General features: G+C 45.9%; 34 protein-coding genes and 1 pseudogene. 15 read left to right on the top strand and 20 right to left on the bottom strand.

Annotated features, from left to right (window positions below; all coding sequences use genetic code 11):
- Nucleotides 1-144 precede the first annotated feature (144 nt).
- The 5 genes from NDI44_RS25780 to NDI44_RS25800 all read left to right on the top strand — a co-directional run bounded on the left by NDI44_RS25780 (nt 145) and on the right by NDI44_RS25800 (nt 16774).
- Entirely contained in the window at nt 145-7539 is a 7395-nt protein-coding gene (locus NDI44_RS25780; RefSeq protein ID WP_206755327.1) for a cadherin-like domain-containing protein, read from the top strand.
- Between the two features lie 385 nt (nt 7540-7924).
- Nucleotides 7925-9262: an AAA-like domain-containing protein gene (locus tag NDI44_RS25785; RefSeq protein ID WP_190416005.1), complete on the top strand. Its 1338-nt coding sequence runs from the start codon at nt 7925-7927 to the stop codon at nt 9260-9262.
- A gap of 291 nt (nt 9263-9553) precedes the next feature.
- Complete coding sequence (locus NDI44_RS25790) at nt 9554-9739, top strand: hypothetical protein (RefSeq protein ID WP_190416006.1); 186 nt, start codon at nt 9554-9556, stop codon at nt 9737-9739.
- A gap of 128 nt (nt 9740-9867) precedes the next feature.
- Nucleotides 9868-10386, top strand: a complete 519-nt coding sequence (locus NDI44_RS25795) for a beta-ketoacyl synthase N-terminal-like domain-containing protein (RefSeq protein WP_339380850.1) — start codon at nt 9868-9870, stop codon at nt 10384-10386.
- A gap of 364 nt (nt 10387-10750) precedes the next feature.
- Nucleotides 10751-16774 (top strand): FAD-dependent oxidoreductase, encoded by a 6024-nt coding sequence (locus NDI44_RS25800; protein ID WP_190416008.1) that lies wholly within the window; start codon nt 10751-10753, stop codon nt 16772-16774.
- 88 nt (nt 16775-16862) lie between these two features.
- Here the strand turns inward: NDI44_RS25800 and NDI44_RS25805 are convergent.
- Nucleotides 16863-16970, bottom strand: a pseudogene (locus tag NDI44_RS25805) (IS5/IS1182 family transposase); the annotation flags it as partial.
- Nucleotides 16971-17324: 354 nt separating this feature from the next.
- On the opposite strand from NDI44_RS25805, the gene NDI44_RS25810 reads away from it, so the two are divergent.
- The 5 genes from NDI44_RS25810 (at nt 17325) to NDI44_RS25830 (ending at nt 21677) form a co-directional block, all read left to right on the top strand.
- Nucleotides 17325-18473 carry a hypothetical protein gene (locus tag NDI44_RS25810; RefSeq protein WP_190416009.1) on the top strand — a complete coding sequence of 383 codons (1149 nt, stop codon included), beginning with the start codon at nt 17325-17327 and terminating at the stop codon, nt 18471-18473.
- Nucleotides 18474-18637: 164 nt separating this feature from the next.
- The gene (locus NDI44_RS25815) at nt 18638-19270 is read left to right on the top strand and encodes a hypothetical protein (protein ID WP_190416010.1); all 633 of its coding nucleotides are present in this window, start codon (nt 18638-18640) and stop codon (nt 19268-19270) included.
- A gap of 239 nt (nt 19271-19509) precedes the next feature.
- Entirely contained in the window at nt 19510-19728 is a 219-nt protein-coding gene (locus NDI44_RS25820) for a hypothetical protein (protein WP_190416011.1), read from the top strand.
- 645 nt (nt 19729-20373) lie between these two features.
- Entirely contained in the window at nt 20374-21330 is a 957-nt protein-coding gene (locus tag NDI44_RS25825; protein WP_190416012.1) for a tyrosine-type recombinase/integrase, read from the top strand.
- A 44-nt stretch (nt 21331-21374) separates the two neighbouring features.
- Nucleotides 21375-21677, top strand: a complete 303-nt coding sequence (locus NDI44_RS25830) for a hypothetical protein (RefSeq protein ID WP_190416013.1) — start codon at nt 21375-21377, stop codon at nt 21675-21677.
- Nucleotides 21678-22265: 588 nt separating this feature from the next.
- Here NDI44_RS25830 and NDI44_RS25835 read toward each other — a convergent pair.
- The 6 genes from NDI44_RS25835 to NDI44_RS25860 all read right to left on the bottom strand — a co-directional run bounded on the left by NDI44_RS25835 (nt 22266) and on the right by NDI44_RS25860 (nt 26280).
- Nucleotides 22266-22874, bottom strand: a complete 609-nt coding sequence (locus NDI44_RS25835; protein WP_190416014.1) for a hypothetical protein — start codon at nt 22872-22874, stop codon at nt 22266-22268.
- A 356-nt stretch (nt 22875-23230) separates the two neighbouring features.
- Nucleotides 23231-23776, bottom strand: a complete 546-nt coding sequence (locus tag NDI44_RS25840; RefSeq protein ID WP_190416015.1) for a hypothetical protein — start codon at nt 23774-23776, stop codon at nt 23231-23233.
- A 31-nt stretch (nt 23777-23807) separates the two neighbouring features.
- On the bottom strand, nt 23808-24638 hold the full coding sequence (locus NDI44_RS25845) for a DNA cytosine methyltransferase (protein WP_190416016.1): 831 nt from the start codon (nt 24636-24638) through the stop codon (nt 23808-23810).
- A 129-nt stretch (nt 24639-24767) separates the two neighbouring features.
- Nucleotides 24768-24989 carry a hypothetical protein gene (locus NDI44_RS25850; protein WP_190416017.1) on the bottom strand — a complete coding sequence of 74 codons (222 nt, stop codon included), beginning with the start codon at nt 24987-24989 and terminating at the stop codon, nt 24768-24770.
- On the bottom strand, nt 24986-25486 hold the full coding sequence (locus NDI44_RS25855; protein WP_190416018.1) for a hypothetical protein: 501 nt from the start codon (nt 25484-25486) through the stop codon (nt 24986-24988). The genes NDI44_RS25850 and NDI44_RS25855 overlap by 4 nt, the downstream gene beginning before the upstream one ends.
- Nucleotides 25483-26280, bottom strand: coding sequence for a hypothetical protein (locus NDI44_RS25860; protein ID WP_190416019.1), 798 nt, complete (start codon nt 26278-26280; stop codon nt 25483-25485). Before NDI44_RS25860 ends, NDI44_RS25855 begins: the two co-directional genes overlap by 4 nt.
- A gap of 114 nt (nt 26281-26394) precedes the next feature.
- Between NDI44_RS25860 and NDI44_RS25865 the strand changes: the two genes are divergently transcribed.
- Nucleotides 26395-26727, top strand: coding sequence for a helix-turn-helix transcriptional regulator (locus tag NDI44_RS25865; RefSeq protein ID WP_190416020.1), 333 nt, complete (start codon nt 26395-26397; stop codon nt 26725-26727).
- A 39-nt stretch (nt 26728-26766) separates the two neighbouring features.
- Here NDI44_RS25865 and NDI44_RS25870 read toward each other — a convergent pair whose 3' ends face one another.
- From NDI44_RS25870 to NDI44_RS25880, 3 genes are all read right to left on the bottom strand, one after another.
- Complete coding sequence (locus NDI44_RS25870; protein WP_190416021.1) at nt 26767-26955, bottom strand: hypothetical protein; 189 nt, start codon at nt 26953-26955, stop codon at nt 26767-26769.
- Between the two features lie 275 nt (nt 26956-27230).
- Nucleotides 27231-28961, bottom strand: coding sequence for a site-specific integrase (locus NDI44_RS25875; RefSeq protein ID WP_190416022.1), 1731 nt, complete (start codon nt 28959-28961; stop codon nt 27231-27233).
- Between the two features lie 771 nt (nt 28962-29732).
- Nucleotides 29733-29918, bottom strand: coding sequence for a hypothetical protein (locus NDI44_RS25880; protein WP_190416035.1), 186 nt, complete (start codon nt 29916-29918; stop codon nt 29733-29735).
- Between the two features lie 70 nt (nt 29919-29988).
- Between NDI44_RS25880 and NDI44_RS25885 the strand changes: the two genes are divergently transcribed.
- Nucleotides 29989-30369, top strand: coding sequence for a recombinase family protein (locus NDI44_RS25885; protein WP_190416023.1), 381 nt, complete (start codon nt 29989-29991; stop codon nt 30367-30369).
- Between the two features lie 220 nt (nt 30370-30589).
- Here the strand turns inward: NDI44_RS25885 and NDI44_RS25890 are convergent, their stop codons facing one another.
- Nucleotides 30590-33031, bottom strand: a complete 2442-nt coding sequence (locus tag NDI44_RS25890; protein ID WP_190416024.1) for a CHAT domain-containing protein — start codon at nt 33029-33031, stop codon at nt 30590-30592.
- 222 nt (nt 33032-33253) lie between these two features.
- Here NDI44_RS25890 and NDI44_RS25895 point away from each other — a divergent pair, with 222 nt between their 5' ends.
- Nucleotides 33254-33481 (top strand): hypothetical protein, encoded by a 228-nt coding sequence (locus tag NDI44_RS25895; protein ID WP_190416025.1) that lies wholly within the window; start codon nt 33254-33256, stop codon nt 33479-33481.
- 371 nt (nt 33482-33852) lie between these two features.
- On the opposite strand, the gene NDI44_RS25900 is transcribed toward NDI44_RS25895, so the two are convergent.
- Nucleotides 33853-34944 (bottom strand): hypothetical protein, encoded by a 1092-nt coding sequence (locus NDI44_RS25900; RefSeq protein WP_190416026.1) that lies wholly within the window; start codon nt 34942-34944, stop codon nt 33853-33855.
- Nucleotides 34945-35197: 253 nt separating this feature from the next.
- The gene (locus tag NDI44_RS25905) at nt 35198-35542 is read right to left on the bottom strand and encodes a helix-turn-helix domain-containing protein (protein ID WP_190416027.1); all 345 of its coding nucleotides are present in this window, start codon (nt 35540-35542) and stop codon (nt 35198-35200) included.
- Between NDI44_RS25905 and NDI44_RS25910 the strand changes: the two genes are divergently transcribed.
- Nucleotides 35431-36279 (top strand): hypothetical protein, encoded by an 849-nt coding sequence (locus tag NDI44_RS25910; RefSeq protein ID WP_190416036.1) that lies wholly within the window; start codon nt 35431-35433, stop codon nt 36277-36279. The two genes, NDI44_RS25905 and NDI44_RS25910, sit on opposite strands and share 112 nt — an antisense overlap.
- A gap of 791 nt (nt 36280-37070) precedes the next feature.
- On the opposite strand, the gene NDI44_RS25915 is transcribed toward NDI44_RS25910, so the two are convergent.
- The 6 genes from NDI44_RS25915 to NDI44_RS25940 all read right to left on the bottom strand — a co-directional run bounded on the left by NDI44_RS25915 (nt 37071) and on the right by NDI44_RS25940 (nt 44650).
- Nucleotides 37071-38870, bottom strand: coding sequence for an NACHT domain-containing protein (locus tag NDI44_RS25915; protein WP_190416028.1), 1800 nt, complete (start codon nt 38868-38870; stop codon nt 37071-37073).
- 140 nt (nt 38871-39010) lie between these two features.
- Complete coding sequence (locus tag NDI44_RS25920) at nt 39011-39505, bottom strand: hypothetical protein (RefSeq protein ID WP_190416029.1); 495 nt, start codon at nt 39503-39505, stop codon at nt 39011-39013.
- Nucleotides 39506-39864: 359 nt separating this feature from the next.
- Nucleotides 39865-40866: a hypothetical protein gene (locus tag NDI44_RS25925; RefSeq protein WP_190416030.1), complete on the bottom strand. Its 1002-nt coding sequence runs from the start codon at nt 40864-40866 to the stop codon at nt 39865-39867.
- 183 nt (nt 40867-41049) lie between these two features.
- Nucleotides 41050-42789 (bottom strand): pentapeptide repeat-containing protein, encoded by a 1740-nt coding sequence (locus NDI44_RS25930; protein ID WP_190416031.1) that lies wholly within the window; start codon nt 42787-42789, stop codon nt 41050-41052.
- 956 nt (nt 42790-43745) lie between these two features.
- Nucleotides 43746-44009 carry a CopG family transcriptional regulator gene (locus NDI44_RS25935; protein WP_190416032.1) on the bottom strand — a complete coding sequence of 88 codons (264 nt, stop codon included), beginning with the start codon at nt 44007-44009 and terminating at the stop codon, nt 43746-43748.
- Nucleotides 44006-44650 (bottom strand): AAA family ATPase, encoded by a 645-nt coding sequence (locus tag NDI44_RS25940; RefSeq protein WP_190416033.1) that lies wholly within the window; start codon nt 44648-44650, stop codon nt 44006-44008. The genes NDI44_RS25935 and NDI44_RS25940 overlap by 4 nt, the downstream gene beginning before the upstream one ends.
- On the opposite strand from NDI44_RS25940, the gene NDI44_RS25945 reads away from it, so the two are divergent.
- The gene (locus tag NDI44_RS25945; protein WP_190416037.1) at nt 44588-44734 is read left to right on the top strand and encodes a hypothetical protein; all 147 of its coding nucleotides are present in this window, start codon (nt 44588-44590) and stop codon (nt 44732-44734) included. The two genes, NDI44_RS25940 and NDI44_RS25945, sit on opposite strands and share 63 nt — an antisense overlap.
- Nucleotides 44735-45238: 504 nt before the next feature.
- Here the strand turns inward: NDI44_RS25945 and NDI44_RS25950 are convergent.
- Nucleotides 45239-46264 (bottom strand): DUF6745 domain-containing protein, encoded by a 1026-nt coding sequence (locus NDI44_RS25950; RefSeq protein WP_190416034.1) that lies wholly within the window; start codon nt 46262-46264, stop codon nt 45239-45241.
- Between the last annotated feature and the right edge of the window lie 1131 nt (nt 46265-47395).

A 47395-nucleotide genomic window follows, 5' to 3' on the forward strand; every position in this document is an offset into this window, starting at 1 on the left:
CTCAAAAATGCTGGCGGTAAGGTTGTCTTTGGAGAGCCGAACTCTTTTGCAGAGGGCTATATCAATAACTTCAGCGGTTCTATTGATGATGTTGAGCTGAAGTTTCACTCTCAGGCAAACTTTTCGCTCAGCAAAGACTTGGTCGTGAACAATGACTTGATCATCACTGAGGTGCAGACGATTGTAGGCAGTGGCTTCAGTATTAAAGTTGCTGGAGATGTCATTTCTGCCGATACGAATGGAATCACAGGAACGGGTGCCATTGCTTTAGTAGGCAGTGCGACAAACACTTATACCGGCTTAGGCACTGGGACGCAGGGCAACCTGGTAATCGACAAGACAACTTCTACTGATAAAGCATTACTGGGTTCCAGCGAAACTTTCTCGTCGGTTGTTATTAACGAAGGGATTTTCGATGTCAATGGTAAAACTGCGACTGCTGGCACTACTATCAACAGCGGTGGAACCCTCGGTGGATCGGGCACAGTAATTGGCAATGTCACGGTTAACAGTGATGGAGCGCTGGCTCCTGGTAGTGGCATTGGTATTCTCAACACAGGCTCCGTTAACTTTACCAATGGCTCACGGTTCAACGTTGAGTTAGGCGGCACATCGGCAGGCAATGGAATTGGATTCTACGACCAGCTAAATGTAACGGGTACAGTGACGATTGGCACTAGTGCTGTGCTAAATACATCACTGTTTAGTGGATTTACGCCAGGTGGTGGCAACACATTTATCATTGTCAACAATGATGGTGTTGATGCTATCAATGGAAAATTTAATGGCTTAGCTCAAGGAACCACAGTTAATCTGGGTTCTGGAATAAATGCCACCATCTCTTATGCGGCAGGGGATGGTAATGATATTGCCCTATCCCTCCTCAATCAGGCACCTAACTTTACAGGTAATGCAACACTAGCTGCTGTTGCCGAAGACACGACCAACCCTAGTGGTCAAACGATTTCCACTGTCTTCAATGGACTGTTTAGTGACCCGGATGCAGGCGCAAGTCTTGGCGGTGTTGCGGTGGTTGGGAATACTGCAAATGCAACTACACAAGGGACGTGGCAATACTCTACAGATGGTACGACCTGGTTTGCTGTAGGCACGGTTGCGGATAGTGCAACAGCTCTGGCACTCTCTGCCAGCACAGTAGTCCGGTTTGTTCCCGTTGCCAATTACAACGGCGCTCCCCCGGCTTTAACTGTTCGAGCGATCGATAACACCTACACGAGTGGGTTTACCAGTGGGGGTACTCGCGTCAATCTGAATACTGGTACAAATGGGGGAGGCTCGGCGATTTCTGGTACCACCAACACCATCAACACCAGCATCACGGCGGTTAACGATGCTCCTACTGGCTCTGCCACCGCATCTCTAGTTGCTGGAACGGAAGACACCGCTTACACCATCAGCAAAGCCGACTTGCTAGCAGGCTTTAGTGATGTTGATGGCGATTCCTTGTCAGTCAGCAATATCACAGCCAATGGCACGGTTCTGACGGCAGATAGCAGTGGGAACTACGTCTTCACACCTGCTGCCAACTTCAACGGCACCGTTACACTGAACTACGATATTGTAGATGGCAATGGTGGTTCAGTCGCAGCCACTCAGTCATTTGTGATCGCTCCTGTCAACGATGCTCCAACTCTAACGGGCACTACCGCAACGTTGGCAGCAGGAACCGAAGATACCGCTTACACCATCACCGCCGCTAGCTTGTTGCAAGGCTTTACTGATGTCGAGAGCAATATCCTCTCAGTGTACAACCTGACCGCTACCAACGGTTCTATCATCAGCAATGGCAATGGCACCTACATCTTTAAACCTACTGCCAACTACAACGGTACGGTTACGCTGAACTATGACGTGGTAGATGGTGATGGCGGGGTTACTCCAGCGACCCAATCCTTTAGCCTTGCGGCTGTCGCTGATGTCTCCCTCGCAACAGGCACTCCCCCTACAGAAGCTGGAACTCCTGGCACTTTCGTTATTACCCTCGATGCCCCAGCACCCGCAGGTGGCTTGACGATCAACTACAACCTCTCCGGCAGCACCGCGACGACTCCTGCCGACTTTAGCCTAACCGCAGGCAACAATATCACAGGAGTGACTAGCGGCAGCTTTACTGTTGCTGCGGGAGCTACCACCGCTACCCTTCAGGTGGCTGCCGTTAATGATGGGATTGTTGACCCGAACGAAACCGTGCGACTCAACTTGACTTCGGGTAGTGGCTACACCCTAGCCTACAATTCCACCACCCCCTTCCGGGCTGCTCCGTTGGTGTCAGTCGGGCCGTTTCCCGCAGGATTTACTCTTGGTGATGTCAACAAGGATGGCAAGCTTGATCTACTCACTTCCACGATCACCTCTGCGGTTTCAATCCGGTTAGGAGATGGCACAGGCAACTTCACCAGCACTCCGGATGTCCCTGTTGGAGGTTATGCTTCACGTCCTGCTTTAGGAGACTTTAATGGAGACGGCAAGCTTGATTTTGCAACCGCAAATGCTAATACTAATACAGTTTCGGTGCGATTAGGGGATGGCACAGGCAACTTTACCGGCACCACCAATATCACCGTTGCAGGTAATCCAGCAAGTCTCGTTTTAGGAGATTTCAACGGCGATGGCAAGCTTGATTTTGCAACGGCAAACACTAATGCTAATACGGTTTCGGTGCGATTAGGGGATGGCACAGGCAACTTTACTGGCACTACCAGCGTGCCTGTTGGGACTAATCCTCAAGCTATTGCTTTAGGAGACTTTAATGGAGACAGCAAGCTTGATTTTGCAACCGCAAACACTAATGCTAATACAGTTTCGGTACGACTAGGGGATGGCACAGGCAATTTCACCGGCATAAGTGAAGTGTCTGTTGACACTAATCCTCAAGCTATTGCTTTAGGAGATTTCAACAGCGATGGCAAGCTTGATTTTGCAACGGCAAACTATAGTGCTGGCACAGTCTCGGTAAGGTTAGGAGATGGCACAGGTAACTTCACGGGTTCTACTAATGTGTCAGTTGGGACTAATCCACGAGGTCTCGCTTTGGGGGATATCAATGGGGATGGCAACCTTGATTTAGCGGTTACCACCTCTGGCAAGGTTTCCTTGCGGTTTGGGGATGGCGCAGGCAACTTTACAGGCTCTAGCAATGTCTCAACTGGTGGAATAGACTCCTTTGCTGTCGCCTTGGCAGATATCAATGGTGACGGCAATCTTGATGTGGCGACTATAAATCATGGTGCCGAAGCTTTCCAGGGGTCTGTTTCAGTACTCCTGAACAATACAGGTAGTGCTACGCTTACCATCACAGATGCCCCTAACATAGCTCCCAGCTTTACCGGCAATGCTACCCTAACCGCCATTTCGGAAGACACAACGACCCCTGCTGGTCAAACCATCACCACCCTCTTCAGCGGACTCTTCAGCGACCCCAACCCCAACTCTAGTCTCAGTGGGGTGGCAGTCGTAGGCAATACAGCCAATGCAACAACTCAAGGCATCTGGCAATATTCCACTGATGGCACCAACTGGTTTAACGTCGGCACGGTAACCGATGGCGCAACCGCCCTGGCACTCTCTGCAACTACCGCAGTCCGCTTTGTTCCGGTTGTCAACTACAACGGTACTCCACCTGCCCTCACAATCCGCGCCCTAGATAATACCTACAATGGTGCATTTACCAGCGGCAACAATCCCATCAACGTGAACACAGGTAGCCGAGGCGGTGCAACAGCAATTTCTGCCACTACCAATACGATTAGTACCAGTGTTACCCCCGTCAACGATTTACCGACGGGCACCGTCACTATCAGCGGTACTGCTGCTCAAGGCGAAGTATTGACGGCTGCCAACACCTTGGCAGATGCCGATGGCTTAGGTGTCGTGACCTACACTTGGTTTGCCAATGGAGTAAGCACTGGCGTTACAGGCGCTACCTACACCTTGACACAAACCGATGTGGGTAAAGTCTTCACCGTCACGGCATCTTACACCGACGGACAAGGCACGGTGGAATCCTCTACCAGTGAGGCAACGGGGACAGTCGCAAACGTCAACGACGCTCCCACGGGCAGTGCTACCGCATCTCTAGTTGCTGGAACCGAAGATACTGCTTACACTATCAATGCTGCTGACCTGTTGGCAGGCTTCAGCGATGTGGATGGTGACACACTTTCTGTTGCTAATCTCACGGCAAGCAATGGCTCACTAGTTAACAATAACGACGGTACCTACAGCTTTACACCTGCTGCTAACTTTAATGGCACGGTCAACCTTTCTTACAACGTTGTCGATGGTAATGGCGGTTCAGTGGCAGCCACTCAGTCGTTTGCGATCGCTCCTGCCAACGATGCGCCCACAGGCCTTGCCACTGCATCTCTAGGGGCTGGTACCGAAGACACTGCTTACACCATCAATGCTGCTGACCTGTTGGCAGGCTTCAGCGATGTGGATGGTGACACACTTTCTGTTGCTAATCTCACGGCAAGCAATGGCTCACTAGTTAACAATAACGACGGTACCTACAGCTTTACACCTGCTGCTAACTTTAATGGCACGGTCAACCTTTCTTACAACGTTGTCGATGGTAATGGCGGTTCAGTGGCAGCCACTCAGTCTTTTAGCTTGACGGCAGTCAACGATGCCCCAGTGCTAACGGTGCCAACTACCCAAACGGTAACCTCGAACATTAGTCAAATCATTCCAGGCATTAGCGTCACGGATGTCGATGCAGGGACTAGTTCCTTACAAGTGACACTTTCCCTCGTCAATGGTTCGGCAACGCTCAGTTCTACTAGTGGTTTGAGCTTTACAGTCGGAGATGGCGATCAAGATACATATATGACCTTCAGTGGTTCTTTGAGTGCCATTAACACTGCGCTCAATAATCTAGCGTATCGCAGCAACCCTGGTTACTTAGGGGATGACAGCATCACGATTACCGTGAACGATCAAGGTAACGCGGGCAGTGGTGGCGCACTGAGCGACAGTAAGGCGATCACAATAACTGCCTACAACGTCATTAACGGAACAGCCAACAACGATAATCTCACTGCCACTGCCAACCCAGACCGCGTCTTTGGTAATGCTGGCAACGATACCGTCACCACAACAATTGCCAACGCCCAGCAAAATGACCTGTTTGACGGCGGAACCGGAGTCGATACGCTGGTCATCTCTGGTGGCACAGCCGCAACTGCTTTAACGTTGAACAGTTCCGCAACCACCGATCAACTCACCGGGATTCCAGGGCTGGTCATCCAAAACTTTGAAACCTTCAATTTTGGCGGCTTCTTGGGCACACTGAATGCCACTGGCAGCACGGGCAACGATACCATCACTGCTGGCGCTGGCAACGATAACCTCAGCGGTGGGGATGGTAATGATACCCTCAGCGGTGGGGCTGGAACCAATACCCTCGATGGCGGGGCTGGAACCAATACCCTAGTAGGGGGAGCAGGCAACGACACCTACATCGTCAGCACGACAACGAACACCATTACCGAAGCAGTAGGTGCTGGAGTGGACACGGTTTTGGCATCCGTTACCCACACGGTAGCGACCAATGTAGAAAACCTGAGCCTGACGGGTACTGCTGCGATCAATGGTACAGGCAACACCTTGAACAATACGTTGACGGGTAACAGTGCCAATAACACGCTCAATGGTGGAACTGGAGCAGACACGCTCATTGGTGGAGCAGGCGATGATACCTACATTGTTGATAATGCAGGCGATGTCATTGTTGAGCTGTTAGACGAAGGTCTTGACGCGGTGAACGCGAGTGTGAGCTACACCTTGAGCGCAAACGTAGAAAACCTGACCCTCACAGGAACTGGAAGTATCAACGGCACTGGCAACGAGCTAAATAACACCTTAACTGGCAACACGGGCAGCAACGTTCTCAATGGGGGTGCAGGCAACGACAGCTTGATTGGGGGCGCTGGTAACGACACTTATGTCGTTGATTCCTTAGGCGATATTCTCACAGAACTGGCGGCACAGGGGACAGATACCGTCAACGCCAGCATTAGTTGGACATTGGGTGCAGAATTAGAAAATCTTACTCTCACCGGCACTACTAACATCAACGCAACAGGCAATAGCCTTAACAACACCCTGACAGGCAATAGTGGCAACAACATCCTCAATGGTGATGCTGGTAACGATACGCTCATCGGTGGGTTGGGCGACGACACTTATATTGTTGATTCCCTCAGCGATATCGTCACAGAGCAAGCGAACCAGGGAATTGACACTGTGACTTCTAGCCTGACGTGGACTTTAGGAGCAAACTTGGAAAACTTAATCCTCACAGGATCTGCCGCAGTTAATGGTACAGGTAATACCTTGAACAACACCTTGACGGGCAACAGTGCTAATAACACCCTCAATGGTGGAAGTGGAGCAGATACCCTCATCGGTGAAGCAGGTGACGATACCTACATCGTCGATAATACAGGCGATGTCATTGTTGAGCTGTTAGACGAAGGTCTGGACAAGGTCAACTCCAGTGTTACCTACACCTTGAATGCAAACGTAGAAAACCTAACCCTGACGGGGACTGAAAGTATCAACGGCACTGGTAACGAACTAACTAACACTATCGTTGGCAATAGCGGCAATAACATTCTGGATGGCGGAGCAGGCAACGATACCCTCACCGGTGGTGGCGGCAATGACACCTACATTGTCGATGCCGTTGGGGACATTGTTACTGAAGCCCAGAATGCTGGTACGGATACAGTCCAGTCATCCGTTACCTATACGCTAAGCAACAACGTTGAGAACTTAATCCTCATCGGAAATGCAGCGATTGATGGGACGGGCAACACGCTCAACAACACCATCACTGGCAACAGTGCTAACAACATCCTCACTGGTGGAGCGGGTAGTGACACCCTGAATGGTGGATTGGGAGTTGATACGCTGATTGGTGGCACAGGCAATGATACTTATATCGTTGATTCCCTCGACGATATCCTGACGGAAGCCTTGAATGAAGGAACTGATACGATTCAATCTGCTCTCAGCTGGACGTTAGCCGCCAACTTCGAGAATCTGGTACTCACCGGAAATGCAGCGATTGATGGCATCGGCAACGACTTGAATAATACAATCACTGGCAACAGTGCTAATAACCTCCTCTCTGGTGGAGCTGGCAATGATGTCCTGACAGGTAATGCAGGTGCCGATACGTTCGTTGGCGGAATTGGCAACGATACGTTCAACTTCGGTGTAGATAGCGATGTAGATACACTGATTTATACCGTGGGGCAGGGTACAGATATTATCAACCAGTTCACTCGTGGCGCAGGCGGAGATGTACTCAAGTTCGTCAACAATGTCACAATCGATGTCGTTACCAGTGGCAGCACTACTGCCTTCCGCCTGAGCGACAACATTGCGGGCAATGCCGGATTTGGTACTGGCACCTTGCTACTGACGATGAATGGAACAACCGGGTTTACCCAAGACAACATAGGGCTGAACGTCGCGGCTGATAATGCAGCAGGTTTCCTATTCAGTTAAATTAACCTGGAGTCTCAGCATTCTGAGGTTCCCCAAGCAACAGCAGCCATGATCGAGCGCCCAACTGGTTGGAACTCCGTATCACCAATCCTGTTGGGTGCGATCACTATCCCCATTCCAGCCTTCAACCCAGCATGAGCTTTTCTGCTCATGCTGGACTATAGTTTTTTCCTTACTTTTTCCTTACTTTTTCCATGTTTACTCTTAAAAATAGTAATTATTAAATATAAATTAAGGAATCAAAAAATTTAGTTTTATTCGCTTTATACTCCGTATGCAAATGAAAAAGATTAGTTTTAATTTAGTTATAGCTTACTCTTTAGCGTTATAAAATTCGGTCGTTATAGCTAACAACTTTGCAATGTATATTTTTAGTTTACTAGCTATGGAAGAAAGCCGTGATGGCTTAGAATTTGTTGAAAAATTGCTCTTTGCAAAAACCGGAAAATCTCTCAATAATATTCAAAAAGCTGTGTTGCATCAGTTTTGGCAATATCCTAGAAAAACTTATGAGCAATTTGCCAAAGAATTAGAATATTCCCCAAGTTATATTCAACAAACAGTTGCTCCTCAGCTATGGCGGCTTTTGTCTGGCATATTGGGAGTAAAAGTTAGTAAAAATAATTTTCGTTCTATCGTGGAAAGGCAATGGTTGAACCAAGTTTTGAGGAAAACTGGCAACCTAATTGAGACACTAAATTCAGAATTGATGGATTTGGAATTTCCAGAGGGACGAGTTTCTATACATTCTTCCTTTTATATCGAGCGAGTCCCTCATGAAACAAGATGTTACACAGAAATTATGAAGCCAGGAGCCTTTATCCATATCCAAGCACCCAGACAGATGGGCAAAACCTCTTTGATGGGAAGGATTCTCGCTCATACTACAAGGTTAGGCTATCAAACAGTCAGCTTGAACTTGCAGAGAGTAGATCAGTTGATTCTCGCAAACCTAAATAGGTTGTTGCGGTGGTTTGCCTACGAAGTGAGTCAAAGACTGAAACTAAAACCGAGATTGGATGACTATTGGTCTGAGGATTTAGGTAGTAAGGCTAGCTGTACAAACTACTTTCAAGATTATCTACTAACACAAATTGATAGGCCACTTGTTTTAGCAGTGGATGAAGTAAATGAAATTTTCCAATATCCCCAAGTTACCCAAGATTTTTTATCCCTTTTGCGTTCTTGGCATGAGGAAGCAAAAGATAACGATATTTGGAAAAAACTCCGCTTAGTAGTGATAAATTCTACGGAAGCTTATACCTCTTTAAATATGAATAAGTCTCCCTTTAAGGTAGGGATACAGATTCAGTTAGACTCATTTACTTGGGAACAAGTACAGGATTTAGCTGACCGCCATCGACTCAATCTATCAATCCACGAGCTATCTCAGTTGATGTGGCTAGTGGCTGGTCATCCCTATCTATTACGTGTTGCTTTATATCATCTGGCTCAAGGGAGTTTAACGTTAGAGGAACTGCTACAAACGGCTGCTTCAGATACCGGAGTTTATAGTGAATACCTGCATCAAAAATCGTGGTACCTACAGCACCACCCTGAACTAGCAGCAGCATTTGAGAAGATGTTAAGAGCAAAAGCCCCCGTTGAGTTGGAGCAGTTACAGGCGTTTAAGTTACAGAGTATTGGGCTGGTGACGATGCAAGACAAGCTAGCAATGGTTAGCTGCGATCTGTATCAGCAGTATTTTAGCGAGCGCTCTTAAAGCTAATGATAATAATCTTAATTCAAGTTTTAAAACTATCTAATAAAGATGATTTATTTGAATGTTAATAATTTTTCTGAAAATAGCAAAATTAACTGCCAATCTAATCGTATTTTTGCTACATTTATTGGTATAAATTTTATCTTGCTACGAGCTATTAATTTACGATATTACTGGATAAACCTCATTAAAAAAGTTGATTGTATAACTGAAGTTATTCTCTGGGATTGGCATGTAGATAATTACTACAATCCCGATCGTTAAGCGCTAGATAAGATGTGTTGGAAGCGAGTGGGCTTTATTTCAGATGTTAGTTTTAATCCGATGAAGTTCAGGATTCCTCTTAATATTTTAAAAATAACAGATGTTTCTCAAGGGCTATCGCTAGTGGTTGCTAAGCGGGTACTTGAAGATGCGATACATGGTAAAATTGAAAAATTCAATGGGTTTACGTCAGCCATTATTTTAGGTGTTTGAGGGGCTAAAAATTGATTACATTCCTGACTAATTGTTTGCGGTTTTCAGTTTCAAAAGAGGTATTGAAAAGCAGTAGCCTGCTTGATTAAGATACCCAACGGATTCTTAAAAAAAATAAACTGATTTACATTGGATGGAAAGAAAATTATTTTCCCGGTACGTTAGGTAACATCATGACCCGATGGATTGCTACCCGCTTAAATTTGAACCAGATTAACTGTATTGTAAATGCTGCCTTGGCGAGTTCACTAACTAGCGTACAAATGGCTATTAGCGAGTTGGCTGCATACCGTAGCTTCATGATCCGGGCTAGGGGTGTAGATACTGATACCTCAATTTTTATGTATATGTGTTTTAGTAAAACTCACACTTTTTATAAACAGCAAAAAATCAAACTATTTAATGCTGATTCTGATGGAATGCTTTTCAGTGAAGCAATCGGGATGATGGTACTGAAGCGCTTTAAGGATGCTCAGAACGCCCCGCTATCATTACAGCAGTCAGATAAGCTGGTGCAAAAAATCCAACGGCTCCAATTTATGAAGCCTTTAATAGCACTGAAGATAAGGCATTGGCGAGTCTCTCTACCTACTAAGATGGGACGTTGTTTCATGGCGCTAGCTTTCAAGAAGTTCAAAAAATTTTAAACCTCAATGCAGAAAAGCTAACTATGAAATGTGTCTCGCCCAAAGTAGAGGAAAGACAGTTTGGACAGATTCCACCCCAGGCATTTAATCTAATCGACGCAGATATTCCATTTCAATGCATGTTGATTTGGGTGCGGCATTTTAACCAAGCTCGAAGTTTGCCTCTACGGTGTCAAGAAGGAGAGCATTTTCGAGAGATTCCCGTAGACAAACCTTTCTAGGTTTCGATGGATGTGCAATTTAGCAATGAAACGAAATTAATCGCCAACATTACATCGCATGACTAGCAAGGGCAGGTTTATTCGCGAGTGTTTGGCGCAGAAGTAACAATTAGTCGGCAACTGAAATGGTGAGATTTATGACAATGAAAGAAACCGTTCTCGATAGATTTCGTCAACAATTAACAACAGAACCCGATCGCATTCTCTATACGTTTGTCAATGCAGATGGGCAAGACCAAGAATCTCTAACGTACCAAGAACTCGATCGCACGACAAAGCAAATCGCAGCATTCCTCATCCGGGACTGCAACCTGAAAATTAGCGATCGCGTTTTACTCGTTTACCCTCAATCGCTGGATTTCGTCAAAGCCTTGATTGGCTGTTTGTTGGCGGGTGTGATTCCCGTTCCCGTTGCGCCTCCCAATCCGTTCAAGTTGCAACATGACCTATCCGCATTTGAAGCGATCGCGCAAAATAGTGGCAGTTCAGCTATTCTCACGAATGGAGAGTACCTGGCGGTGAAGCGCCAGACTGAGGCGAGTTTGTTTCTTGAGCAAAAAGGGTTTTGGTCAGAGTTACCCTGCTATCGAACAGACGACCTGCAAAATGATCCTGAATCGTTGCCCCAACGTCACGCGCCGACGTTAGAGGATGTCGCTTACTTGCAATACACCTCTGGCTCAACTTCCGCACCAAAAGGTGTGATGATTAGCCACGGTAACATCATGCATCAGTTGAGCGTAACCGGCGAGGAGTTAGGATTCAATGCCGACTCGCGACTAGTGGCGTGGGTGCCTCATTTCCATGACTTTTGTTTGGTCAGTGGGATTTTGAGTTCACTGTATGGCAACGGTCATCTCTATCTCATGTCTCCCCTGGCATTCGTCCAACGTCCTGCGGTTTGGTTTGAGGTACTCTCCCGCGTCCAGGCAACCCATACAGCCGCGCCAGACTTTGCCTATCTGCAATCTGTCCGCAAGACGACACCCGAACAGCGACAGCAGTGGGATTTAAGTTCGCTACAAGTGGTGATGAGTGCCGCCGAACCTATTCGACCTACCACTGTCGATGTATTTCTCGATGCCTTCGCTGGCTGCAATCTCAATCCTCAAGTTTTTTGTCCCGCCTATGGACTGGCAGAACATACCGTGGGTATTTCGGTCTTAGGGCGTCGCCGCGTTACGGTGGAACGAGACTCGTTGGAGTGGGAACGGGTTGTTAAGCTAGCAGAAATTCCAGAAGACGGTCGTACCCTGACTTTGGTGGGATGTGGCAAGCCACTTGCCGGAGTCAATGTGCGGATTGTCGATCCCGAAACTTATCAGCAACGCCAAGCGGGAGAAGTAGGCGAAATCTGGGTCGATTCTCCCAGTAAGGCGCTGGGATACTGGGGGTTGCCGGAACTCTCGAAGGAAGTTTTCGAGGCTGGCCTTCATGAGAGTGCAGGACGCTATCTTCGCACGGGCGATTTAGGCTTTTTGTTGGATGGCGAACTCTATATTGCAGGGCGCTTAAAAGACGCGATTATTGTCCGGGGACGAAACCTGTACCCGCAAGATTTAGAAGAGACAGTTTGCCGTTGCCACCCGTTAATTTTACCGGGAGGAGCGGTGGCGTTTTCTGTTTCCGATCCCGTCGTCAGAGGTGAAGAGCAAGTTGCGGTCATTGCAGAGATTCGTGCCAATAAACCCTCATCCGAACAACTCCATGAAATCGTTCGCCTGATTCGTTCTCACTTGTTGCGAGAGCATCAGGTATCGTGTCGCACAGTTGCGATCGCATCTCCCGGTACAATCTTGAAAACCACCAGTGGTAAACTCCGCCGCCAAGCCTGCAAGCAAGCGTACCTCAAGGGAACCTTGCAAGAACAAGCCTTCCAAATCGATACCATCGCCTATCAAGAAACCACGAGTTCGGATCAACAAGAAGACCCTCGATTGCGAGGGATGACACCCGAATTTCACAAACTAATCAGTAACTTAGCGTTGCTCACCGGACAGCGGGGTAAAGATTTAAAACGTCGTTCGACCCATACTGTCGGGGTTACAGGCTTCGGGCAAGTTGAATTTCTGCCTCAGCCGAATATACCGGCCCATCCATTTTTCGTACCCGGTCAAAAGTTTCCCGTCATCGTGCGTCATGCAGCAGGGAAAGGCTTTGAAGACGATGCCATTATGGATGTTCGTTCTGCCACCTTCCGGATTGTCGATGGTTCTGCCGATGCCAAATGGGAAGACCTGGATCTGAATAAAACCCTCTTGGACGTGATTATGAACACGGGGCATAACTTTCCCTGGCCCCATGCTCAGTGCTTCTTCCGCTGGTTTAACAGCAGTATGCCAGAGCGGTTGAAAATGACGGAGGAGTATCCCTCGATCATTCCCAATTTCCAATACATCGCCCGCAACGCCGAATCCTGTACCAAACTGCATTATTTCAACAAAATGACGGTGTGGTTTATCGGTAACGATGGCAAACGCCGCTTCATGCGCTACCGCCTGCGGAATGCCGATATGTCTCCCGACTCCGGCTTTATTAATCCAGCCGATATGCCAGCCCCAATGGATCACGTTCCTCGCAAAGAAAACGATACCCGTCCCAGAACGTATTTGCGGGATGATTTTCAGCAGCGAGTCGAAAACGGAGGGGTTGACTACCTACTACAAATCCAGTTGCGAGAGGTGGAAGAGTCGGAGGAGTTAAACGAAGCTGCTAGGGAAACGACCATCGGCTGGGACGAAGAACTCTATCCTTACCATACGATCGCTCGCTTCTCGTTGCGACAAATCATTCCCAACGAGGTCATCGAACCCTTAGAATTTAACGTCTGGAATGCGCCGGAAAGTCTGGGAATTATTTGGGCAAAATCTCCCTACGAGGGGGCATCCGTCAATCACGCTCGCACTTTGGTTTATGAAATTGTCCAAAGTATGAGAAAAACCGGGCAGCCCACAGCCGCACTCATGGCGTTGGAGAGTATCCCGACCATTGAAGACGTTTCCCTCAAAGAAGCCTTAGAAAAGGCAGCTCAAACCATTCACGACTTTGCCAAACGCCGCAATTTTTTGGATGCACAAGAAACACTGGCGTTGCACGTCACGGAAACCGTTTTATCTAAATATCCAGCCGCCCTGCGCCACGTCTTAAAACAGTTTTTCGCTTGGGGAGAGGTGTTGGATCAAGTCATCGCACAGCAACCCACTCCCACTCAGGAACTCCAAGCGAGTATTGCTCAATACGCCCAGTTCGCTTCTGTCACCAATCGGGATGAAATCGAGGCGTTAACTCAGTTGCACCGTCGAGTGTGCCTGCGGGCGGAGGATCGACAGGGAAATATTAAGGCACTGATTTTTACCAACCGCAAGCAACTGCAACGCTACTGGCTGGGCGGTGCTTATTTAAGCAGTGCAGCGAACTATTGCTCTAGTCCAACAAAAATTCTGGCAGTGGATGACAATCGAGCTGTAGCCATCCATCGTTCCGTCGATATTCGACTAGAAGACGGCATGGTTATCCTGAGAGAATTTACTGGTTGTTGGGTCAAACACAGCGAGCAACCACAATGGACGTTAATCAGTGCCATTGGTACCGCCTATCAGCAAGTTCCTGTCGAGAATTTAGAACAAGCACAAGCGACCGTCAACACCTTCTTTGAGCAGGAAATCTCGCCCCACGAGTTGCGGTTTAAAGCTGAAGTCGCCCTCCTCGGCGCAGTGCTAGTTGATGCGTTTGAGCAATTCGTACCCGTCCAGGGAACCGGGTCAAATTCGCCAGACGAACCAGTCCGCCTCGAATCACCCCGTCATGTTTGCGTTATCGGTGCGGGGGTTTCTGGGTTAACTACTGCTTATGAACTGGAACGACTGGGACATAAGGTAACGGTTTTGGAGCGTCAGTTGCAGATTGCTGGCAAATGTGCATCGATAGAAATTGATGGGTACTGGTACGACTGGGGCGGTCATGTTTACACCGAAGAGTATCACGCCACCAAGCAACTGTTGGATGAGTTAGGAGTCGAACGCGAACGAACAACCCCCTATTTCACTTACGATTTTCAGCAGCAAACCGTTGTACCAGATGATGCTTCCCTGTATGAGAAGCAGAACTTTCTCAAATACCACGTTATGAAGTGGTCGGAGTTTCCAGGCATTGCCCGCCCCGGACTGGTGCATGTTGGCGATGCGCTGAGTGAATCGGTTTCTGAGTGGTTGAGCAAAAATCAGCTTCCAGAGATGGAGAAATCCTTGGGCATCGGTCATACGGCCGCTGGTTACGGCTACCTCGCTGATGACTCCATCCCCGTGATGAATTTCATCAAATACTCTGATGCCGCCGGGTTCATGTCCCTCAACCCGAATGTGAAAAATCGCCAGCAGATGACGGTTAAGGGGGGTTGGCTGAATGTCTGGAACAAGCTAGCCGCACAATTGCAGGATGTTCGCTGCAACGTCCACGTTACCAAGGTCGAGCGCATAGAGAAAGGGGTTCGCATCATCACGGAAAACGAGGAATTTGACTTTGATGAGATTGTTCTAGCACTTCCCTTTGACCACTCTCTAGAATTTCTCGATGCTTCGCCCCAAGAACGAGAACTCTTTGGCAAAATTCGCTACCTCGACTATTACACAACCGTTTGCACCATTGAGGGCATCCCACGCAATGCCTTCTATTTCTTGAAAGAAAACAATCTCGACCTGTCTACAATCGGGCATATTGTTTCGTTCCATCACCGCTACGACGAAACTGATGTTTATGCGGTCTATTCCTATGGCAATGCCTCGATAACGGGTGATGACATCATTGGCTATATCAAAGCAGATGTGGAGCGTATGGGCGGTAAGCTCGTTCAGGTACACGCGCAACGCGCCTGGAAATATATGCCCCACGTTAGCCGCCTAGAGTTGAAAGACGGCTATTACCAACAGTTTGAGGCGATGCAGGGGAAACACCATACTTACTACGTGGGTAGCCTGCTCAACTTTGAATTAATTGAAGCGAACGTTGCCTATGCCAGAGAATTAGTGCGTCGCTTCTTCCTACCAGCGCGTGAAGGCGTGCGCGTGCGCGAACCCTATGCCGCCGCAACGGCAGTAGTTGGCGTCTCCCAAGAACAATATGCCGGAGAACTGACGTTGGAAAAAGTTAAAGATTGGATCGTGAACCATATGGCAGCCGACTTAGACGTGCCAGTAACGGAAATCGATCCGCAAGCTCCCTTAGAAAGCTATCCTCTAGATTCACTGCTGACAGTGGGTTTAATTGGAGAACTTACCAGTTGGCTGGGTTGGCGGATTGAACCGTCTGTGTGGTTGGAGTTGCCCACGATTGAAGCGGTGGCAAACTATATTGTAGAGCAAGATGCTAAACAGTCTTATGCAACGGTTTCTCAGCTTGACCCCTTGCTAGTGGAATTTCGCAAAGGCGATTCCAACCAGAATGCAACTCGCCACAATCCTTTATTTTGCGTACATCCCATTGGCGGTACCACCTCAAAGTACGCCGGACTGTTCCGTCACCTGGGTAAAGACTATCCGCTCTATGGCATTCAAGCACAAGGGGTAGAAACCGGAAAAGCGATCGCAAACATTAGCGATATGGCGGCGCGGTACATTCAAGCCCTCAAAAAACGCCAGCCCGAAGGTCCCTATTCCCTCAGCGGTTGGTCATTTGGAGGATTAGTTGCATTTGAAATGGCTCTCCAACTTCTGGAAAATCGCGAACAAGTAGACTTCGTCGCCTTATTCGATTCGCCTGCTCCTTTGAGCGAAACAGCTCAATATTCTAATAGCGATCAAGAAGATTTAGAAACCTTCCTTTCTGACTGGTTCAACAAAGACGTACTCGCCAGCAATTTAGACTTGCAATCCGAGCGAACCGAACGATTGTTTGAGGTCTTTAAATTCAATTGGCAAGCAATGAGAGCATACACCCCGACGCGGAAATGTACCTGTCCCGTATTTCTATTAAAAGCCGAAAAACAAGCAGCCATTCAGGGATATCCAGAAGGGGTTGAAGCGAGTTTTGATTGGCAACCTTACGTCCAAAATTCTGTTCGTACAGAAATCATTTCGGGTGTCGATCACTACTCAATTATTGACAGCCAAAAGTTAGTTGCTAAATTACGTCAGCTCATTCAGAAAGAGCATTGTGTATTAGCGAAGCCCTAATTGATTTGTGAAGTCGAAATCCCCGACTTCTTTAAGAAGCCGGGGAGCTAAGAGGATATTTGGAAATACGGAGGAAGTCAGAGAAACATCAGGCAAGTCTGCGTAGCATCAGTCGAATCATCGCAATGTAGATAAATGCCTCTGAGGAAGCAGGTAATCGCTCGAAATCTACATTCAGACGACACCAAGATAACCAATCGCAAGTAGAGAGCGATTTTTTTGGGGGGGGAGATAGAGCAGGCGACGCGGTAAGATGGCTCAATGTCGGATTCATCCGAACCTGCCATCTACCAGCTCAAACTGGTGCTGCGCTTGTAACTTGCTAAAGTTGTGGAGTGACCTGTGGTTTTCCGGGTTGCATCTGCTTGCTATAAAGCACTATTTGCTATGTGAAGGTGAAAATTTTCCAATTGAACCTCATATCAGTACACCTAAAACAAACAATTTCCAATTGCGTACTTAATTCTTTACTGAGCAACGATTGCATCTGGATTTTGTGTGAGAAATTGTGTATAAATTCTTAAAAGTCCTGAATTCAAGAGGTTAGTTAATGAAAATATTAGGTCAAATATTCTGTGCTATCTTAATTGGACTTTTACTAATACTAGGAAGTGCTTTTTCATTCACTGAATTGGCATTTGCAGATGAAATTGTCGATTTTGCCATTTCCTACCCTAACCGATATTCGACCCCCTCTGACCTACGGGGTTCAACCCATGAAATGGCATTTCATGGCGATACCCTCTGGATCACGGGGCAAAACTACGATCAGCTTATCGCCATCAAACCAGATGGCACAATGACCTTCTACCCCATGCCTCAATACAGTGGCCCCCACGGGATTGCCTTCGATCGAGCGGGTCAGCTTTGGGTTACCCTTGAATTTGCCGGAGAAATTATCCGCCTCGATCCGACGCATCCCAACTACGATTCAGCCACTAAATACGATGTCCAGTTAGACTGCACCACCTGTACCGAGGAAATTAACACCCATCCGCATGGCTTAGCAATTGGCAGCGATGGTCAAACCGTTTGGTACACTGGCAAAGCGACTGGTACCATCGGTCGCATTACACCAGATGGCACTATTGAAACTTTCCCCATCTCAACGGTAAACAATCCAAGAGCAACTGTAGGCAGTGTACCGATCTATATCCATGCAGATGCCGAAGGCAATATGTGGTTTACCGAGCTAGTGGGCAATGCCATTGGACGCATTACATCCAATGGAACCGTTGAAGAGTTCAATATTCCCACCCTCAACAGTCGTCCGATCGCGATTGTGCCTGGACCGGATGGTAATATGTGGTTTACCGAAGAGGCTGGCAACAACGTTGGACGCATTAAACAGAACTGCAAAACTAATTGCATTACTGAATTTCCAGTACCCAAGCTGCAAAATAATGTTCTTCTAGCAGCACTGGCATTTGACACCGACCATAACCTCTGGGTTCAGCAATATGTGGATGCGAATCACCCGTCACCACCTGGCAGCGATCACCTGATTAAAATTGACAAGCAGATTCTAACCACCAATTCTTCTGATATCAGCAATATTCCAATTGATTTCTATGAGGTTCCGACTCCCGGAACAGTGATGCATCGCATCATACGAGGAGCTGATGGAAATCTCTGGTTTACCGAATTAAAGACTGACAAAGTTGGCAAAGTAAACCTCTCTTTCCTAAGAGATTCTTGAGTTAGAGGTTGCGACAATGCTGTCAAGGTACGCCTTTGTATAGCAATACAGTACCGAAGGCGAAGGCGATCGCTGTCTCGACTTTCGACCCACTGCTGAACCGGAAGTTAAGCCTCACCATTAGCTAAACTTGACATCAATTAGATAGTTAACTTTGTATCAACATGGTCGATAGCTACGAATTCCCTACTCCTCGTAGTGGTTTGCTTGGACTTTGGGATCGGCTCATTGGACCGGGTGCTACTCCCGCCGAAAATATCTTGATTCTTACCAGTGCCTTTGTAGGTGCAGCTTTGGCAGCATTTCGGCTTTGGTTGCTTGGGTTTGGCTTCTTACCAATTGCTGTTGGAGCAATCATCGGCTTCGATATTATTGGCGGTGCTGTTTGTAATGCAACCGATACGACAAAGCGTTGGTACCACCGACCCGAAGTGAATTCAGTTGAGCACATTACATTTATACTGCCGCACCTGCTCCACATTGCACTCGCGGCATGGTTTTTTCGCGTGGGTGTAGGATTTGACTGGAACTACTTCACGTCAGTGAGTGCTTGTCTACTCTTGGCGACGGCAGTTGTGTTAGCTGTACCCGTTTACCTCAAGCGACCCTTAGCTGTGGGGTTGTATCTGATTGCTGTTGCAATAGGACTTTACAAAGTTGGTTTTACACCTGGGTTAGAGTGGTTCATCCCAGCATTATTCTTGAAGTTATTGATTGGTCATCTTGTACCTGAGAGGTGCAAATATAGCGAAGGTGACACCAGTCGCAAAGTAGCGATTGAAATGCTTATCAGATAGAGGTTTCAGGCTTTTTTTACTCCTCCGACTGGTTCTCTGAACGCAACCAGCAATTTGCCAGCTATGGCAGAGTATCGTTACCACTGTCTGTTCTAGTTAGTCCCAATGCAATGAAGCTACAAACCGGGTCGATTTAGTACATAGTTACTAATTGATGCAACATTAACTCAAATGCCTACTTTAGGGCGAAAGTAGGGAAAACAGCCCTAAAGTTGATTGATTTTTCAGGGGGTCTAAGTATGGCTCCTTCTTCTACTCAACAATCAAAAGTTGGTAAATTTCTTAATCCATTTCGCTGTTCTCCAAACTCCCATAAGTATGCTGAAGTGAGAGTGCGGGAATACCTGCTGCCAAGAGAAGTTGAGTCCGTGCGAGACGGCGAAAATAGAAGGTTCGTGCAACCAGGGGCAATGCCCGTGTGTTGTCACAAAAGTCAACCCTTTTTGGGGCAGAATTGATAAGTAATACAAATCATGACTTTGCCTAATTTGTCTCCTTCTAGGCAAAGTATGCTGAAAATATTTACCCCAGCATGAGGGATTGACCCATGCTATTTCTCACCAACCAACTTCCATTTTCGGCAAAGATATTTTCTCGCCATCTGCTACCATCGAAAAAATTATCAGTCAAAGCCATAATGAGCGCGACCAAAAAAGTAGGTAATTCTTGGGGAAGAAGTGTCCATTTTCGACGAGTTCTTCTGTATCCCAATGGGGTTTAGCCATTCATTCTCAACTCTTATCAGGCAATCTCAGATTTGAGTTGAGCATAAATGAATAGATAGTCGCATTTTCAGAAATTTATCAAAAATCCAAATTTAAGAGAGTTTGTCAAATCCAGTCAAATTAGTATATTTAGAAAAATTATTAATAAGCCGTGAAAACGGGTATCATTCATCGTTAAAAGACAAAGGCTAAAATCTATACATATCAATAGTTTCAAGTCAGGGGTACCCCTGGTTGCACCAACCATCTATTTTCGCCGAGTAGCAGACATCTAGCCAACTCAAGCAAGACCGATGTGATCGCTCCCCATCGATTAGTTCCCAAGCGAACTAACTCCATGATTAAATAGCTTTCTAGAACGACACTTCTGATAAGTAAATGAGTCGCCTAGCCGCGAAAACCCTGGTGCTGACAATACCGCTGCCACTGACTCAACACCCAGCAGCGGTGTATTTGGATGGACTGGCGGATGGTTCCAGACCGACAATGAGACAGGCATTGGATGCGATCGCCCAACTCCTGACGAACAATCAGTGCGATGCAATGACACTGAATTGGGCAGCACTGCGGTATCAAAACACTGCGGCTATCCGCACGGCGCTGATGAAACGATACGCCCCGGCGACAGCGAATAAGATGCTGTGTGCGTTGAGAAGAGTGCTCAAAGAAGCGCTGAGATTGGATTTGATGGATGCGACCGATTATGCTCATGCGGTGGATTTCCCGAGCGTAGCAGTCAAAAAAGGACTCAGAGGACGGGCACTGAGTCAGGATGAAATTGCCGCGCTCTTTCAGGTGTGCGTTGATGACGCAACACCCACGGGTGCTAGAGATGCGGCGCTCATCGCTATTTTGAGGGGCGCTGGATTGCGTCGGGCTGAAGCGGTAAATCTGGACTTGAAAGACTTTAACGCCAGCCGCGGTCAGCTGGAAGTGCGCGATGGGAAGGGGGGGAAAGATAGAACTGTGTATCTGTCGAGTGTAGCGAGCACTCTTGTGGAAGATTGGCTTGTCGTCAGAGGCTTGTCACCGGGACCGCTATTATGTCCCATCAGGAAAGGCGGACGGGTGGAACGGCGACGGATGACTCCTCAAGCGGTGTTATTGATTGTGCAAAAACGCGCGAATGAAGGTCTTGTAGCGGCGTTTTCTCCCCACGATTTTAGAAGGACGTTCTGCTCAGACCTCCTTGATGCTGGGACTGATATTGTCACGGTGCAGAAACTCGCAGGACACGCTTCACCCGTGACGACGGCGAAGTATGACCGACGCGGGGAAGAAACGAAGCGTAAAGCTGTGGAGCGGTTGGAGATTCCTTACACTCGGCGAGGGTGAAGGTGCGATCGCTTCATCCTTTAGTTATGTCGTTTGAAGGGGTAATGACCCAAAAGTCAGGACGAAGCTACAGTAACCGGACGCTAAAAATTCTTTGGGGGCGTGCTGCGGGGCGTTATGCAGTTCCATCCTATCGAATTGAACTGTATGCAGATGCTACCGACTACGACACTATCGGCATCATTGGTGAAATAGCGCATATAGAAGCCTCAAGTGATTCAGGTCCACGTGCAAACAAAACCCTGGCTAAAAAGAGCGGGATGAATACGACAATCTCATTTTGCTTTGTCAAAACTGTCATACCCGTCTTGATGGGCAAAAAAATACAAACTCAGTTAAGTATATAAAGCAACTTCGTAGCGACCAAGCCTGGGTACGAAACAGCTTACCTGAGCGCGGCAGAATCACTACAGGATGGGCAACGATACTTCTACAAGGTTCACACCCATTTGGCTTAGAACCTGCAATAGCCTAATAGCCGCCCTCATTCCAGATTTTCCTTCAGGCGATCCCCTCGTTGTTAGAGTAGAACCTGATAAGAGTCATGGCAAAGTATACAGACGCGACTAGCAGAACACGTTAATACATTGCTTAACACTAGCGGGCCTTTTGATTTTAGGCTTGCTATTTTTCCTTTAGCTCCTGTTTCTGCTTGTCTTGCACTTGGCTATTACCTTACTAATTGTCCACGTGTACGCTGATTTCAGTATCATCGCGATGGCTACTCATGGTCATGGTCTAATAAAGCCTCATTTGCTAACGACATAAAAGTTACTGAGCTGACGGACATTAAGATAGCTTCTACCGACGAAATAGCAAATTGCTTTCACCTAAGACGCGACTAAGAGGTTTGAGAGATGGGACAAAAGACTAAAGCGTAATTCCCCAGAACCAGACTAAAAATGAAAGCCCCGATTAAGGAGCTTTTTAAATGCCTATTCAACAACCTTGGAAACGCGCCAAGCAGTGTGACTGCCAATCTTTTTAAATCTAGGCTTGCCCCCCTCATCATTGAGGGGAATTTTAGAAAAGGCAAAGGAGCCACGAATAAAAGTGTGTTTACCATATTTAGTAATTGGCTTAACCCCTACGAGTTTCGTCACTTGGTCAGTAGAGAGAAGCCAGCCAGCAGCCGCAGCCCTTTCCAATTCTTTGAGATATAGCAGCGGCTCCATTGGTGGTGCCACTGGCTTCAGTGCTGCGGCAATCTCTCGCACCAGTTCAATAAAATTGTCTGACGACTTGTCCAGTTGTCCACTGGACAATGCAGGCTTGTCCAGTTGCCCGGTGGACAATTCCCGCTCATCGGCTGAAATCCTTTGGAGTTGCTGGATTTCAGCCTCTACTGGCTGGGCAAAATTCTCAATCTTGCCCCCAGTTTTTAAATACTTGTCCAGTTTGTCCAGTTTGTCCAGTTGCTCTTGAGAAATCTTCCCTCGTGCTGGCTTCTGGATGTTTAAGCCCTTAATCCTATCGTCTACAGCCTGCCTGCTGCTTAGGTTGTAGCGTTCTTGTAAGCTGCTAACACTAATCAAATTTTCCATTATTATCTCAACTTGTCCAGTTGTCCACTGGACATATTTTATTTTGTCCAGTGGACAACTGGACAAAATAGCCACTCTAAAATGCCCTCAAACTGATGGAAACAGTAGTGTCCATACAAAACCCTTTGCAATTGGTTACAGGGTATCTTCGTGGGAGTGACTTACAAACCTTGCTACATCATGCTTCCAACTCAATAAACCTTTAATACAGAGGCGATTCATTGAATGAAAGGAGACTTCCTTCAGCAGGAATCGTCTTTTCATCTGCTTTACAGCCAGAAATTGTGAGTTATTACAAGGAATTGCCCTGCCAGCTCTGGAGCAATTATTGATATTGATGCTGAGCTTGTAGCCCATTATTTACCCCAAAACCAACTAACAATTATCGCGGCGGGATGACCCGCTGCGATCGCTTCCCGAACTTCTTCAAGTTTCCCAATCGGGATGACCTTAGAGTAAACCTTTCCTCTGCCTCCCAGTTGATAACGGTAGAGGTTGTATTCATAAGTTTTTAATTCCCCAGAACTGAGTTTTTTATGCTTAGTTTGAAGCTCGATTCTGCCTGATGGATTAGCTTGCCCTTTGTCACATCGCCCTGGCTGACGAGTTCCTTTAGGCGATCGCTTTCTAGTCGGTTCTGGGGAATTAGTTTTAGGTTGCGCTCGGTCCGTATTCCAAACCCGCCAAAGTTGCTCTGCTGGAATGAGGACATCGCTATCAAAACCATCCCAGCGAACAACTATCAGGGGTAACTTACCTCCTAGTAGCTCCTGCTGCTGCAATCCCTGAACTGTGCCAAATTGCTGTAAGCCCTTCCGCCAACGGACACGATCGCCTATTCTCCAGACATCATCGGGATCTAGCGGTTCATCGCCCCAGCCGTCCCTTTCGTTCCACCGCACGGTGGTAAACCAGCCGCAAGCCTCACAACCATCAACAGAGTGATGACAAGTACAAGACTCGACGGAGGGCGACGGCGGCGACTCTAGGATCGAGAAGATTTCCAGCTGCTGCTCTCTGGCTTCTAATAGTTCCGCTGCCGCTCGGAACTCCAAGGGGTCTAGCCAATTCTTCGGGATGTTGTACCAATCGCTTAGGGTAGCCGGGTCTAATACCTCGCCCTTGTTGAGAAGCCCGTTCTCTCTCAAAAAACTCTCTAACCTGGTCTGTCCAGGTGGTCGCCCTTCCCCAGTCGAACTTAAGCCCCCTGGAGATTCCAACCAAAAGTACCCGCTCTCTAAGGAAGGGCGATCCAAAGTGTCCGCTGCTGATAAGAAGTTTTTCCCACCTGTAGCCGATTTGTTCAATAGCTCCAGCGAGGATTTCAAAGTATGAGCCACTTGCCCATCCGGGTTTAAAAGGGCAGCTAAGTAATCCGGGCACGTTCTCAATGCAGAAAAATCTGGGCTGCACTGCTGCGATCGCTCTGATGACGGCGGGGAAACAATCTCGCTCGTCATCGGCTCCTTTACGCTTTCCCTGGACTGAGAAAGGCTGGCATGGTGGCGAGGCTGTGATGATGTCAGCATCAGTGATGCAGCTGTATTTGATATTTGTCCAGTCCAGATGCTTGATATCTCCAAGGATTGTGCGTCTAGGGTATCGCTTGCTGAGGATGTCGCGGCAGTAGAGATTGTTCTCGCAGAGTCCAACGAGGTCGAAACCGAGTTGCAATCCGGCGAGAGCGAAGCCTGCCCCGACGCCGGAACAGAAGTCAAGTTGGGTGAATTGCTGGGTTCTCTCCACTGTGTTAGCCCTGTCCATTTTTCGAGATGTTTATCAGTGCCCTGAAATGATTTTGCAGATACGCGATCCACCGAAACCTTTACCCAACAACGGGACTTCGGACACCAGCCCTCAACGCGATCGCCTACCTTAAGCCCCGCTATGTGGTTAGTCATAGAACCTCTCAGAGGGCAATTCCTCATTAAATGAATCGCAGGACTTACAAGAATTGCTCTGGCTTTCATCACCATCGGGGAGTTTGATAAACTTCGCTTCGCGCCCACAGTATGAGCAAGTACCATCGGCTAAAATCTCGTAACGGATAGCCTCCGAGCGATCGTCAAAAAAGCGAATATTAGTGCAATTAAAATCCGGTGTTTCGTGTGTCATTCTGCGTTTCTCCCTGCAAGCCATTGACGTTCATCATCGTTTTGTACTTCACTGCCCCAGCCGTCTCTAGCTGCGGAGTGGCGCTGGCGAGCTTCCATCTCTTCCGTTGAAGTGCGATCACTCTTTCTCAAACTCATCTTTTGAGCCACGGCTTGAACATTCAGCCGTCGCTGATTTACATCTCGCAGCGTCTCGCGCCAGCCATCGCGGTCGATTAAGTCAAGTTGCTGGCATATTGCAGCGTCTAGCCGATAATCCAGATAAGGCTCAAGTCCCTGGCTAATGTTTGAAGCAGCAACGCAGCTGGGATTCTGGCAAACCGGAATTCGGTCAGTGTCCCAGCGGTAATCTTCAATCACCATTTGCACCAGGTAGGTTTGAATTGTGCCCGTGTCATGGCAACAGAAACAACGCCAGTTTGGTTGCCACAGTTCTTTATCCCGCCCCGGCTCATCTTCCGGGCGAATAATGTCACGAGGAAGTTTTGGGAGATTCATGACTCAGCCCCCCAAATTAATCCGCTAGCATCAGCCCACTCTGCAAAAGCTTTCCGCTCATCTCTGGTAAGTGCTGGCTCACCTTGAGCAATCCAGCGCGGTTTACCTTGGCGAATTTGGGCGATCCATTCGTCGCGGCGAGGGTCACTTGCCCACTTTTGTTTGTTCACCGCTGGCATCTGCGACGGTGACAGCTGCTTAAGCCATAGCTGATTTAATTCTTCCCAATTGGCAGCGATCCATCTGTCGGGCAATTCCGGAGGTTTCGGCAACTGACCTGCCCTCTTTCTTCCAAACTCTAAAAAACTTTCTCTCTCTACCTCTGAGAGAGAGTTAATAAAAAGTTGATAAGAATTTGGAGGATCGCCAAATGCCTCACCAGAAGGACTTTTCGAGAAATTCTTTTCCGCAATCGTGGACTCAGTTTCCGCAATCGTGGACTCAGTTTCCGCAATCGTGGACTCAGTTTCCGCAATCGTGGACTCAGTTTCCGCAATCGTGGACTCTTTTCCGCATTCGCGGAAAACTGCGCTTGTTGACAATGAAACAACGATCCCTTTAGGTGCTTCCCAATCAATAGAACCCTCTTCTCTGAGACGGCTTATCGCCCCGTAGAAAGCTGATTTTTGAATGCCTAATTCGCTGCAAACTCTGCTCTGCTCAAGCCTGAGCTTCCAGCCAGGTTTGCACTTGATGAGAATATAAAAGTGAAGCAATCCCTTAGCGGTAATGTCGCCGCTGCTGTATTTAGCGATCGCATCCTCCAGGGTCAGACGATAGTATTGTTCACTCATCCTTGCCCCCCTGAATTGGATTTTCGTGGCATAATTGTGGTTAACAAAAGAAGTAAAAAAATTAAGTAGCTCCTGAATTATCATATAGGGTAATGCAGTAATTACTGAATTACTATGATGAATTTTTCTAATGCTCTCGACAAAACTCTTGATCGATATGGCATCAGCGCTAAGTGGTTGTCTGAGCAATCTGGCGTAAGTCAGCAAATGATTAGCGGCTTTAGAAACGGGAAACAGCGGATTTATAGTGATAGCTTAGAAAAGCTCCTTGCTGCTCTCCCTAACGAAGTCAAAGATTACTTTTTTGGATTAATGGGTAGCGCAAATTTAGAGGCTGCAATCGCATCAATGGACGATGCAGAAGTTTCAGATTTGTTAATACTCGTAGCAAAGCGATTCAATAAACCCCCCAACCAAACTAGAGACACTAATCTGGTAAATGCATGAATAGCAATGATGGGCGACTCCGGGATCGCAGTGGAGAAGTTAGTGATTCGAGTAAAGGCCGTATTCATTAGGATCAAGACCAAACTCTTCGAGGAACTCATTAATAATCATTTCCGACGCCAACTTTGTTTTGTCCAAAGCTTTTGTCTTGTTGTATGCAGGACTATCCTGCATTTGAGGGCTGTGGCTTTTGATAGTTGCTAAAAACTTAGTCTGAGCATCAGTCATCTCTTTCTTCTCGTAGTGAGTTGTTGCAGCACTTTTAACACTATGAGGATGAGACCTTATACCGAGATGTTTCCAGACAATGCATTCGTAGAGGCTTCCTAAACTGCTTGAGTGAGGCGCAACTGGATGGCTCCAAACCTCTAACAAATCGTGATTGTTTCAGCTACCCAGCCCACCTGCTTGAAATAATTTACTAGGAGTCCTCCTAGTAAATTATTTTCTGCCTGCCTTCACTGGAGGTGTAGCAAGCATTGAGCAAAATAGTATCAGGTCAATTATGAACCCTCTGCGTCTGAAAGATTTTTGACAGATAGAGGTGGCGGTGGAGGCAAAGAACCTGTAGGTAAAGATTGCAACGCCATTAGTGCAGGAGCCACCTTTTGTTGGGGAGTACGACGATCGTAAACCTTGCGTTGCATCTCTGGCGAGTGAGCCATCAAATCAGCTAAAGCCGTCAGCACCTGATCTGACGTACCAGAGAGTTTCAAATGAGTGACAATTGCATCCCTGACCATATGGGGTGTAAAAGCCTGACCCGTCAACCGATAAACTCGTTTCCGCACATAGCTGTACAGGGAAGTCTCAGACATCGGTTTCCCATTGGGTTGGGTGAAAACATAGGGATGAGTTGGTTTGAAAACCTGCCGCCATTGAGACAACCACTCCTCAAGCAACGGATAAACATTTGCTGGAAGCTCAACAATTCGTTTCTGACCATTCTTGCAGTAGCTGTTTCCAGTTTTAAAGTCAGCAGCATTGTGTTCAATGAACCACTTACCATCCCGATTAATTAAAGTTCGTCCTAACTCTAATTCCCGAATCGTGCGCCCTCGATCAGGGAAAAAACTTAGTAACAAAAAAATTAGAGCGATTTGATGACTTTGAGCCACAGTCCGCTCCGAACGTTTTTTGCCAGAGTTATTTCGGGGTGCACATTCTTCTAGTAAACGCTCCACACAAGCTCGGAAAGTACCCCAATCAATCCATTTTTTTGATTCATCTGATTTGCGAGGCGTGTTGTTAACCCGCACCATAATGTCGGATTGTAATCGCCGCAATTCCTCAATAATCGGAATATCTCTGTATCCAACCCGTTTGTTTGAAACCGTCTCGCGAGATTGATATTTAGATTCCTTGTGATAGAGAAACTTAGCAATTGCTATAGCAGCTTCCACAACTTTCACCTCAGTGCTTGGTGCTGCCTCACGGATCTCGCGTAACCATTGCAGGTGTTGGTAAATTAATTCCATCGTTTTATCGATAGCCTTTTCATTTCGCTTACCGTTAGGCGTTAAGCCACTAGCACAAACGAGCTGTCTAAGATTTAACTCTTCCAGGGGTATGCCTTTGTAATAATGAAGCCAACCTAACAGCCTTTTCGCTCTATTAACATGACTTTGAGCACTAGGCAAACGCAAAGGTCCATTTTGGCGTTTGCGGCTACCCATCAAGTCAGTCTCAAACTTCAAAAAATCATCAAGAGAGGCTTGTAATTTCGAGGAAATTTCCGATGGCTTTAACCCATAAAAAAAATGTGGGGAATTTATTGTTAGCTTTTTATCAGTGACCCGAACATTATCGTTGACTCGGCCTCTTTTGTTCCGAATTGGGGGACAATATTTGCTAGCATTCGTTCGGGTAGAGCCTTTCCACCAAGACTGCTGACGACACCAAGTTAGCAGTCTTTTAAGATGCAAGCGATAAGTGCGAGAGCTAGCAGGATTCCCCAAACTGGCAAAAACTTCTTGTTGATATTCAAGAGCGTGTTCCAATTCATGAATGGGAATCTTTTTCAGAAATTCCAAGCCTGCGTTAACATCCTCTTGAGTGAGCTTTTTTCGCTCTGGTAAAGGGAACCCCCATTTGGGTAAAGTAAAGCGAATTAAAGAAGTACGAATCAGCGCTGTCACATCAGTTTTTGCATCTGGATGTGATGATTTGAGATGACCGCAATAAAGTTGATAAACATCTGCGGCAGTTTTCGGATTGTTAACGGGCAAGGTCATTTTATCTTCCTAAATGCAAGTATTTATCACATTTTACATTAAACGCCAACAAATACCCTTTACCACGAACGAAGCTAATTTTTTAGGAATAAAAAACTTCAGAACGCTTTAAGTAAGCAAGTTCTAAGCTTTTAAGCATACATCTAACGTGATAAATATTTTCAAGAACATTTATCACAGCTATTTGGCTAAATACTAACGATTTAAAAGAAACTCGTTTAGCTTAAAAAGCAAAAAGGGCGGCTCAACACAGAGTCGCCCTTTTTGGGATTGGATATTTAATTGGTGCTGTTGTAGAGTTTAACCTTCAGCTAATGTAAGTGTCAATGACTTGGTTTGCCGGATGCTTTATCTATTATTAGGATAGAATACCTTAATCACTCTTCTGCCTGTTTTTAACTCCATATTTACTGCTATCTACTCAACTTAATGTCTAGGGAGTAGTTATACAGCTCATGAATATGTAGCGACCTGCAACTTTTCTCTCGCAGGTTTTGGGTTTCATCCAAAACTTTCATCAAGCCAGAGCGGTTAAATTTGGTTGGCTTTAACAGATGTGCGAGCGCTTCTTCCAAAGTTGAATTCAAAACTTTAAGATACTGCCACCTGTCCCACATAACTTTGATGGAAGAGACAATGACGGCTTTTGGCATGAACGCTAAATACTTTTAACGGAAGTAGATAACCCCGTTAATCCAGCCGCTGGAGTTTGACCCATGATGAAAACATCAGCGCGATCGCTCACACACGATCGTCTACCCACCCGCACTCTTAGCAATCCCAATCCACTAAGGGTGGCTTCTTCATCTCAAAGGGCATCTTACAGCAGGGACATCTGCCCCTAAACATGGGGTGATAATCCAGTACCTCTAGCTTTGCCTCTGGCGTGAATCGTTGCTCCAGCATGGGCACTGGTCTGCCGTCATAAGTTGTCCAGTACGGGAGCGGGATCGTCATCAACAAACCTCGCCCCTTTTGTACCGACATTTCAGGAGGTTCAACAGAGGGTTGAAAGTTCAGATAACGAGTGAAGCGACAATTCGGTACACCGAATTGTCGCTTCACTAGCCAGGAGGAGCGGAAGTCGAGAGAGCGATGTATCAAGGAAGTAGACAAGTGTCTTGAACATCTCTGTAACAGGGATAGCCCCGTTGTGTGGCGACTTGACCGGCAGGGTAGAAGCCTTAAGTATTTGCTGACGTTGAGCGAAGACTTCAATACCTCTGGCATCGGATTTGTTAGCCTGACTAAAAGCATCGATACCACAACGGGTGGCGGCAAGTTGGTCTTCAGCATCAACGAGAGCGAACGACTGGTCGTCGCGCTTGCGCTTCGCTTTCATTTGAGCAGCAAGCAAATCAAGCTTTCGCCCCAGTTTGACACGAGAGGTTTAGACTTCTATCTGTGAGCGATCGCACGATTGTGGCAGACTCTTATACCGGCAAGGCATATTGAGTACACTGCACTTTAACCATTGTGCTGGCATTGTTGTTGAGCGAAGCACGCGATCGCTCACGCACTCTCGATCGATCCAACCACAGTGGGCGCAATCCCAATGCACTGAGGGCGGCTTCTTCATCTCAAAGGGCATCTCGCAGCGGGGACACCGACCCGGAAATAGCAGGTAGTTACTCAGCCTCCCCAATCAACGTGTATGCAGCCCAAGCGCTGGGTTGGTTGGGATATTGTTTCATTGTCGTTAGCATCGCGCCTCGCAAAGCTTGCGCTTTATCCGGGTTTTGTTGCAAATTTCGATAAAATTCGGTCATTAGTAAGGCAGAAGGATTATCCGGGATCGCCCACAAAGTAACGATGACACTGGGGACACCCGCCGTAATTAAAGAGCGAGACAGTCCAATCACGCCATCGCCAGTCAGTTTACCTCGCCCAGTATCGCAGGCACTTAAAACAACTAATTCGGCATTGAGCTTGAGATTCAGGATTTCGCTAGCAGTAAGGAATCCGTCATCTTTTCCAGAAGGGGTAAGAGCAATCGCACCTGGTATCCCCAACCCTTGAAAATCATCCAGCAACCCATGAGTCGCCAGATGAATCATTTTTGCTGTGGGTAGCTTCTGGACAACTGCGGATTCAGTGGCTTGATTGCCAGTCAGAGCAGTTGTGTTCAGGAGACGGGCAATCTCCATTGCTTCCTTCTGGGCACCCGGTAGCGGCGAAAGCGGTTGAGGCTTTTCCCCAATCTTTGGGGCAAGACTAGGCATCGTGGGATTGCCAACCACGAGGACATCCTTGGCTGACACTGGAACCCGTTGACGTTGCTGACGGGTTAACGCCAATACCTGGATTGAAGGAGCCGTCCGGAGAGTGTGTTGTTCAATTAAGTATTTGTTGTTGGTATCTTGGAGGGCAGCAAAGGGAACCAGGAACAGGGATTGTTGAGGGATGAAGATGACACGAGCTTTGGGGTCAGTCGGCAGAAGGTCGGCAATGGGTTGAATGAGGAGTTGGTGGAGTTGTTGTAAGCGTTTGGTTTGGCTCACTTCATCTATCAGCGAAACTTCGATCCCACCTCGACCTCTGACACCGATAGATTCACGACTGTTGAGAACTAATTGTGGGAGCGTCGTATTTTGCTGCTGCCACAAGGGTTTGAGGTCAACGCGACGGAACGATACAACGCCTGAGGGTGGGATTACCCAAATATAGAGTTCTGATTCGCGAGCTTCTTGTTTACCCTGAATCTTGAACTCGTCATAAATAATCGAATATTCAACCAGGGTGGCGTTTTGCTGTTGAGCGATTTGTTGAATTTGTTGGATGTTAGGTGGATTTGTAGAGACATTCGGCCCAGTAGAGGAGAAGCGTGTCGCCAATCGCTCTACAAAAGCTCTGGCACGACCCCTTTCAGCAACTTCTAGAGCCTTTGTGGGTTGATTTTGGGCAATCAGGACTTGTTGCAACCGGCGATAGGTGCGAGCTTGCTGCTCAAAAATCGACACTTTTTCGGCATCTAAGTCACCCAATTGTTCCCGGAGAGATTCCCAGACCTCAATTCCAGCGCGAAGGGTTTCTTCAGCTTGAGCGAGGTTGCCCAATTTCTGAAAAGCCAGTCCCAGAGTGTTTAGAGATACCCCCTCCCCGAAACGGTCTTTAATTTCTTTAGCGATCGCCAAACTCTGCTGCTGGTACTCAATCACCTTGGTGTAATTTCCTAGAAAATAGTAAGTAAGTCCGAGATTACTCAGGGAGTGCCCCTCCCCCAAACGGTCTTTAATTTCCCGCGCGATCGCCAAACGCTGCTGCTGGTAATCAATTGCCTTGGCGTAATCTCCAAGGTTATGATAAGCAAGTCCCAGATTGCCCAGAGAGATCCCCTCCCCCAAACGGTCTTTGATTTCCTGCGCGATTGCCAAACCCTGCTGGTGGTACTCAATCGCCTTGGCATAATCTCCCAGGGAAGTGTAAGCAGTTCCTAGATTGCCCAGAGATTGTCCCTCACCTTGACGGTCTTTAATTTCCTGCGCGATCGCTAAACGCTGCTGCTGGTAATCAATCGCCTTGGCGTAATCTCCTATGGAATAGTAGGCACTTCCCAGACTGCTAAGGGCATTCCCCTCCCCCAAACGGTCTTGAATTTCCCGCGCGATCGCTAAACTCTGCTGGTAGTAATCAATCGCCTTGGCATAATCTCCCAGGGAATAGTAAGGAATTCCTAGATTGTTCAGAGATACGCCCTCACTTTGACGGTCTTTAATTTCCCGCGCGATCGCTAAACTCTGCTGGTGGTAATCAATCGCCTTGGCGTAATCTCCTAAAGAATCGTAAGCCAGCCCCAAGTTGCCTAGAGATGCGCCCTCATATTGACGGTCTTTAATTTCTCGATAGAGACTGAGTGCCTGCTGCCAAGACTGTAATGCTGCCTCAAATTGACTGGCCTGAGCCTGCTGAATCCCTTGCTGGAACAGTTGGTCTGCTTCCGCTTTCCGAGCATCTGGGGTTTGCGCTAACGCCTGTGTAGAGAGAAATAGTGCTGGAAAATTAGGCGCGAAAGGCGTTGCGGCAGTTATCAAAACAGCGATCGCGCTGAGGAGCCTGATTTGGAGACGCACAGTTATTCTGGGGGAAAGTGCAAGGACGAGATCGCTGTTTTAACCTACGGTGATTGAGCGCGTCTAGTTATCGGTTGATGCGAGAGCATCGTCACCAAAATCAAGAATGCGATTGCTTGCGAACTGCACCCAAATATTTCTCCACATCAAAAGCACAAAAGTATAAGAACAAAGTGCCATAACCAGCGGCGGTAAGTTGAGTCTTTACTATCTTCGGCGCGAATGACTGGTCGTCGCGCTTGCGCTTCGCTTTCATTTGAGCAGCAAGCAAATTATTTGGGAAAAAACCCATGCTGGATTAGCCGCGAAGAGAGCGAGAGGTCGCAACAGAAGACGCGATCGCGTGTGCCAAGTGGTTTGACAACTCTGGAATTTTCCAAAGAACTAATTTCAGGAAATCTCAATCTGGTGCGCCAGATTGAGAAAGTATTTAGGATTTTAAATTCTTGAAGAGCTGTACAGATGCCCTTTTCTGGCACTTTGGGAAGATTAATGAATTTATCCGATTACAGCCCACGAAAATCAAGCTTTCACCCCAGTTTTACAAAACAAGGTTAGACTGCTATCTGTAAGCTTTCGCACGATTGAGTTCGGCGTCTTGTACCGGCAAGCATATTGGGTACTACTGCACTTTAACCATTGTGCTGGCATGGTTGCTGAGTGCTCGCATGCGATCTGACAGAAAATGAATGGCAGCGGCTCCCTACAGATATCTACGCGACTGGAGAGTTGCTGTAATTATAAAACTCCATTGGGCTGAGTCTCCCACCCGGCAACCGGCACTGAAGGCAGGTCAGAAGAGATGGTTAGCAAAACACTAATTACTCCTGGGCGACCACTTTAGGTTTTGGCTTGGGTTTTGGGGCGGAGGTAGTTCTACGGGGAGGGAGGGCAGCATCGTTGTGGGAACGCGCCTCATCGTGCTGACGAGCTTTTGAAGCCGCTAGCCTTGTCTTGGCAACCTCAAGCTTATCCTTCTTACCCGCTTTGAGGTAGTTAGGAGCAACAGAACTAGGGATTGCTAAAAGGGAAACAAATTCAAAAGTATTTCGTTCGCTGTTGAACCGAGCCTTGAGCTGGACAAAGGACGCTTTACCCTGAGCTTCTTTCTCCAGCTTGGGGTTAAAGCGGAATGGAGGTACAGGGGCATCTCGCCAGAGGACAGGAATGTGAGAAGCCTTCATGAAATTTACTTTTAGTTCAGCTTGTGCCGATTTAATGAACTCAAGGCGTTGCGGATTGAAGTTCTTAAATACGGAAATGCATGGGATTCGGCAAACGGGAATGAACTGCCATAAACCGCAGATTTTGAACTCCAAATCTTGCAGGTCACTGGAGACACCCGTCCCAGAAGCTTGGTGGCCCACAAAACCCACCAGTTGGAACCCGACCGAGTAGGGCTGTTTCCCGCCAGGATAGTGAGTGATTTTGGGATAGACAATTAACTTCTGCTCTCGTATTCCAGTTGTCTCAATCTCTTTTTTGAGCGCCGCCAATGCCCGCTTGTGAGAGCTGGAATAATAGAGGGGATAGGTTTTTCCTCCAACACTCACAAAAGTCTTTTCCTCTTCAATAGTGATATCTCCAGTGAGAATGCCCACCGCCTGAAAGAAAGCTGGCGGCGCATCAGGAGAAGAGGCAGAGGAGTCGCTTGGTTCCGGAGCTGGCTCCGAAGTTAGGGGAGAGTTGAAAGTTACAGGAACTGATGAGGTGTCAAGGGAAGGCTCCCAGGAGTCAACCGTTTGAGGTTCTACTGGCACAAGGGTTGATGCGGCATCATCAACAGGGTTTTCAATCTTATCCGCAACCCGTTGTACATCCTCTGGCTCTACTTTTTGAGGAGACGGCTCAACCGGAAGAATAGTTAATTCATCGGTAGGGGCTGTCTTCTTCTGTGGACGTTTTTTGGTCATATTCACTCAGATGAAACTCGCAACTGTCGTAGAGAGCGTAACTTCAATACCTTGCAACGGATGAATCGAACTCACACTCGGCTACACATACCCTGTTGCTCTCTTCAATTTAGTGTATCTTCATCAGAAACTGGTATCAGCCTTCATCGTGCCTGTTGTAGCCTAGATCCCTATCCCTTCAAGCCAATCTACAAGAACGGGCGATCGCATTAAATTGAAGAATACATTGTGATCGCGCTATTAAGGTTTATTTTCAATTTGGCAGTGCTGCTTGTGAATCTCGCACAATTCTCATCACGGTGTTTTTTGAAAGCCCCAGTGCCTCGGCTACTTTTCGGTAGGAGAGTCCTTGCTGTATTAGCTCTAACACCTTTGATGCTTTCTCTCGGACACCAGTGCGATCACCGGTCGAGAAATGTAGGTATGACGATGTAGCAACAGATTTTCTTGATTCAGCCCAAGTGAATGACCCTAAAGAGTTGAACAATGACGGTATATATCTGTAAAGCTGAAAAATATATAGCAAAACAAAAAAACTATGTAATAGAGATAGAAAAAATATACGGGTTATTACCAATACCTCAGTTTTCTCAAACATTAAAAAAGATGCTTAACTCTCCCATAAATGCTCAAAATATACTAAAGGAAGCAAGAAAGCAAGTTTGGGAGATTCTTGATCCTGAAAACTCTTGGAAGAACGACTTGGATGAGTGTACTGATATTCAGAAGAGGCTTTTGCACTTTAGCTCCGAACATTCTAAAGAGCCACAGCATCTAGACAAAGTAATCAAAGCTATCAGTAGAGGAGTAGCTCTTTTAGAATCAGCACATGGCTGGAAAAATCCTGCTATTGGTCAGAATCTATCCCGAACCAAAAGTGATAAGATACGCGGATTTCAGTGGCGTCTTGTAATCGCTTATAGTGGGTTTGAAATAGCGTTTAAAGGCTTAGCAAACTGCCAAACAAGAAAAATAAATCCTAAAATGATTGAGGATTTTATTCAAAGTTGTAGTTTACCAAAATATGACTTATTGGATTCACCAGAGAGAAAGCCAGGTCTTGAAAAATGGCTTAATAAGGAAGAAGGAGAACTTGCGAATTTTTTAGGAGTTACCAGTGGAGATCGCAAAATAATCGAAAACTGGATTGTGAAATCTCAAGCTATAAAATCTTGGGAGCAATCAGCAAAATTAGCTAAAGCTATTAGAAATGCTTCTGCTCACGGTTATCTAAGTGCAACAAAAGTTAAGGAATTAGGGCTAAAGCCAGGTTTATGTAAGTTAACTGATGATCTTGCTGTGATTGTGGCTTATGGGCTACAGAAACTAATCTGAAAGCAGAGGATGGCATTGACAGCAGGAGCAAATGCATTTATTATTGTACACAATGGCTTCCGACGGTGTATAGGCAATATAATCCGGTCGGAAGTTTTCAATTTTTAGCCTTTTCAAATAAAAAAACATAGGAAAGCCGTCTAGCCGTTCATAAAGATTGCTTTCTTTTGCAGTTATTCAAACCAGCAAGCCCTGGACAGAAGACTCTATCGAGCATTTTGTTCGAGTCGGGAAAAGATGCTATTCCGGATTTGGAGAAAATCCTCTGTCAACTCCAATCAAGGATCTCATAAGAATTCTTAAATCACTGCCCTGAATGCGATCACCCCAAGTTGCTGTACTTGAATTTTTGATAAGACTGAGCGCAACTAGCGACGAACCCTAGAATGTATTTCAATGCAGTAATACGACTGCAATTAATTTTTCGATGCTACCCGGTGTCCTGGCTCTTGTAGTCAGGGCATTTTTTTAGATTTTGGTTTAATTGGAAGCAAAATCTAAAAACCCAACAGATTTCTCAGGAACAGCGGCAGATAAATATATATCGTTAAAGCCTCGCATTCTTACTGTTTGTCACCATCCAAATAATTAGGATGATAAACAAGATTGAGGCGTTAGAAGCGATGCGATCGCACTCATGCGACGAAAGGCGATCGTCCGAATAGCAGTTGCAGCAGTAAATGTGAAGCGTGGCAACTGATGCAGTCAAAGTTGGGAGATAAGAAATGGGTGATCGCATTTGAGAGAAGAAGGAATGCGATTTCTACTTTCAGTTTTTCTATAACCTCCTTTCACCTCAAATCCATTTTGGCGAAGTGGTCTTGCAGCAACTTGTGCATGAAGCGATAGCGACCTCCAACGCGCTGCAATAAAAGGCGTTCGGTACAGTAGTTAAGCAGACGATCATAGCGTAAGGGAGCGTAGCCATTCCAATCAAGGACGAGACGAAAGGCGAGGTGTTTGCTTAAGGCATCCCCGCCAGATACCTGAGAACTGAATCCAATTAAAATAACTAGAGAACTTGCGACGATTCCTGGAAGGAGTTTGAAATCAACGACGCTGGCAAGAAGATATTCGAGGAGGAATTTGAAGGGCAATGCTGCCACCAAGGCAATTGCGCTGACGATGATCATATTTTTTACTGAGTTTTTTATACCCTGATTGGGTTCAATGCGAGTTTGGATATCTGCTTTTAGCCCAAAAATCAGCCCAACAATTAGCGCTCCCATTAGCCCGACAACCAGTCCGACAACCAGCCCGACAACCAGCCCTCCAATCAGCCCGAAAATCAGTCCGTAAATCAGCCCTCCAATCAGCCCGACAAACAACCCGTAAATCAGTCCAAAAATAAGTTTTTCGCGAATCGAATTTGAAAATTCTTCTACAGGTTCGATTGTATCCAGTCCAAAAATTAGCCCGTAAATTGGCCCAAAAATTAACCCAAAAATTAGCCCCAAAATCAGCCAGTAAATTAGCAAAAAAATTAGCCCAACAATCAACCCCAAAATCAGTCCGAAAATTAGCCCGTAAATTACCCCGAAAATCAACCCGAAAATCAGTTGATATGTCCTTTTCTGCTGCCGAGTGATAAGTGCAGTTGGCTGCATCTTTTCGATCAACAATTCCGTGCTAGATTCGCGATTGAGCATTTTTGCAGCAAAGACAAGTGATCGTCGGACTGCTTCGGGCGTTGGTGGTGACTTTGTGCCGTAGGTTTTGCTGCGGATGCCTCGCTGCTTCTGATTGGGGTCAATAATCAGTTCGCGGGTAATTGTGGCATCCCAATAGGTATTAAGCAAATACTCAATTTTGTACTCAGAGGTGGTACGCGATCGCCAATCAGAGAGAGAAAACTTACCCTGCTTCTGTACCAAACCAAACATCGACAAAAACAATGGCGTTGTCAGCAACTCCTGCAACGCCTCATCCTGCTGCACCGTCTGCCATACATCCTGCAACTCAAACTGAGTAAAATAGTCCTCAATTTGCTGGGCAGTTAATGCCTGTAAATAAATCGCCCCGTACAGGTTCAACGGCTGACGCACCACTTGCTCAAACTCTTCCCGCCGACAGCAAATCACTACACCACAAGGGCGCTGTGCCAATTCCCCCGTCAACCAGGCATTGAGCGCCACAGCACAGTCTTTTTGATGCTGAGGTGCCACCTCATCCAACCCATCCAACAGTGGCAACAGTTGATTCTTCTCTAGCCACTGCTGCGCTAATTCCTGACGAATTCCATATTTCGTTTTCAACTCGCCCAACAACCACTCAAAAATCGGCTGTTTCGGATTTTTCCAGGACGACAAACTAAGTAACACTGGAATTGGCTCGGCTTTATCTGCCGTTGAGCGTTGCAACAAATCCTCTGCCAGCTCCAGCATCATCGTTGTCTTACCTGCACCCGGTTCACCCAGGATTAGCAGCTGACGAGTCAGGTTTGAGGGACTATTAGCACAGCTATCGAATACCTCCACGATTCGAGTTCCGGCATTTAAGGGTATCGGTAATTGAGATTGTTGCACCACGGTTGCTGAGAAAGGACGCTGCACGCGATAGTCTTGCTGCTCCATTCCCAGAATTAGCCACACCGCATTGTGCAACGACTGCGCCAGCCGTTCCTGTACTTCCGTGGTGACGGCTTGCAGCAGTTTCTCCTGGGATGCTTCCCGTTTAGCATTTTGGGTGCTTAATTTTGACGTTGCCCCTTGACGCGCTGTGTTCGCGCGGGCTACGACTTTTTTGCCAGCGCCTTAGACCACTTTGTAAACGTCGGGAAATGCGTCCGCAGAAAGTTCTCTGTATCCAACTCTGCTTCGTAGGACAGACTGACAAATGGCGGCAATAGCGACAGCGCTCCCTTTAATTTAGCTGCCGCAGGTGTTCCCGGCTTGCTCACTTCAGCATGAATTTTCTGTAACCATTCCAGAACCTCATCAGAATATTCCTGGCTAGTTTGCAGTTGCCCCGCCTGTTCTACAATCTCGGCAACGACTACTTCTGGCGCTGGCTCTGAGATAGCAACTGTAGCTGACTCGTATGCCAAAATCTGCCAATATTCTTTCTCATACTCACGGAGCCGAGGTTTTATTTCCAACTGCAATCTTTGTTCCGCTTGAGTTTTGTGTAAACCTGTCGTTAACAGTATTTCTCGCTCTAAAGACTTTTGTTGGTCTCGCAGGATTTTCAAAAATTCTTCAACTTCGCGCAGACGCTCGCTCGACATCCCTAGACTCCAGAACTTGAAAACCACTATATCGGTTTTACTCTATAGACTTTGCAATGTCCGCCATGTCTTCTGGGACATCAGGATATGACGATGTACAGACGGATCTGACACAGTGCGATCGCTAGTTGAGAAATGTATGTATGACGACTTGAAGGAGAATCCTCTCTCAACTCCAATCGAAGGCTCTAGTAGAGACAATTAATTTAGGCAAAGTTTTTTGTCATGAACGGGTACGCCCTTATCCAGCAAGGGTCACAGCCGTTCTATTCTTCGACAACGTTCGTACCCCGTGACCAGATGGTGACTAATTTCAATCGGCGATCATAGGTTTATTAACTTCGTAGGACAGGACATTTTTAGATACTTAAATTAAGAATACTTTCCTGATTAGGATTTTTTGACATAACATTTTTCACGGCTAAATATTCTGTCATTAAGGAAATAATTACATTATCATCATTGAAGTCAAATAAACTTATTTTGCCAGAAACTAATTGTTCTAGAGTATGCCTATAAAATTCTAATTCTTCATGCAAAGAAGGATGAACATCTTTGCCCCTAATCAACATAGTTTGAATAATTTCGTCCTTACTAAAGCCATTAAAAACAATATTTGGATTTAGAATAGAGTTTTCTGATACTTTCTTTTTACTATTTTTGCTTGTTATTATATCTAATAATTGTTGTCTCACATAATCAAAATCATTGCCTAAATCAAAATAAACAACAGGATAAAGCTTAAAGTAAGGCTTTGCACAAAAGTAATTCACTACATACCAAGCATTTTGTTTAATACTTACTTTAAGTTGTAATCCTGCGTGTCTTTGTTTGTTTAATTTAATCCCTTTGATACTTAATAGTTCTTTGGCATCATCAAATCCGTGAATCCAACATATATCACGATCGCTTTGGGGATTGTATAAATGCCCACGATCTTTTGCAGTTTTTGCAAAACCAGTTCCTATTGCTTTATATTTATCAGGGTTATCCAGAAAAGATTCATAAAATATTTTATTAAACACATTTATCAAATAATTAGGTTCTTGTTTTAAAACTCTAGCAATATTAGCCCAACGTCTATTAGCACTAAGACTTTCATTACAAGCACGCACAACTATCCCCTCTGCAATATAACCTAATAATCTACCAATAAAAATATTGGGATGAATACTAGAGTTAATAAAAGGGGTAAATTCAAAAATCCCAGTGCTTGGATTTATGACAACTGCCCCTACATCTAACAATAAACCAACTAACTCTAGTGTTCTTTTATAATAAGGGGTATCATCTATTAGTTTTGTATTTAAATTGTTTTTATTAACATAAGAACTTGGCAGAATAAGAACTGAATCAGACATTTTATTAAACCTGCTTTTACTCTTTACATAAATCGACTAGTGCTACATTAATCACATATGATGACATCCCAATTTCTTTTAGAGAGAGTATATAGATCATCCCTAAAATGATTGCCCTATCAATGTCATAAATCGCTGTCACCATATAGAGGATTAGACTGAATGGTGAGATGTAGCAAAGATTCAGGGTTCCTGCCAGCCTTCCACAGCCGCTAAAAAGATATTGATAAGCGGGTGGTCAACTAGCTCTTTTATACCTTCAGTGCCAGCCTTTTTCAGCGCTCCGATTACCCGTGCTTTCAAGGTTGGATTACTCTCTATGTGCCTAATTGCTTCTGTTACTACCGCCTGTCTCTCCAATGGGGTATTAGTGGGATAAGACTGCTCCAGTTGTTGTAGGAGCTGCTGAATCTCCGCTGCTGCATCTAAAAGACTTTGTCTTTGCTCAGGTGCATAGTTATTGAGGATGGATTGCACACGAGCGTTATCCCGCGCTGTGTCAACATTACTTCCAATGTTGGCTCCACGCTGGTCGTACTTGGATTGGTAAGCTTCTGACATAGATTGGCTCTCCGCTACAGCTGTAGCTTCAACGTTAATGGTTCTGCCAGCCAACAGCATAGCAATTTCCTTTAGGTCAGCACAGTGCCGATAATTAGCCTGTGTTAACTGCTTTTGGGCTTCGAGCTGAGTTTCGAGTTCATACTGCCGCTTTAATAACTTCTCAATCTCTGCCTTATCCGCTTCAAGTGGAACGCCTACTCGGATGACAAAGGCATCACCCTTATTTTCAAAGGCTTGGATAAATAGCTCATCGCTGCCACACTCAACTTGTAGCTTTTGGAATGAGGCAAGAAATGCAGCCCAGTTCACACCATCGCGGAAAATTAGATCAACAGTTTCTAAAACTTTTTGGAACAGCTTTTTAAATTCTCCTGGTGCAAAATAAGCACTACTGGGGCGACGTTCTTGTTGTTCTTGTCGCAGATAAACATATTTGCACGAAACTCTCTCAAAATTTGTATCAGAATTAATATTCCAATCTTCTATACAAGCTCCTGTAAGTATCGTATTACTAAAATTTGCATTCAAAGCTTGAGTTGCGATTAATAATGTTTCGCTGAGGTTAGCGCTATCGAGGTTAGCCCTACTTAGGTTAGCTCTACTAAGATTAACCTTAGTGAGGTTAGCCCTACTAAGATTAGCTTTACTTAATTCTACTTTGCTGAGATTAGCCTCAATAAAGTTAGCCTCAATTAAAATAGTTTGGAAAAAGTTAGCATTGCTAAGATCAGATTTACTAAAGTCAGCCGCATTGAGGTTAGCATCGCTAAAATTAGCCCCTCTGAGATTAGCTTCGCTGAAGTTAGCTCTAGTTAGGTTAAATCCACTTAAATCAAAACCACTGAGGTTAACTCTGCTAAAGTTAATTTCTGTAAGGGTAGCCTCAACAAGGTTAGCTTGGCTCAGATTAGTCTTAGTAAGATTTGCTTTGCTAAGGTTGGTTTCTTTGAAATTAGCATTCATGAAATAAGACGCACTAAGATCAACTTCACTGAGATTAATTCCATCAAGGTCAATTTCTTTTAAGTCAACCATGACAGGCTCATTTCCATCAATAAAACCAAATATCTCCATTTTTATACCATTAGAGATAGCCTTATTAAGATCACTTTCCTTGAAAACAACCCCACTGAGGTTAGCTTCTTTGAGGATAGCGCCATTAAAGTTGGATTTTCTAAAGTTAACCGCATCAAGATTGGCTTCACTAAGGTTAGCCCCACTTAAGTTAGCCCTACTGAAGTTAGCATTAATGAAGTAAAGCCATCTAAGATCGGGCTTGATTTCAGGATTCTTCGTTCTCCACTTATTCCAAATATTTACCCCCTGCCTGAACAGGTTAAGGTGTTCCTCATTTGCCATCTAACACAAGCCAATTAGTTTGATTGTTTGCCGAGCATAGCCTATGCCTATGGCTTTATCAAGCAGTAAGACAAAGACACCCAAAGGCTAGTGAGGATTATCAAGCCTTGGTGACACTAGCTTTTTGTTGCAGCTTCACTTAAGTTTGATGCAGAGAATAGGCTTAACATCTAGCCAACAGTTGCTTTATAAATTCTCAGAGGTAAATATTTTAAACGACCGTTTACAAGACAATTTTCTGGAGTTGACACAACCCACCTCAAAGCCAGTTTCAACATGTCTCATTACCCATTTTTTAATCTATGTGTCATGAGGGAATTAATAAATGTGGTGTAATTACGAACTCAAATTAGCCGCATCATCTTAATTCTGCAAGAGGTCCAATGAACCGATTATGTCTCTCCAGCGTCGCTTCTGTCCCTACTGCGGACAATCTCATAACCAAGGTGAAAAAAAGCAAAAACATTAACTGAGCGCTTTGTCCTACGGGTGTAGTGTTAATCAGTTGAAGGGAAAAATGCCACAAGGCACATTATGTGGAAATTTAGGCACTACTTTGCCTCTAATGATAGAGAGGCTATATTTCCCCCCTTAACAAACCTCATTCCCTCTGGTGTCCACAATTCCTCTGATTCAGCAAGGAGTTGGAGATCAAGACAGCGAGCGCTCTCTAGAATTCGGTACACCGAATTCTAGCTTCACCTGTCAGGAGGGCCGAAAGTCGAGACAGCAATCGCTATCCGCTCCCGTGGAATGCACGGCACACACTATAAAAAGATCGCGAAATTGAGCTAAAGCGTGATCGCACTCTGGGATCTTCGACATAGTCTTATAGTCTTGTAGTTGGGTTACTCAGTTTCTGCCAGAATTGAGGGCGATCACGCTTTAGCTAAAAATTTCTGTTTCCTAATCAGAACAAGTTTAAACAGTATCGCAGTAATGCAGTAATGCAGTAATCAATCTTCTACATCTTGCAGCGCTTCATCTAAAAGCACCCTGACGATTTCGGCTTTCTTCTTCCCAGTTCGCGCTGCCAGAATTGATAGCTTTCTGTGCATGGATTCGGCTAGGTCTACCGTGAGTCTGATTGTAGCTTCCTTGGGTGGAGGTTCAACTTCTTGAGGATTATTTTGTTTAAGTAGGGGAGTGATTGGTTCTCCGTAAACAAATTGCTTAGCGAGGTTATCGTCATCGTTTAGAGGCTTGCGTTTTTTGGTCATGGCACCAGCCTCAGAATTTCTTTGAATAGTTGCTCAAATTCTCCGGTTGCTGCGATCGCTCCGGGACCAGGTAAGTCCCATACAGTCGCTGATTGACCAAAAGCATCGGCGGTTGATTGCCGTTGGTGGATGATTGTTTTCAGGGATATTAAGTCAGGGATCTTTTCAAGCAGAGAGATCGCCTCAGTTTTTAATCGAGTATTTTTCTGAGCGCGACTGAGAAATACTGCTGCCTTGGGTAGTCCACCACGAACTGACTGAGCTTGTTTAATCAATCTCACAGTGTCGGCTGCGGCATCCAGGTCTAACTTGCTGGGTTGGCAGGGGATTACAGCTAAGTCCGTGCGAAATAGAATCGCTCTTGTCGATTCAGCTAAACTGCCTGCTCCATCAACTACCAGGAAATCAACGGATTCAGCCAAGACTGGAATTTGTTCAAGTAGATCGTCAGGACTTATTAGGGCAGTCACAGGGATTGGACTTTCCATAGAGGCGAACCATCTAGAGAGGGAACGCTGTGGATCACCGTCAACCACCTGTATTTTTTTCTTTTTTTTGGTAGCTAGCCAGTAGGCGAAATGCAGAGCAGACGTGGATTTCGTGCTGCCCCCTTTCTCATTGACGAAAGAGATGACGGTCATGTTACTGCATTACTCAACTACTGCATCCAGTATGCCAGAACTGGGGGTCTCGCTTACTCAACTTGGCACGACGGCGATCTATAGTTGAGCAGCTAATTCTTAACTGTTTGCAGATGTCAGCAATAGTATCGGACGAAGGATCTACAAGCTTAATCAGTGGAATTTTTCTTAGAGTTATGCTGCTCTTTCTGGCTACCTCTCTGCCTCTACCTCTAGCAGCGGCTAATCCAGCGTCCGTTCTTTCTCGGATGATCTGTCTTTCAAATAAGAGCGAAGCGCAAGCGCGACGACCAGTCGTTCGCGCCGAAGATGCACGCACACTAATTTGCCGTCACTCGTGGTGGTATCGATTACTTCGATTAGATTGACAAGTCTATTCTGATGCCAAAGGTATTGAAATCTTCAAGCAGCGTCAGTAAATGTTTGAGAGACTGTCCCAGCCGATCAAGTCGCCATACAACTCGGCTCAAATAAAGATTCATCTAAGTGCATGAGTTTTTATTTTAAAAGAACAAAACACAACAATTTGGTTTCATCTCGACATCATTATCAACTCGCAACAAAGTGTAGTTTGGCTAAAAATTGAGTTCATTGGTTTACGCCGTGCTGATAGTACAGGCGATACCCGTCAGCAAACTCAATAGCAGGTTCCCCTTCCGCATGGAGGCGATAATCGCTATCAAATGAAAGTTTAGTGGGGCGCTCACATACCAAGCAAATTCCTTCATAGGGAAAAATCCAACCACAATGGCTGACTAGCGATTGATAAACTTCCCATTGTTCAGAGTTATAAATTACATTTAAGACTGAAATAGCATAGTCCATCCAGCTCCCGCTGACTGCCCATGACCTGAGATGTAATGCTCCCCCGCTTGGTTTTAAATATTGTTTTTTTATATCGTTTTTTCGATAGTTTTCTTGTTGTTCTATATAGGCTCTGCCTATATGCCAATCCAACTTTTGTTTCAATTTCTTCTCTAACACAGTCTTTTGTCCTAATTCCTCAGATAACTGATTTAGGATTTCCCACTCTAGTTTGCCCTCTAAATGCCATCTTAGTTGAGCGATTATTTCATCTTCGATTCGCTCCCACAATCCATCCCTATCTCTAATTATCATCAACCTGTCTAAATCGTATTCTCTTAGGGGTGTATCTAGTAGCTCTTTATTAAAGAGTTGTCCGGTAATTTGGCTTTCGAGGGGGACTTTTATCTTTGCCAAAAAGCGCTCATATAAGGGGTTAGAAAATTCATTTATAATTTTATTTCTAAGTTGTTTTCTTACCGGACTGATTTGTAGCTTATACAAGTAATAACAGATTTTATCAAACCAGTGAAGCCTGGGGGAATCTCTTAATTGAGCGACGAGTAAACCATCAAATTTTTTAATGAGTTGAGACTGAATAACTGTATTTAAAGCAGCCTTCGGGCTATCATAAAAAATAATTTCCGGTTCGGCTTCACCAATGAGAACATAAGCAGCTTTAATAGCCTTACGAGCTTTTTGCCGAGCGAGACGTTGAGTAGAAACAGCAATTTGCCTCCACTTTTCCCGATAAACAGGAATCAGTGCTTCTTGCTCAGGCGTAGGTTTTTCAAGATTATTGGGCGACATGGTTGTAGTAAACTGAAATGTTTTACAGATTTTACTTCAAACTAGATTTAGGCTTGAACGCCGAAAAAGTCGTTGATACAATGCTGAGCGCGTAATTAAGCAGGCACAGTTGGTTAGAATTTCTGAGCGCTGATCTCAGCGTGTTCGTTATCGATTCAGCTAAACTGCCTGTTCCATCAACTACTAGGAAATCAACGGAGTCAGCCAAGACTGAAATTTGTTCAAGTAGCTTGTCAGAACTTATAAGGGCAGTGGCAGGGATTGGAGTGTTTATAGAGGCGAACCAGCGGAAGAGGGAACGCTGTGGATCGCCGTCAACTACCTGTATTTCTTCTGTTTCTGATAGCTAGTCAGTGTGCGAAATGCAGAGCTGACATGGATCTTGTACTGCCCCTTTCTCGTGGACAAAAGAGATAACGGTCAGGTTACTGCATTACTCAATTACTGCATTAAATATGCCAAAATGAGGGGTTTAGACTCCACCTAAAAGGACTCTTTTCGGTGGAGTTACTCTCAGCGGCTAACGGATTCATGAGCGTTTCACTGTTGCTGGATTCGCCCAACCAAATACTGTTTAGGTGGAGTTGCTATGAGAAACCAAACCGCTGATTAAGTAAGCCCGACCGGACAATGAACGAGATTATTTAGCCCCGAGAAGCACTGCAACAATAGTAATCGCGTTTCGGAGGCTTACAAGGGCGGCAAATATCAGCACTACGCGAACCGGATAGATTGTTATTCACAGTTTTTGGACTTCAAGCTTTCCTCTGATACTGACCAGGGTTTTTTAAAGTAAAAGCTTTTCGGGGTAATGTTTTGCAGAGTTCGTCATAGTTCTGTTTGTCAGTTAACTTCCATGAGTCTACCTTCACCCGTATCGGATACGCGACGCTTCCTTTGCTCTTCCGCACTCAATAGGAGTCAGCCCAGATGCAGCGATTTTTAGCTGATGAGAGTTGTAATCGTGAGATTTTTCTGGGTGAAAGCTTTACTCATCAAAGGTTTTAACGATTTGAATGTCTTGAATTCTACAGAAAAGAGAGGTCGAAACATTCGCTCAGCAAAGGTTCTAGCCTTAAAGTTGTTTTTGCCGCGTTTGCTAAACAACCGGATTCAATGCGGTCATCGAGA

Origin of the sequence: Trichocoleus sp. DQ-A3, from assembly GCF_039961975.1 — a bacterium.
Classification (GTDB): Bacteria; Cyanobacteriota; Cyanobacteriia; order Cyanobacteriales; family FACHB-T130; genus FACHB-T130.

What these genes read in the sequence shown, in the direction of transcription:
- NDI44_RS25785 (WP_190416005.1), top strand. Translation starts at nt 7,925, where the DNA reads ATGGAAGAAAGCCGTGATGGCTTAGAATTTGTTGAAAAATTGCTCTTT.
- NDI44_RS25800 (WP_190416008.1), top strand. Translation starts at nt 10,751, where the DNA reads ATGAAAGAAACCGTTCTCGATAGATTTCGTCAACAATTAACAACAGAA.
- NDI44_RS25810 (WP_190416009.1), top strand. Translation starts at nt 17,325, where the DNA reads ATGAAAATATTAGGTCAAATATTCTGTGCTATCTTAATTGGACTTTTA.
- NDI44_RS25815 (WP_190416010.1), top strand. Translation starts at nt 18,638, where the DNA reads ATGGTCGATAGCTACGAATTCCCTACTCCTCGTAGTGGTTTGCTTGGA.
- NDI44_RS25820 (WP_190416011.1), top strand. Translation starts at nt 19,510, where the DNA reads ATGGCTCCTTCTTCTACTCAACAATCAAAAGTTGGTAAATTTCTTAAT.
- NDI44_RS25825 (WP_190416012.1), top strand. Translation starts at nt 20,374, where the DNA reads ATGAGTCGCCTAGCCGCGAAAACCCTGGTGCTGACAATACCGCTGCCA.
- NDI44_RS25830 (WP_190416013.1), top strand. Translation starts at nt 21,375, where the DNA reads ATGACCCAAAAGTCAGGACGAAGCTACAGTAACCGGACGCTAAAAATT.
- NDI44_RS25835 (WP_190416014.1), bottom strand. Translation starts at nt 22,874, where the DNA reads ATGGAAAATTTGATTAGTGTTAGCAGCTTACAAGAACGCTACAACCTA.
- NDI44_RS25845 (WP_190416016.1), bottom strand. Translation starts at nt 24,638, where the DNA reads ATGGACAGGGCTAACACAGTGGAGAGAACCCAGCAATTCACCCAACTT.
- NDI44_RS25850 (WP_190416017.1), bottom strand. Translation starts at nt 24,989, where the DNA reads ATGACACACGAAACACCGGATTTTAATTGCACTAATATTCGCTTTTTT.
- NDI44_RS25855 (WP_190416018.1), bottom strand. Translation starts at nt 25,486, where the DNA reads ATGAATCTCCCAAAACTTCCTCGTGACATTATTCGCCCGGAAGATGAG.
- NDI44_RS25860 (WP_190416019.1), bottom strand. Translation starts at nt 26,280, where the DNA reads ATGAGTGAACAATACTATCGTCTGACCCTGGAGGATGCGATCGCTAAA.
- NDI44_RS25865 (WP_190416020.1), top strand. Translation starts at nt 26,395, where the DNA reads ATGATGAATTTTTCTAATGCTCTCGACAAAACTCTTGATCGATATGGC.
- NDI44_RS25870 (WP_190416021.1), bottom strand. Translation starts at nt 26,955, where the DNA reads ATGACTGATGCTCAGACTAAGTTTTTAGCAACTATCAAAAGCCACAGC.
- NDI44_RS25875 (WP_190416022.1), bottom strand. Translation starts at nt 28,961, where the DNA reads ATGACCTTGCCCGTTAACAATCCGAAAACTGCCGCAGATGTTTATCAA.
- NDI44_RS25880 (WP_190416035.1), bottom strand. Translation starts at nt 29,918, where the DNA reads ATGACGATCCCGCTCCCGTACTGGACAACTTATGACGGCAGACCAGTG.
- NDI44_RS25895 (WP_190416025.1), top strand. Translation starts at nt 33,254, where the DNA reads ATGACTGGTCGTCGCGCTTGCGCTTCGCTTTCATTTGAGCAGCAAGCA.
- NDI44_RS25900 (WP_190416026.1), bottom strand. Translation starts at nt 34,944, where the DNA reads ATGACCAAAAAACGTCCACAGAAGAAGACAGCCCCTACCGATGAATTA.
- NDI44_RS25910 (WP_190416036.1), top strand. Translation starts at nt 35,431, where the DNA reads ATGACGGTATATATCTGTAAAGCTGAAAAATATATAGCAAAACAAAAA.
- NDI44_RS25905 (WP_190416027.1), bottom strand. Translation starts at nt 35,542, where the DNA reads ATGTTTGAGAAAACTGAGGTATTGGTAATAACCCGTATATTTTTTCTA.
- NDI44_RS25920 (WP_190416029.1), bottom strand. Translation starts at nt 39,505, where the DNA reads ATGTCGAGCGAGCGTCTGCGCGAAGTTGAAGAATTTTTGAAAATCCTG.
- NDI44_RS25925 (WP_190416030.1), bottom strand. Translation starts at nt 40,866, where the DNA reads ATGTCTGATTCAGTTCTTATTCTGCCAAGTTCTTATGTTAATAAAAAC.
- NDI44_RS25930 (WP_190416031.1), bottom strand. Translation starts at nt 42,789, where the DNA reads ATGGCAAATGAGGAACACCTTAACCTGTTCAGGCAGGGGGTAAATATT.
- NDI44_RS25935 (WP_190416032.1), bottom strand. Translation starts at nt 44,009, where the DNA reads ATGACCAAAAAACGCAAGCCTCTAAACGATGACGATAACCTCGCTAAG.
- NDI44_RS25945 (WP_190416037.1), top strand. Translation starts at nt 44,588, where the DNA reads ATGCAGAGCAGACGTGGATTTCGTGCTGCCCCCTTTCTCATTGACGAA.
- NDI44_RS25940 (WP_190416033.1), bottom strand. Translation starts at nt 44,650, where the DNA reads ATGACCGTCATCTCTTTCGTCAATGAGAAAGGGGGCAGCACGAAATCC.
- NDI44_RS25950 (WP_190416034.1), bottom strand. Translation starts at nt 46,264, where the DNA reads ATGTCGCCCAATAATCTTGAAAAACCTACGCCTGAGCAAGAAGCACTG.